Genomic DNA, 56674 nt, shown 5'->3' on the forward strand with positions numbered 1-56674 from the left:
GACGAGCCGACCAACCACCTCGATGCCGAATCGGTCGCCTGGCTGGAGAAGTTCCTCAAGGACTTCCCGGGCACCATCATCGCCGTCACCCACGACCGCTACTTCCTCGACAACGTCGCCGGCTGGATCCTCGAACTCGACCGCGGCCACGGCATTCCGTGGCAGGGCAACTACTCCTCGTGGCTGGAACAGAAGGAAAAGCGCCTCGAAACTGAGCAGAAGCAGGAAGACGCCCACACCAAGGCGATGAAGGAAGAGCTCGAGTGGGTGCGCAAGAACCCCAAGGGCCGCCAGGCCAAGAGCAAGGCGCGCATCAAGGCGTTCGAGGAGCTGGCCTCGCAGGAATACCAGAAACGCAGCGAGACCAAGGAGCTGTACATCCCGCCCGGCCCGCGCCTCGGCGACAAGGTCATCGAGGTCAACAACCTGACCAAGAAGTTCGGCGACCGCACCCTGTACCAGGGCGTCAGCTTCTCGGTGCCGCGCGGCGCGATCGTCGGCATCATCGGCGCCAACGGCATGGGCAAGACCACGCTGTTCAGGATGCTGACCGGCCAGGACAAGGATTACGAGGGCGAGATCACGGTCGGCGAAACCGTGAAGTTCGCTTACGTCGACCAGAGCCGTGACGCGCTCAACGGCGACAACACCGTGTTCCAGGAAGTCGCCGGTGGCAACGACCTGATCCGCGTCGGCAATTTCGAAATGCCGTCGCGCGCCTACATCGGCCGCTTCAACTTCAAGGGCGAAGCACAGCAGAAGCGCCTCAAGGAGCTGTCGGGCGGCGAACGCAACCGCGTGCATCTGGCCAAGATGCTGCTGCAGGGCGGCAACGTCCTGCTGCTCGACGAACCGACCAACGACCTCGACGTCGAAACCCTGCGTGCACTCGAAGAAGCGGTGCTCGATTTTCCGGGCAACGTCATGGTCATCTCGCATGACCGCTGGTTCCTCGACCGCGTCGCCACGCATATCCTCGCCTTCGAGGATTCCGGCGAAGTGATCTGGCACGAAGGCAACTATCGCGAGTACGAGGACGACTTCCGCCGCCGCACCGGCTCCGAGCCGGGCGTCAACCGCGCCGCACGCCACAAGAAGCTGGCCTGAGGCACCGCGTCGCAGCTCGCAGGCGGCGGCACCGCAAGGTCCGCCGCCTTTTCTGTGCGCGCGACGGCCACCGTGTCCGATCCGCAAAGCCCCTTGCCGCCTTCGCGGAGGACGCGCGCGGCCGCAGCGCTTAGGATGTGCGCCAGCCGCCGCGCCAGCCCTGCCGGCGCGCGCCTTTCTTCTTCGCCCGGAACCGATGACCGCGCATGAACCAACACCTGGCCTATCGCTGGCACCAGCGGCGCCTGCAGCCGATCGAATTCGTCCACCGCGTGTCGCTCGACGAGCTGCTCGGCATCGAGCGGCAGAAGGCGGCGCTGGAGCAGAACACACGCCAGTTCGTTGCGCGCAAGCCGGCCAATCACGTGCTGCTGACCGGTTCGCGCGGCACCGGCAAGTCGTCGATCGTCAAGGCCATCCTCAACGCGTTCGCGCCGCAGGGGCTGCGTCTCGTCGAGCTGGCGGTGCATGACCTCATCGACCTGCCGGACGTGGTCGCACCGCTGCGCGGGCGCGAGGAGCGCTTCGTGCTGTACGTCGACGATTTCTCGGTCGCCACCAACGATCCGGCGCTGACCGCGCTGAAGACGGCGCTCGACGGCGGTATCGAGGAGCCGCCGGAGAACGTGCTGATCTACGCGACCTCCAACCGTCGCCACTTGATGCCGGAGATGAAGCGCGACAACGAGGAATACCACTGGATCGACGACGAGCTGCATCCGGGCGAATCGACCGAGGAGAAAATCTCGCTGTCCGAACGCTTCGGCCTGTGGCTGAGCTTTCCGCCGTTCACGCAGGAGCAGTATCTCGACGTCGTGCGCCTGCACCTCGCCAAGCTCGGCCATGGCGCCTGGGACGAGGAAACCGAGAAACTGGCGCTGCGCTGGGCGCTGAACCGCGCTTCGCGCTCCGGCCGCGTCGCGCGCCAGTTCGCGCGCGACTGGGCCGGCCGCCACGCCGGCTGAACGGTTCCCCTGCCGAAGGTCCGCCCGATGCGCCTGCCCCGGGTCACCCGCACGCTCCTCCGCACCGTCATCGGCCCGGGCGCGGCGCTCGCCGTCGGCCTCGCCGGCGCCGCCACGCCGCCGCCCGACGCCGCGAACGCGCCGTCGCGCACGCTGCAGCAGGTGCTCGACGCCGCGCCGCCGTCCGACTGGCGCCCGCTCGACGCCGACCACGCGCTGCTGCTCGAACTGCCGGCCGGACGCGTCGTCATCGAACTGGCGCCGGCCTTCGCGCCGGCGCACGTCGCCAACCTCAAGACCCTGGTGCGGGCGCACTACTTCGACGGCCTGGCGATCCTGCGCGTGCAGGACGGCTACGTGACGCAGTGGGGCGATCCGCGCGGCGAGGACGATGCGCAGGCGCGGCCGCTCGGCAAGGCGGCGGCGCGACTGGCGCCCGAATTCACGCGTGCCGCCGCCGGGCTCGCCTTCAATGCACTGCCGGATGCCGATACCTACGCGCCCGAAACCGGTTTCGTCGACGGCTTCCCGGCCGCGCGCGACCGCGCCGCGAACGAGGCCTGGCTGACGCATTGCTACGGCATGGTCGGCGCCGCCCGCGCCGACGATCCGCAATCCGGCCCGGGCAGCGAGCTGTACGTCGTCATCGGCCAGGCGCCGCGCCAGCTCGATCGCAACATCGCGCTCGTCGGCCGCGTCGTGCAGGGCATGGAGCACCTGGCGGCGCTGCCGCGCGGCAGCGGCCCGCTGGGCTTCTACACCGACGCCGAGCCGCGCCCCGCGCTGACGCGCGTGCGCCTGGTCGCCGACCTGCCGCCGGCCGAGCGCCCGGCGCTCGAACTGCTGCGCACCGACACCGCCACGTTCGCCGCGCTGGTCGAATCGCGCCGCCAGCGCCGCGACGACTGGTACCGGCGTCCGGCCGGGCGCATCGACGTCTGCAACGTGCCGCTGCCGGTGCGCGCCGCCGCCATGGCGCCGCGCTGATCCCGCCCGCCGGCGCGCAAGGGCACGCCCGAGCGGCGAGACGGTCGGTCGCCGCCGCCGACCGCCACTGCGGCGGCCAGCGGCGACGCGGCGCGGCCTACTCGACGCGCGTCACCACGCCGTCCTTGATCGCCACCAGTCCGTTCAGCTTCTTGCCGTTGCCGCTGCACTTGATGCGGATGGTGACCGCGCCGTCGGCGCCGACTTCCTTGCTGCTGGCCGCGCACGATGGCGGCAGATCGGCGAGAAACTTGTCCGCCTGCGCCAGATCCGCCGGGTTCGCTCCGGCCGCCTGTGCGGGCGCGGCCCACGCGGCGGCGATCGCCAGAAGCCCGACGGCCGCCCTGCTGTTGTTGCTGATCATGCGACATCCCTCCGTTCGCTGTGGTCCGGCTGCCGGCGGGTCCGCTCGCGCCTGCCGCAACGGAAACGGGCGCCGGCCGCATCGGTAGTAGCCGATGCTTTCCATACCGGTCCTGAACCGCGGTGCCGCCGGCGCCGCACGACCGGACCGTCGCCCACGAAAAAGGCCCCCTCGCCGGGGGCCTCTTTTGCTGACGACGGATGCCTTACCGGTGCGTCTTGAGCAGCGCCGCGACCTTGTCGATGTACTTCTTCATCGCCTCGTCGGCCTTGGCGCCCTTGAGCTTGGCCCAGGCGTCGTACTTGGCGCGGCCGACCATGTCGAGCATGCCCGGGCGCGAACCGCTGACGTCGCCCTCGGCAGCCTGCTTGTAGTGGGCGTAGAGGAACAGCATGTCGTCGTTGCCCGGACGCTTGGTCAGCGTCTTGACCTCCGCCTGCGCCTTGGTGAAATCCGCTTTCAGATCGGCCATGTCGCTCCCCGCTGTCATTGTGTGGGCCGCGAGCATAGCAAAGCGATCGCCGCCGCCCGTTCGCGGCGGCGACAGTCGCGGCTCGCCATTGCGGCCAGTCGCGCCGCCCGGCTCACACGCGGCTGGCGAACACGCGTCCGCCGCCGCCGCTGAGCGGGATCGCGTAACCGGCCTCCAGCTCGAAGTTGACGAAGTTCTTGAAGCGCACGCGCAGACCGACGCCGAGGCTGGTATGCGCGCTGTCGAACCAGAACTGCTCAGCCTGGCGGCTGACGTTGCCCGATTCGAGGATCACGACGCCACGCAGCCACGGCCACGGCGTGTAAAGCGGCCGCGCGAACTCGAGCTGCAGCAGCCAGAACGCGTCGCCCTCGCGGAAGTTGACCTCGTAACCGCGCAGCGCATCGGAGCCGCCGAGGCCGAACGGATGCACCGGCTGCGGACCGCCGAAGTACCAGCCGCCGCTGGCGATGAAATGCAGCGTCTGGTGGTCGGTGCTGCCGATCGGCATGAAGCGCGCGTAGCTGCTGTCGATGCGCCCGTAGTGATAGTCGGAACCGAGATTCTCGCTGGCGAAGCTGTAGCCGAGCTTGAACAGGTCGCCGACGTCGCTGTAGATCCGGTAGTGCCAGTCGCGGTAGCGAAGCGCGACGCTCGGCGACCAGGCCGTGCCGTACGCCGGCGGCGCAGCGGCGCCGGCGGTGTCCTGAACGTTGTAGTCGAGCCCCAGCGTCAGGCGCCAGCCCTGGCTCGGCGGCACGCTGCCGCCGAGCCGGCGCGAAACCGTGAAGCCCAAGTCGTGGAAGGTTTCCGTGTAGGTGCTGCCGTCGTCGTTGTCGACCGGCCGCGTGCTGTAGCCGCCGTAGACCGACAGACCGTACGGCGAGCCGCCGATAAACGGAATCGAGTACGAGGCCGAGTACTGCGATTCGCGGCCGACGTTCTGCTGCTTCTGGTCCTCTTCGAGCCAGATCACGCGCAGATCGTGATTGAGCCCCCAGACGTTGTCCCAGCGCAGCTGCGCGCCGTAGGCATAGCGGCCGTCGCTCTTGGCGTCGACGCGCGGCAGCGGCAGCAGGTAGTAGCGCTCGACGACGCGGAACACCACGCGCACGCCGTCCGCCAGCGGCTCGGTGCGCACGCTGACCTGCTTGAACAGGCCGAGATCCTGGATCGCCTGGCGGCTCGCTTCGAGCTGCCGCGGGCTCGTCGGCGCGCCGACGCGGACGGCGATCTCGCGGCGCAGGGTCTGCGCCCGCGTCGTGTCATTGCCTTCGAACACGATCTCGCGGACGACCGGCGTCGGCTCGGAGCCGGCGTCGGTTTCCGCGGCCAGCGCCGGCTGCAGCAGGACGGCGCCGACGATGGCCGCGCCACAGGCCGCGTCCCGCATCCATCGTCCGCATCGTGCCGCTGCGCGCATCGTCCACCTTATGCGTCCCTGCTCCGTGCCGCGGCGATTCGCCGCGCCACCGGGCGCCGATGCCGACAATCTAGCAAGGCCATGTCAACGCAGCGTTGGCGGGCGCGCCGTGCGTCCGCCACGCCGTACCGCCGGTCCTCAGGCGCCGATGCGCTGCAGCGTCACGAAGCGGAACGGATAGGCATGGCGCTCGTCGGCCGGGTGCGGGACGGCCTCGATCTCGCGGAATTCGGCGCGCTCGAAAGCCGGGAACCAGGCGTCGCCGCCATCGACGCGGGCCTGCACCTCGGTCAGGTAGATCCGCCGCGCCAGCGGCAGCGTCTGCCGGTACAGCTCGGCGCCGCCGATCACCATCAGCTCGCCGTTCTCGTGCGCCGCGAGCGCGGCGTCGAGCGACGCGAAGGCGCGCACGCCCTCGCCCTGCGGCCGGAACGCCGGATCGCGCGACACGATCCAGTTGGCACGATCGACCAGTGGCTTGCCGAGCGAGTCCCAGGTCTTGCGGCCCATCAGCACGGTCTTGCCGAGCGTCAGGCGTTTGAAATGTTTCATGTCGTCCGGCAGCCGCCACGGCAGGCCGTTGTCGCGGCCGATCAGCCGGTTCTCGTCCATCGCCACGACCAGACTCACGCTGCGCATGCTTCGCTCTTCCCTCTTGCGCGCACCGCGCGTGCGGCGGCCGTTGCCCAAACCGCCCTCAAACCGCGACTTCGCCCTTGATGTGCGGGTGCGCCTGGTAGCCGACCAGTTCGAAGTCCTCGAGCTCGTAGGCGTCGATCGACGGCGGGCGCCGCTTGAGGATCATCTTCGGCAGCGGATACGGCTCGCGCGTCAGCTGCAGCTGCACCTGCTCGAGATGGTTCTTGTAGATGTGCACGTCGCCGCCGGTCCAGACGAACACGCCGGGTTCCAGATCGCACTGCTGCGCGAGCATCATCAGCAACAGCGCGTAGCTGGCGATGTTGAACGGCACGCCGAGGAACATGTCGCAGGAGCGCTGGTAGAGCTGCAGGTTGAGGCGGCCGTTCAGCACCGAGGTCTGGAACAGGCAATGGCACGGCGCCAGCGCCATCTTCGGCAGATCGCCCGGGTTCCAAGCGCTGACCAGCTGGCGGCGCGAAGCCGGATCCTTTCTGATCAGCTCGATCAGCTGCTTGATCTGGTCGATGTGACGGCCGTCGGCCGTCACCCAGTCACGCCACTGCTTGCCGTAGACCGGACCGAGGTCACCGTGCTCGTCGGCCCACTCGTCCCAGATCGATACCTTGCGCTCCTGCAGCCAGCGCACGTTGGTGTCGCCGCGCAGGAACCAGAGCAGTTCGACGATGATCGAGCGCAGATGCAGCTTCTTGGTCGTCACCACCGGAAAGCCGTCGGCGAGATCGAAGCGCATCTGCCCGCCGAACGTCGCCAGCGTGCCGACGCCGGTGCGGTCCTGCTGCTCGACGCCTTCGTCGAGCACGCGGCGCAGCAGATCGAGATAGGGCTTCATGCGCGGCTCCCGGCGGCCTTCGGCGCCGCGCCACGGCGCAGCGCCCAGACCAGGATGACGAGGCCGGCAGCCAGCATCGGCAGACACAGCTCCTGGCCGCGCGTCAGCCAGCCGAAATGCAGATAGCCGAGCTGCGCGTCGGGCACGCGCACGAACTCGACGAGAAAGCGGAACGAGCCGTAAAGCAGCAGGAACAGCGCGCTGATGACGCCGCGCGGCGTCGGCCGCTTGCCGACCCACCAGAGGATCGCGAACATCACCAGGCCTTCGAGACCGGCCTCGTAGAGCATGCTCGGATGGCGCGGCAGCGAATCCGGCGCCGTGTGCGGGAACACCATGCCCCACGGCAGATCGGTCGGCTTGCCCCACAGCTCGCCATTGATGAAGTTGCCGATGCGGCCGGTGAACAGACCGATCGGCGTCAGCACCGCGGCGAAATCGGCGACTTCGAAGTACGGCAGCTTCTGCACGCGCGCGAACACGCCCATCGCGATCAGTACGCCGATCAGACCACCGTGGAACGACATGCCGCCCTGCCAGACGCGCAGGATCATCAGCGGGTCGGACGCCGGCAACCAGTGCCCGTTGGCGTCGTACGAGTAGAACAGGATGTAGCCGATGCGCCCGCCGAGGATCACGCCCAGCACGACGTAGAACAGCAGGTCGGAAATGCGCTCGCGCGGCCAGGCCACGTGCGGCAGGCGCGCGCGGCGCAGCGCCAGCAGCCAGGCACCCCAGAAGCCGAGCAGATACATCAGCCCGTACCAGTGGATGGCGAGCGGGCCGAGCTTGACGGCGACGGGATCGATGTTCGGATGGGTCAGCATGCGGCGATTGTAATGGGAGCGATGCGACGGATTGGCGAAGACGACGCTACTCGGCCGTCGCCGAGCAGAAGAAGCCCTTCAGATAGCGCGTCTCCGGGATCGCCGGATGCACCGGATGGTCGGGCCCCTGCGCGCCCTGTTCGAGCAGCCGCAGGCGCCGGCCGCCGTGGCGCGCCTCGCGCAGCAGGATGCGCTGCAGATCGTCGGCACCCAGATGATGCGAGCACGAACAGGAGACGAGGATGCCGTCGGCGGCGAGCAGCTGCAGCGCCGCGCGATTGAGCGCCGCGTAGTGCTCGATGCCGGCTTCGAAGTCCTTGCGCCGCTTGATCAGCGCCGGCGGATCGACGATCACCACGTCGAAGTGGCGGCCGGCCGCGCGCAGCGCCTTCATGCCGGCGAGCGCGTCGTCGCGGATCGTCTCGATCGTCAGGCCGTTCAGTGCGGCGCTGGCCTGCGCAGCGTCGAGCGCCGTCGACGAGGAATCGAGGCAGGTCGCGCTCGCGGCGCCGTCGTGCAGCGCGCGCAGCGCCCAGGCGCCGACGTAGCTGAACACGTCGAGTACGCTGCGGCCGCGCACGTAGCGGGCCAGGCGCGAGCGGTTGTCGCGCTGATCGAAGAAGAATCCGGTCTTCTGGCCGCCGGCGAGCGACAGCGTGTAGCGCAGGCCTTCCTCGCGGATCTCGATCGGATCGGGCACCTCGCCGATGATCTCGTTTTCCTGCGCCGGGCCTTCGAGCTCGCGCGCCGCGTTCTCGTTGCGCAGCAGGATGCCGCGCGGCTGCAGCACTTCCTGCAGCGCCTCGACGAGCGACGCCTTGAGCCGCTCCATGCCGGCGGTCGTGATCTGCACGACGAGGACGTCGCCGTAGCGGTCGACGACCAGGCCCGGCAGGCCGTCGGCCTCGCCGTAGATCAGGCGGTAGTACGGCTCGCCGTAGATGCGCTCACGCAGCGCCAGCGCGCCGGCGATACGCCGCGCGAACCACTCGCGGTCGATCGTGACGTCGACGTTGCCGCTGAGCAGGCGTACCGCCAGCAGCGTGCGCGGATTGACGTAGCCGAGACCGAGCGGCTTGTCGCGGCTGTCGAGCACGCGGCACAGCGCGCCGGGCTCGATGTTGCGAAAATCGGCGCCGGCGTCGATCTCGTTCGAATACACCCAGAGGTGGCCGGCGCGCAGGCGTCGTTCCTCGCGCGGCTTCAGCTTCAGTGTGAGCACGCTCATCAGACCAGGTCGGTACGGAACGCCTTCTTGTAGCGGGCGCGGAATGCGTCAGGCGTGAAGCGGTGGTTCTGGGTGCCCGGGCGCTCGATGCAGTACGCGCCCATCAGCGAGGCGATGCGGCCGGTCGTTTCCCAGTCGTAGCCTTGCAGCAGGCCGTGCAGCAGGCCGCCGCGATAGGCGTCGCCGCAGCCGGTCGGATCGGTCAGCGAGCCCGCCTGCGCGGTCGGAATTTCGATCGTGCGGCCGCCGGTGTAGATATGCGAGCCCTGGCCGCCGCGCGTGACGATCAGCGCTTCGACCCGCTCGGCGATCTGCGCCAGCGTCCAGCCGGTACGGTTCATCAGGATCTCGGCTTCGTAGTCGTTGACGGCGACGTAGGTGGCCTTGTCGATGAAGGCGCGGAACTCTTCGCCATCGAACAGCGGAATGCCCTGGCCCGGATCGAAGATGAACGGCACGCCGGCATCGACGAACTGCTGCGCGTGCAGCAGCATCGCCTCGCGCGACTCGGCCGAGATCGAGCCGATCTTCACGCCCTTGCGCGCGATCTCGGCCGCCGTCACCTGCAGCGTGTGGGCCTGCGCCATCGCGCCCGGATGGAAGGCCGTGATCTGGTTGTCGTCGAGATCGGTCGTGATGTAGGCCTGCGCCGTATAGGTGTCGGGCACGACCTTGAGATAGGTACGGTCGATCTCGTTCTCGTCGAGCCACTTCTCGTAGGCGCCGAAATCATGGCCGACGGTGCCCATCGGCAGCGGCTCGCCGCCGAGCAGGCGCAGGTTGTAGGCGATATTGCCGGCCGTGCCGCCGTAGTCGCGACGCAGCTGCGGCACCAGGAACGACACGTTCAGGATGTGGACCTTGTCCGGCAGGATCGCGTTCTTGAACTGGCCGGAATAGACCATGATGGTGTCGTAGGCCACCGAACCACAGATCAAAGCAGACATCGAAACTCCTCGCGGCGCGACGGGCGCGCCCATGGGTCAGCGAAAGCGGCGCAGCGCCGCAGAAATCCGAGCAGAAAATCTCAACTGAGCAGCACGCAGGCCCAGACCGCCGGAACCTGCAGCAGCGACAGATGCACCGCCGCCGAACCGAGATCCTTGGCCCGGCCCGACAGCTCGTTCCACTCCGGGCCGATACGGTCGACCACGACCTCCACCGCCGTGTTCAGCAGCTCGGTGATCAGCACGAAGAACAGGCTCAGCAGCAACACGGCGCGTTCGACGCCGCCATGGCCGAGCCAGAGTGCGGCCGGCACCAGCAGCACGCACAGTGCCGCTTCGATGCGGAACGCCTCCTCGGCGCGCAGCGCCCAGCCGAGCCCCCAGTAGGAAACCTTGGTCGCGCGGATCAGCCGCGCCCAGCCCTTGATGCCGTCTGCCATGAAGTCACGCCGTACGCGGTCGTAAGTGGTTGTCGAAACTTGCGAATTGTCGCCGAAACCGGAGGACGGCGCCGACCCACGATAGTTTAGTTTTTTTTAATAACCCAATCAGAAAATATCAATTGTTGCATTGCAACAAAGTACCTATAAATAGGCTCAGCGCAGTCCGTCGATTCCCCCGAAGCGGACTGCCTCGAATCTCAAGGAGTGCTTGCCATGGAAATCCTGCCCTTCGTCAGCTTCATCCTCTGGGCGACCGGCCTGCTCACCACCGCGCTGGTCGCGTTCGCGGTGCGCGACTGGTTTGCCGAGCGCAACGGCGTCGCCCAGTCGGTGCTGCCGCCGCAGCCGAAAGCCGCCGACTGCAGCCTGGCCGCGGTGCCGGCCATGCGCGTCGAGCGCGCCCTGCCGAAGGCCGCCTGAGGCGGCCACCGCGAGCGCCGGCTTCGCCGGCGCGACCGCGCCGCTGCGATCAGCCGCAGCGCTTCATCAAAAAAGCCCGCCTTCCGGCGGGCTTTTTTGCATCCGAAGGCCAGCGCTCAGGCCGGCACGTAGCGCAGGTCGAGCTGGCGCGCCGCGCGCACATCGTCGAGCCGGCGCACCGGCATCGTGTACGGCGCCCCCTTGAGCTTGGCGATGTCCTGCTTGCCCTCCTCCCAGATCGCGACCAGCGCGTCGACGAAGGTATCGAGCGTTTCCTTGTCTTCCGTCTCGGTCGGTTCGATCAGCAGGCACTCCGGCACCAGCAGCGGAAAGTAAACCGTCGGTGCGTGAAAGCCGTAATCGAGCAGGCGTTTGGCGACGTCGGTCGCCGTCATCTCGATCTCCTGCTTCTGCTTCTTCAGCGTGACGATGAACTCGTGCGAGGCGCGCCGCGCCGGGAAGGCCAGTTCGAAGCCCTTTTCCTTGAGACGCGCCGCCAGGTAGTTGGCATTGAGCGTCGCGAACTCGGCGACGCGCTGCATGCCGTCGCGGCCGAGCATGCGGGCGTAGACATAGGCGCGCATCAGCACGCCGGCGTTGCCCATCCACGCCGACAGGCGCCCGATCGTCTGCGGCAGATCCTGCTCGGTCAGCCAGCGGTAGGTCTCGCCGTCCTTGCCGACCAGCGGCGTCGGCATGAACGGCTTGAGGCGCTCGGAGACGCCGACCGCGCCGGCGCCCGGCCCGCCGCCGCCGTGCGGCGTCGAGAAGGTCTTGTGCAGGTTCATGTGGATGACGTCGAAGCCCATGTCGCCCGGCCGCACCTTGCCGAGGATCGCGTTGAGATTGGCGCCGTCGTAGTACAGCAGGCCGCCGGCCTCGTGGACGATCTCGGCGATCTCCTTGATGCGGCGCTCGAACACGCCGAAGGTCGACGGATTGGTCAGCATGATGCCGGCCGTCTGCGGACCGACGGCGGCCTTCAGCGCCTCGACATCGACGTCGCCGTCGTCGTTGGTGGGGATCTCGCGCACCGTGCAGCCGAGCATCGCCGCGGTCGCCGGGTTGGTGCCGTGAGCGGCGTCCGGCACGAGGATCTCGGTGCGCGCGAGGTCGCCGCGCGCCTTGTGATAGGCCTTGATCATCGATACGCCGGCGAACTCGCCCTGCGCACCGGCCATCGGCGTCAGTGACACGCCGGCCATGCCGGTCACTTCCTTCAGGATTTCCTGCAGGTCATACATGCAGGCGAGGAAACCCTGGCTGTGCGATTCCGGCGCCAGCGGATGGCGCGCCAGGAACTGCGGCAGCATCGCCAGCGTATTGCAGGCGCGCGGGTTGTACTTCATCGTGCACGAACCCAGCGGGTAGAAGTGCGTGTCGATCGAGAAGTTCTTCTGCGACAGCCGCGTGAAGTGACGGACCGCCTGCATCTCCGAAACCTCGGGCAGGCTCGGCGGGTCCTGGCGGCGCAGCGCCTCCGGGATGGCGCTCAGATCGACGCCGCGGTTCGGGTTCTGCGCGGTGGCCGTGCGGCCGGGGCGCGACACTTCGAAAATCAGTTTCTCAGTCATGTCTTGACGCAGGAAAGCAGGCGGTTCAGGCCAGCGCCTTGAGCGCGGCCTCGTAGTTCGGTTCGTTGGCGATCTCGGCAACCAGCTCGGCGTGCAGCACGCGATCGTCGGCGTCGAGCACGACGACGGCGCGTGCCGTCAGGCCGGCGAGCGGGCCGTCTTCGAGCAGCACCCCGTAGTCCTTGGCGAAATGGCGATCGCGCATCATCGACAGCGTCACCACATTGGCGATGCCCTCGGCGCCGCAGAAGCGCTTCTGCGCGAACGGCAGGTCGGCCGAGATGCACAGCACGACGGTGTCGACGAGGCCGGCGGCGCGCTGGTTGAACTGGCGCACCGACATCGCGCAGGTCGGCGTATCGATCGACGGGAAGATGTTGAGGATCTTGCGCTTGCCGGCATAGCTCGCCGGCGTCACGTCCTTGAGGTCGACGCCGACCAGCTTGAAGCCGGGCGCCGTGCTGCCGACTGCCGGCAGTTCGCCGTTGGTGTGGACGGGGTTGCCGCGCATCGTCACCGTAGCCATGTCACGCTCCTTTCAAGGATCTGTTCAGGCGAGTACGCGGGCCAGCGCGGCGCGGTACTGCGCGAGCTGCTCCGCGGTCTTGGTTTCGGTCGCGCAGACCAGCAGCGCATGACCGAGTTCCGGATAGCGGTCTGAGAGATCGTAGCCGCCGAAAATGCCCTGCTGCGCCAGTGCCGCGAGCACCGGCTTGACCGGCTTGGGCAGGCGGATCGCGGACTCGTGGAAATGCGCGCCCGCGAACACCGCCCCGACGCCGGCGATGCCGCTCAGCTGCGCGACCAGCTCGCGCGTGTTGGCGAGCGAGGCCGAAGCGACCTCGGCCAGGCCGCGCGGACCGAGCAGCGACATGTAGATCGTCGCCGCGGTGACCAGCAGGCCCTGGTTGGTGCAGATGTTGGACTTGGCCTTGGCGCGGCGAATGTGCTGCTCGCGCGCCTGCAGGGTCAGCGTGTAGCCCGGCTTGCCATCGAGGTCGACGGTGCGGCCGACGATGCGGCCCGGCATTTCGCGCACGTACGCCATCTTGGTGGTGAGGAAGCCGAAGTACGGGCCGCCGGACGCCAGCGGCGCGCCGAGCGGCTGGCCTTCGCCGCAAACGATGTCGGCGCCCTTCGTGCCCCAGTTGCCGGGCGCCTTGAGCACCGCCAGCGCGGTCGGGTTGACGACAGCAACGACCAGCGCACCCTGCGCGTGCGCCCAGTCGGTGATCGCGTCGACGTCCTCGAGCACGCCGAAGAAGTTCGGCTGCTGGATCACCACCGCGGTCGGCTTCTCGCCGGCGTGCGCCTGCAGCGCCGCCAGCGCGGTCTGGCCGCTGCGTGCGTCGTAGTCGACGAACACCTGGTGCACGCCCTGCGCGCCGGTCGTGCTGGCGACGACGTCGCGATACAGCGGATTCACCGCGCGCGGCACCAGCATCGTGCCGGACGGGTTCTGCTTGTTCGCGCGCATCGCCATCAGCAGCGCTTCGCCGAGCGCCGAGCCGCCGTCGTACATCGAGGCGTTGGACACCTCCATGCCGGTCAGCCCGCAGATCATCGTCTGGTATTCGTACAGCAGCTGCAGCGTGCCCTGGCTCGCCTCGGCCTGGTACGGCGTGTACGCCGAGTAGAACTCACCGCGCGTGGTGATCTCCCAGACCGCCGCCGGAATGTGATGCTCATAGGCACCGGCGCCGATGAAGTTGAGCGCGAACGCGTCCTGCTGCGCGCGCGCCATCATCAGCTGGGTCACCGCCATTTCGCTCAGGCCTTCCGGGATGCCGGTCAGCGCGCCGCAGCGCAGTGCGGGCGGGATCTCATCGAACAGCGCATCGATGCTCGGCGCCTGGATCGCGGCGAGCATCTCCTTCACATCGGTTTCGGTATGCGGAATGAACGGCATGGCAGTGCGGCAGTAGGAAAGCGGGACGCGCGAATCAGAGCGTCTTGAGGAAATCCGCGTAGGCGGCGGCGTCGAGCAGGCTGCCGAGCTCGGCGGCGTTCGCCGGCTTCATCTTCCACAGCCAGCCTTCCTGGTACGGATCGCTGTTGAGGATTTCCGGGCTGCCGCCGAGCTTGTCGTTGGCGGCGACGACTTCGCCGGCGATCGGCGCGTAGACGTCGCTGGCGGCCTTCACCGACTCGACGACCGCGCACGACTCTTCCTTGGCCAGCGTGCGGCCGACGGCCGGCACCTCGACGAACACGAGGTCGCCGAGCGAACCCTGCGCGAAATCGGTGATGCCGACGGTGACGGTGCCGTCCGCCTCGACGCGGACCCACTCATGCGACTTGACGTACTTGAGATCGGCGGGAATGTTGCTCATCGAAGGTTCTCCTGAAAATCCTGATCCGGAAAAAGTCGGGCCGCGGGTCGGCCGTGGGCTGGGCGCCGGCGCCGCGCGCAGGCCTAGACCAGCACCTTGCCGTGGCGCACGAACGGCGGCTTGACGAGGCGCGCCGCGACCCACTGGCCGCGGATCTCAACCTCGCAGGCACCCTCGGCGCCGGCGTCGATGCGCGCCAGCGCAACCGACTGCTTCATCGTCGGCGCGAAGCCGCCGCTGGTGGTCTCGCCGCTGGCGCCGTTGGCGAAGCGCAACTTCATGTGCGCGCGCACGATGCCGCGGCCCTCCAGCACCAGGCCGACGAACTTCTTCGGGCTGGCGCCGCGCAGCGGCTCGATCGCGGTGCGACCGATGAAGTCTCGGTCCTGCGGCTCCCACGCGATCGTCCAGCCAAGGCCGGACTCAAGCGGCTGCGTCGCTTCATCCATGTCCTGGCCGTAGAGGTTCATGCCGGCCTCGAGGCGCAGCGTGTCGCGGGCACCGAGACCGCAGGGCTTGACGCCGTCGGCAAGCAGACCCTGCCAGAGCGCGACCAGATCGGCGTGCGGCAGAATCAGCTCGAAGCCGTCCTCGCCGGTATAGCCGGTGCGGGCGACGAACCATTCGCCGTCATGCGCCGCCTGAAAGTTGACGAGCGCTTCGGCCGGCACGCGCAGCGCCTGCGGCAGCCGCGGCACGACCTGCGCGCGGGCCTGCGGCCCCTGCACGGCGAGGATGCCGAGGTCGTCGCGATGACGGACCTCGACGCCGAACGCCGGCGCCTGCTGGCGGATCCAGGCCAGATCCTTGTCGGTGGTGCCGGCGTTGACGACCAGACGGAACCAGCTCTCGTCGAGGAAATAGCAGATGAGATCGTCGAGGATGCCGCCGTCCTCGCGCAGCATGCAGGAATACAGGGCCTTGCCTGGCTGCGTCAGCTTGGCGACGTCGTTGGCGAGCAGCTTGCGCAGGAACTCGCGCGTGCGCGCGCCGTGCAAATCGACGGCCGTCATGTGGGCGACGTCGAACATGCCGGCGGCCTGGCGCACCGCGTGGTGCTCGTCGAGCTGGGACTGGTACTGGATCGGCATGTCCCAGCCGGCGAAATCGACCAGCTTGGCGCCAAGACGGACGTGTTCAGCGTGCAGCGCTGTCTGCTTGAGCATACGGTTCCCGCGTCATGAAATGTCGTTGCGAAAACCGCCCCTCTGTCCGGTGTACCTGAAAGTTCGAAAGCGGATGGACCGCTTCTGCCTCGTCGGTGGCCTGCCTTGCGGCGGGCGCTCTCCAGAGTGTTATGCAGCACCGCGCTCCGTTTGCCTGAGCGATTCCGGGCGGATTTGCGCCTTCGGCGCCACCGTTGCCGGTGGTCTCTCGCGCGGTGCTGCTTGCTACTTTAAAACAAACTCGGCCACGGCCATCCGTGGCGAAACCGCATGTCCCGATCCGGCCCCTGCCCGGCCATCCATGGCCGGGCGTTCCCGGCCGCGCGAAGCTGCGCTTCGCAAGCGCGGCCGGGAACCCTGAGCGATTCCGGGCGGATTTGCGCCTTCGGCGCCACCGTTACCGGTGGTCTCTCGCGCGGTGCTGTTTGCTACTAGATCCTTTTTGCTACTAGATCCTTGATGCCACGCCGGCCAAGGCCACCAGTACAGGTGGTCTTCCGGGACGCGGAGTGCGCGCATGATAAGCGAGCCGGCCGGCCGCTGGCGAGTCGGACAGGGCGCGGGGGCGCCCGATGCGGCGGCGTGAACTGGCACACGCGCGGCGCGCCGTCGTCAAGACAAATGCCGGTCTGCGCCAGCGGGCGTCGGCTATATTCGCCCTTTGCTTCTGGCGGCCGGCGGCGCGTCAAACAAGAACATTACGGGGGAAGCATGCTTTTGCGGATGGATCGAAAGGCCGCGAGCCTGGCGCTCGCGCTCGGTGGCGCGTTCGGACCGGCATTGGCCCAGGTCACGCCCGGCCAGGTCGGCGACACATTGAAGCGGCCCGAGCCGCTGAGAGCGACGCCGGCGGCGCCGCAGATCGAGACCCCGGCGAGCAGCGCGCGCACGGTCGCGCCCGGCGGCCCGACCGTCACCGTCAGCCGCTTCGAGTTCAGCGGCAATACCGTCTTCCCGACTGCGGAACTGCAGGGCGTGATCGCCGCGTACACGCAGCGGCCGCTGACCCTGCTGGAACTGTACGAAGCCGCCGACCGCGTCACCGACTACTACGTGGCGCACGGCTACACGCTGGCTGCGGTGACGCTGCCGCCGCAGAAGATCGGCGCCGGCACCGTGCAGCTGCAGGTCAGCGAAGGCCGCATCGCCCACATCGACGCCGACCACAACACGCTCTATAGCGACGAGCAGATCCGCCGCTACTTCGGCGCAACGCCGCCGGGCAGCATCTACCGCGGCCACGACGTCGAGGACAGCGTGCGCACGCTCAACACGCTGCCCGGTCTGCAGGCGCGTGCGGTGCTGCGGCCCGGCACGCAATACGGCACCACGGACCTCGTCGTCCGCGTCGAGGAAAAACCGGTCGAGGGTTCGATCAACGCCGACAACTTCGGCCGCAAGGACGTCGGCCGCTTCCGCGTCTCGGCGCTCGGCCAGTTCAACAATCCATTCGGCACCGAAGACCAGCTGACGCTGATCGCGATGCGCTCCGAGGACAGCCTGCTGACCTACGGTTTTCTGGAGTACGGCCTGCCGCTGAACTTCGGCGGCACCCGCTTCAAGGTCTCGTACGGCGAAGCGGCGTTCGACGTCGTCGATGCGCCGATCGACGGCCGCAACCGCGCCGGCCGCCTGCTCGTCGAGCATCCGCTGCTGCGCGGCGGCCCGACCCAGCTCACGCTCAGCGCCGGCGTGTCGCGCACGCTCGCCAACGCCGATTTCACCGGCGCGACCTTCAACAGCACGGCGATCAACCTCGTCGAGCTCGGCGCGCAGCTGACGCACAGCTACCGCAACCTCGCGGTCACCCAGCTCAACACGACGATCCACAGCAATTTCGAGAGCCAGGACCGCGACGATCTGCTCGCCAACGGCAGCCGCGTCACGCACGGCAAAGAACTGCTGCGCTGGGAGCTCGACGTGCAGCACCTGCAGCCGCTGCTCTGGCAGACGCAACTGCTGGCGCGCGTCAACGGCGTCTACTCGCCGGATCCGCTGGTCGACACCGAAGCCTACTCGCTCGGCGGTCCGACCAGCGTGCGCGGCTATCCGGCCGGCGAGATCCGCGGCGACCGCGGCTACTTCGGCTCGCTGACGCTGCGCCGCCCGATCGGCTGGGCGGGGCTGCTCTGGGTGCCGCGCGTGTTCATCGAGGCCGGCAGCACTTATCTGATCGACGCGCCGGCCGGCATCGACGCCAAGGAATCGCTGAGCGCCACCGGCGTCGGCACCGACCTCGCGTGGGATCGCGTCACCATCCGCGCCGACTGGGCCTTCCCGCTCGACAACCGCACGGTCAGCGACCAGCTCGACAGCAGCCGCGTGTTCGCGTCGCTGTCGGTCGCGTTCTGAGCTTCCGGAGTGATCTCATGACTCACCTCGCCAAGACCCACATCGCCGCCGCCGTCGCCCTGCTGGCACCGGCGCTCGCCGCCGCCAATCCGAGTGGCGGTCAGGTCGTGTCCGGCACCGTCACGATCGGCGGCCAGGGCGGCCGGATGGTCGTCACACAGACTTCTAACAGCGCCATCGTCAACTGGCAGGACTTTTCGGTCGGCGCCGACGAATCGGTGCGCTTCGATCTGCCGAGCGCTTCGGCGGCGATCCTCAATCGCGTCACCGGCACCGCGGCCTCGAACATCGCCGGCAGCATCAGCTCGAACGGCCGCGTCTTCCTCGTCAATCCGAACGGCATCGTCTTCGGGCAGGGCGCGCAGATCAACGTCGGCTCGCTGATCGCGACCACGCTCGACATCAGCGACGCCGACTTCAACGCCGGCCGCTACAAGTTCCAGCAGGGCAGCGGCATGCCCGGCAGCATCGTCAACAACGGCAGCATCGTCGCCGACGGCGGCAACGTCATGCTGCTCGCCGACCAGGTGCACAACGGCGGCCTGATCCAGGCCAACTACGGCCGCGTCGCGCTGCACGCCGGCGCCTCGATGACGCTGTCGTTCGACGAACAGGGCCTCATCAATTACGAAGTCGCCGACAACGACGCACTGCTCGCCGCGCGCTCGCAGAACGCCGGCGTCAGCAACAGCGGCGAGCTGCGCGCCGACGGCGGCACCGTCTACATGACAGCAGTTGTCGCGCGCGCGCTGATCAAGACCGTCGTCAACAACAGCGGCACCATCTCGGCAACGCGCATGGAGTCCGGCGAGGACGGCGCGATCGTGCTTTACGGCGCCGGCGGCGACGTCGAAATCAGCGGTGACATCAACGGCGGCTACGTCTACGTCGGCAGCAGCCACGATGTCGCCAAGACCGCCGGCGCGTCGCTGCAGCTCTACGCCGACGCGCTCAGCGTCACCGCCGGCGACTCGATCGCGCTGGCTTCGGACGGCACCGAGGGCAGCAACTCCTATCTCGGCATCGGCGACGGCATCGCCATCGGTTACGACGCCGATCTGCTCGCGCAGATCGAGCGCTTCGCCGCCGCCCATCCGGATCTGCCGAACCTGATGCCGCGCAGCTACGGCCCGAATGCCGGCTTCGAGGCCGGTGGCAGCGTCGCCCTCGGCGACGTCTACCTCGGCGGCGGCTATCTGTACGTGCGCGCCGCCTCGGTCAGCGCGCAGCACATCGCGACCGAAGGCAGCTTCTTCTACAACTACCGCCCGACCGGCGATACCAGCAACATCGACCTGGTGCAGAGCCTCAATCTGCCGATCTCGGCTTCGTCGGTGACGCTCGCCTACGGCGGCGGCGGGTACTCCGGCGACATCAACATCAGCGGCCCGCAGGCCCCGGCACTGACGGCCAGCGGCGACGCGGCGAACTACCTGTTCATGACCAACGGCAAGATCAACGGCGCCGGGCAGCTGAGCACCAGCGGCGTGGTCGCCGTGCTCGCCGGCACCGCCGGCCCCGGTCCCGGCACGCCGGGCGAACCGACGGCCGAGGACGAGGCGACCGCCGAGACCGTCGCCACCATCACCACCGGGCTCGCCCAGACCGTGACCGTGCACGATCTGCAGCCGGCCCTGCCGCCGGGCAGCGAGCCGGCGCTGGTCAGCGAAGAATCGCAGGCGACGCAATGCCAGTGATGAAACCGACGAGAACCGCCATGCGCCACCTCCCTGCCCTGTTCGCCGCCTGCGCACTCGCCTGGCTCGCCCCGGCGATCGCCGCCGTGCCGGCGACACCGTCGGCGAACGCCGCGCCGGCCGCCGGTGAAATCGTCCTGCTGACCGGCCACGGCACCGCGCTCAGCCCCGACGGCGGCAACGTCCGCGACCTCGCCAAGGGCGACAAGGTCTACGCCGGCGACGTCGTCAACGCCGGCCCCAACAGCTACATCAACGTGCGCTTCAGCGACGGCGCCTTCGTGCTTCTGCGGCCGAACTCGCGCTTGGCGATCGAGGCCTATGCCTACGCCGGCCCGGCACCGGACGCTGCGGCCAAAGCGGACACCCCGCCCGCGGCCACGCCGCCGGTGCCAGCGGCCGCGCCGGCGGCGACCGCGCCGTCGTCCGGCGGCGTGCAGCGCGCGTTCCTGCGCCTGCTCAAGGGCGGCTTGCGCACAGTGTCGGGCCTGATCGGCAAGGCCGATCCGGAGGAATACCGGGTGACGACGCCGGTCGCCACGATCGGCATTCGCGGCACCGACTACTACGCGTATCTCTGCGATCTCGCCTGCGCCAGCGATCCGATCATCGTGCAAAGCCTCGAACTGCTGCATCTCGAACAGGGCGTGGCGCTCGGCGCGACGCTGAACGGCGTGCTCGCCGGCAGCATCGCCGTCACCAACGCCGCCGGGCACACCGAGATCCTCGGCAACGGCCAGTACCTGCTGACGCTGAGCGACGGCCGTCAGATCCGCCTGCCGGAAGAACCGCGCTTCCTGCGCGTCACGCCGTTCCCGAATCCGCAGACGATGTGCCCGTAAGCCTGTCGACGGCACGAGCCGGCCGCGACCGTCGTGGACACACGAGGGTCGCGGCCTTTTTTGTCTCGGGAGCCGCTTTCGCGTCCGCCAGCCGGCGCCGGCCAGCGACGCTTCAGGCGCCGATCGCGCGGCGCACCAGTTCGCGGCGCAGCGGGGCGACGGCGTTGACGGCGGCAAGACCGGCATCGCGCAGGCGGCCGGCGCCCGGCACGCGGAAGGCGCGATACAGGCCGTCGGTCACCGCCAGCATGTCGAGCACGTCGGCGCGACGCGCGCGCTCGTAGCGCTTCAGCACGCGCGGCGCCGCCCAATCGCGCCCCTCGGCGCGTGCCGCGGCGATCGTGTCGAGCAGGACGGCGACGTCGCCGAAGCCGAGATTGACGCCCTGCCCGGCGAGCGGATGGACGACGTGCGCGGCATCGCCGACCAGCACTGCGCGCCCGGCGACGTAGCGCTCGGCGTGCTGCAGCGCCAGCGGAAATTGCACACGCCGCGTGCAAGCGGTGATGGCGCCGAGCACGTGCTGGCTGGCCTCGCCGAGCGCGCGGCAGAACGACTCGTCGTCGAGCGCGAGCAGCGCCTCGGCCGCGGTCGACGACCAGACGATCGACGAGCGCCCGTCGGCGAGCGGCAGCAGCGCCAGCGGGCCGGTCGGCAGGAAGCGCTGCCAGGCAGTCTGTCGATGCGGCCGCTCGGTGCGCACATGGCAGACCACCGCGGTCTGCTCGTAGCGGGCGCTGACGGCTTCGATGCCGAGCGCCGCACGCAGGCGCGATTCGCGTCCTTCGGCGATGACCAGCAGACGCGTGCGCAGCGTGCCGCCGTCGTCGAGCCGCAGTTCGGCGCCGGCATCGTCGCTCGCCACCGCCGCGACCTGCACGCCGGCGCGCGCCACGCCCGCCGGCAGATGCCGCCACAGCACGTCGGCGAGCAGACCGCTCTCGACGATATGGCCCAGCGCCGGCACGCGGGCGTCGCCGGCGTCGAAACGCAGGGCGCGTTCCGCCTCGCTCTCCCAGACCTGCATGCGCTGGTACGGCGAGCTGCGCGTGGCCTGCACCTGCGGCCACACGCCGAGACGTTCGAGCAAAGCCACGCAGGACGGCGCCAGTGCGTAGACGCGCAGATCGTAGTCGTCGCCGGCATCGAGCACGCGCGGTGTCGGGCCGCCGCGCTCGAGCAGCTGCACGCTCAGACCCTGCTGCGCGAAACCGAGCGCGGCCGCGGCGCCGACCAAGCCGCCGCCGACGACGGCGACGTCGCACTGCGCGATCGCGCGCATCAGCCGCCCCGCGCCAGGCGCGGCGTGTCGCCGCCGAAGCCGAGGTTCTGCCACATCACCGCCTGCTTCAGCGGCGGCGCCAGATCGAGCGCGAGCAGGCCGAGATGGCGCAGGCCGCGCAGGCCCGGCACGCGGTTCGAGAACAGACGCACCAGATGGTCGGTGAAGCCGGCGACGCGCTCGCGATCGCGCGCGCGGCGCGCGGCGTAATCGTCGAGCACGGCGGCCACGCCCGGATCGGCGCCGGCCGCGTCGAGCACTTCGATGACGGTGGCGACGTCGCGCAGACCGAGATTGAAACCCTGCGCCGCGACCGGATGCAGCGACTGCGCGGCGTTGCCGACGAACAGCACGCGCGACGCCTGCAGCGCGTCGCTGAGCACGCGCGCCAGCGGATGCGCCTGGCGGCGGCCGAGCTCGACGAAGCGGCCGAGGCGCTCGCCGAAACAGGCTTCGGCGGCGGCGATGAATTCGGCATCGCTGGCGGCGAGCCGCGCGGCGACCGCCGCCGCCGGCGTGGTCCACACCAGCGAGCAGGTGTGCGCGTCGCGCGTCTTCGGCAGCAGCGCGATCGGCCCTTCCGGCGTGAAGCGCTCGTAGGCGCAGCCGCCGTGCGGCCGCGTCGTGCGCACGGCGCTGACGATCGCCGACTGCTCGTAGTCGCGGCGCGCGCTGCCGATGCCGAGCAGCTCGCGCACGCGCGAGCCGGCGCCGTCGGCGGCGATGACCAGCCGCGCACGCAGGCGCTGACCGTCGGCGAGCTGCAGCGTCGCGCCCTCGTCGTCGCGCTGCAGGCCCTGCAGCTGCGCCGGGCAGTAGAGCGCCGTCGTGCCGAGCGCCTGCAGGCGCTGCCACAGCGCCTGGCCGATCGCACGCAGCGGCACGTTGTAGCCGAGCGCGTCGAGGCCGGCCTCGGCGGCGCTGAAGCGGGCTACGCCGAAACGGCCCTGCTCGGAAATGTGCGTCGAGGTGATCGGCGCCGCCTCGGGCGCCAGCGCGTCCCAGACGCCGAGCGCGGCGAAGATCTGCTGGCTGGCGTGATTGAGGGCGATGCAGCGCTCGTCCCAGCTCGGCGCCGTCGCCGGCGGCGGCGCCGCCTCGATCAGCGCCACGCGGCGCCCGCCCGGCGCGAGGCCGACGGCGAGGCTGGCGCCGACCAGACCGCCGCCGACGATCGCGACGTCGAATGCCGGCGGCGGCGCTGCGTCCGTCACCGCGCTCACGCCGCCATCAGCTTTTCGATTTCAGCGACGGCCTTCGGCACGCCGCCGGTCAGCACGCGCGGACCGTCGTCGGTCACCACCACATCGTCCTCGATGCGGATGCCGATGCCCCAGTAGCGCTCGTCGACGCCCTCGCTGCCGGGGGCGATGTAGAGACCGGGTTCGACCGTCATCACCATGCCGGCCTCGAAGCGGCGGTACTCGCCGTCGATCCGGTAGCGGCCGACGTCGTGCACGTCCATGCCGAGCCAGTGGCCGGTGCCATGCATATAGAAGCGACGCTGTTTGCCGGCCCTGATCAGATCCTTGACGCTGCCCTTGAGCAGGCCGAGATCGACCAGACCTTCAGTGAGGATGCGCGTCGCCACCTCGTGCGGCTTGCCGACCGACTCGCCGACCTTCAGCGTCTTGATCGCCGCCTCGTTGGCGGCGAGCACGATCTCGTAGACCTCCCGCTGCGCCTTGCTGAAGCGGCCGCCGACCGGGAAGCTGCGCGTGATGTCGGCGGTGTAGCCGTCGAGCTCGCCGCCGGCGTCGATCAGCAGCAGCTCGCCGTCGCGCAGCACGTCGTCGTTCTCGACGTAGTGCAGGATGCAGGCGTTGGCGCCGCCGCCGACGATCGAGCCGTAGCCCGGCTGCATGCCATGGCGCAGGAAGTGCGCCTCGATCTCGGCGCCGACCTGCCATTCGCGCAGGCCCGGCCGCGCCGCGCGCATGGCCAGGACGTGCGCCTCGGCGCTGATCCGGCAGGCCTCGGCCAGCGTCTTCAGCTCGCTCGCCGACTTGTGCAGGCGCATCTCGTGCAGACTGGTCTCGAGTGCGACGAAGTCGGTCGGCGCCATCGCGCCGCGGCGCGACACCTCGCGGATCTCGCGCACGCAGGCGGCGATCTTCGCGTCCCATTCGGGGTGCTCGCCCATCGTGTAGTGCACGCGCGAACGGCCGCCGAGCAGCTGCGGCAGCTGCTCCTCGAACTCCTCGATGGTGAACGCCTCGTCGACCTCGTAGTCGTGCACCGCGCCCTCGGGCCCGGCGCGACGGCCGTCCCAGATCTCGCGGGCCGGATCGCGGGAACGCACGAACAGCACGTACTCGGCCTTGTGGCCGTCGACCTTGCGGCCCGGCACCAGCACCAGCATGGCGTCCGGTTCGGGGAAGCCGCTCAGGTACATGAAGTCGCTGTCCTGGCGGAAACGGTAGTGCGTGTCGCGGGCGCGGATCACCTCGCGCGCCGACGGGATGATGGCGACGCCGTCGCGACCGATGCGCTTCATCAGCGCGGCACGGCGGCGGGCGTATTCCTTCAGGGCTGCGGCATTCGGCTTCATGGCATTTCAGTGCAGGTGCTGCGACTGCGCGGGATCGAGCGTCGGCCGCGGGTGCAGCTCCATGTACAGCAGCTGCGCACCGACGCGCACGTACTCGACGAGCTCGGCGTAGGCGGTTTCCTCGATGTCGGGATCGTCTTCCTCGCCGACCGCCGCCTGCGTGAACTCGGTCAGATCGCGGACGATCTCGCGCGCGTCCTCGCTGAGCCGCGCGAGGTCGAGGCCCGGGCGGCTGGCGAAGCCGAACAGAAAGCCCTCGCACCAGCTGACCAGCGCGCGCACGCGCGGCACCAGCGCGACCTCGTCGTCGTCGGGCAGCAGCAGGTCGAACGCCATGTCGCTGTCCTGCAGCGCCTCGACCGTCTCGCGGCGCAGCTCGACCAGCGCGCGGCGCGTGTCGGGATCGTTCGGCACCGCCTGTTCGTCGTGCTCGATCAGGCGCAGCAGATCGATCTCGTCGGGCTTGGCGACGCACAGCGCGCCGCACAGCGCGCCGTGGTACTCGGAAGCGTCTTCGCCGTGGCCGATGCGCGCGAGCGTAGCGGATAGGCGTTCGTAGGCGGAGGAATCGGACATGGTGCGCATTATAGGCGCCGCGCCCCGCGGCGGCCGATGGCGGTGCATCGGCAACGCCCTCCGCCAGCGGCGTTCAGGCGCCGGCGGCTGCGTCGTCGCCGGCAGCGACGCGATGCAGGGTTGCGGCGAAGTTGTCCGCCAGCGGGCCGCTGTCGCCGCGCGGACGCAGGATGCCCAGCTCGATCTGCGCCGGCCGGCCGCGCAGCGGCCGGTACTGCACGCCGGCGCGCTGCAGCTGCTGGACCGAGGCCGGCACCAGCGCGACGCCCATGCCGCTCGACACCAGACCGATGATGGTCTGCATCTGCCGCGCGCTCTGCGTGATGCGCGGCACGAAGCCGGCGGCGCGGCAGCGGCTGATGATGAGATCGTAGAGCCCCGGCCCGATGTCGCGCGGCGGCACGATGAAGCTGTCCCTGGCGAGCACACGCAGGTCGACCGCGCCCTCGCCCTGCACCGCCGGATGATCGGCCGGCGCTGCCAGCACCAGCGCCTCGCGCAGCACGCGCTCGAAGCGCAGATCCGGCTCGTCGACCGGCGCGAGGCCGATCGCCAGATCGAGCCGCCCGGCGCGCAGCTCGCGGATCTGCGCGTCGGTCGTCAGCTCGTGCAGCTGCACCTCGACCCGCGGATAGCGGCTTCGGAAACGCTTCAGCGCCGGCGGCAGGATGCCGTAGTCGGCGATCGACACGAAGCCGACCGCCAGCGCGCCGACATCGCCTTCGTGGACCTGCCGCGCGCGCTGGCGGGCCTGTTCGAGACGCAGCAGCGCGGCCCGCACTTCCTCGTAGAACACCACGCCGGCGGCGGTCGGCGTGACGCCGCGGTTGCTGCGTTCGAGCAGCCTGACGCCGATCTCGTCCTCGAGCGCCTTGAGCTGGGTCGACAGCGGCGGCTGCGAGACGTGCAGGCGCGCCGCCGCACGCGACAGGCTGCCCTCCTCGACAATCGCCGTGAAATACCGCAGCTGGCGCAGGTCCACTATTCGCAATCCCTATATCGGCCTTCTCGATATTGTATTAGCCGATATACACGAAGCGCAGCACAATAGCGCCCTTTCCCAGCCTTGCCCGCCAGGACCTCACGCCATGCCCCATTACCGCTCCCGTACCAGCACCCACGGCCGCAACATGGCCGGCGCCCGCGCGCTGTGGCGCGCCACCGGCATGAAGGACGGCGATTTCGGCAAACCGATCATCGCCGTCGCCAACTCGTTCACGCAGTTCGTGCCCGGCCACGTGCACCTCAAGGAGCTCGGCCAGCTGGTGATCGAGGAGATCGAGAAGGCCGGCGGCATCGGCAAGGAGTTCAATACGATCGCCGTCGACGACGGCATCGCCATGGGCCACGACGGCATGCTCTATTCGCTGCCGTCGCGCGACATCATCGCCGACAGCGTCGAGTACATGGTCAACGCGCACACCGCCGACGCGCTGGTCTGCATCTCCAACTGCGACAAGATCACGCCCGGCATGCTGATGGCGGCGATGCGCCTCAACATTCCGGTCGTGTTCGTCTCCGGCGGCCCGATGGAGGCCGGCAAGACCAAGCTCGCCGACAAGGTCATCCCGCTCGACCTGATCGACGCGATGGTCGCCGCCGCCGACGACAAGGTGTCGGACGCCGACGTGCAGCAGATCGAGCGTTCCGCGTGCCCGACCTGCGGCTCGTGCTCGGGCATGTTCACCGCCAATTCGATGAACTGCCTGACCGAGGCGCTGGGCCTGTCGCTGCCCGGCAACGGTTCGCTGGTCGCCACCCACGCCGACCGCGAACAGCTGTTCCGCCGCGCCGGCCGCCTGGTCGTCGAACTGGCGCGCCGCTACTACGTCGACAACGACGAGCGCGTGCTGCCGCGCAACATCGCGAGCAAGGCGGCGTTCGAGAATGCGATGTCGCTGGACATCGCGATGGGCGGCTCGACCAACACCGTGCTGCATCTGCTGGCGGCCGCGCAGGAAGGCGAAGTCGGCTTCGCGATGCAGGACATCGACCGCCTGTCGCGCCAGGTGCCGAACCTGTGCAAGGTCGCGCCGTCGAGCCACCACCATCTCGAGGACGTGCATCGCGCCGGCGGCGTGATGGCGATCCTCGGCGAGCTCGACCGCGCCGGTCTGCTCGACACCTCGGTGCCGACCGTGCACAGCCGCTCGCTGGCCGAGGCGCTCGACAACTGGGACATCGCGCGCACGCAGGACAGCGCCGTCCACGAATTCTTCCGCGCCGGTCCGGCCGGCATCCGCACCACGCAGGCCTTCTCGCAGAGCTGCCGCTACGACGCGCTCGACCTCGACCGCGAGAAGGGCTGCATCCGCGACAAGGCCCACGCCTACAGCCAGGACGGCGGCCTCGCGGTGCTGTACGGCAACCTCGCCGAGCGCGGCTGCATCGTCAAGACCGCCGGCGTCGACGCCAGCATCCTCACGTTCGGCGGCCCGGCGGTCGTCTTCGAGAGCCAGGACGCGGCGGTCGATGCCATCCTCGGCGGCCAGGTCAAGGCCGGCGACGTCGTCGTCATCCGCTACGAAGGTCCGCGCGGCGGCCCGGGTATGCAGGAGATGCTGTACCCGACCAGCTACCTGAAATCGAAGGGGCTCGGCAAGCAGTGCGCGCTGATCACCGACGGCCGCTTCTCCGGCGGCACCGCGGGCCTGTCGATCGGCCATGTCTCGCCGGAAGCGGCCGAGGGCGGCAACATCGGCCTGATCGAGAGCGGCGACCGCATCGAGATCGACATCCCGAAGCGCACGATCCGCATCGCCGTCAGCGACGAGGAACTGAGCAAGCGCCGCGCCGCGCAGGACGCCCTCGGCTGGAAGCCGGCGGCGCCGCGCCAGCGCCGCGTCAGCACCGCACTGAAGGCCTACGCCAAGCTCGCGACCAGCGCCGACCGCGGCGCGGTGCGGGACCTGAGCCTGCTCGACTAGCGCCTGCTGACAGGCGCCGAGAACGGTCGCCCGGCAACCCCGACGGCCCCGGCCGCGGCCCTCCACAGGGTGCCGTGGCCGGGGCTTCTCCCGTCCCGGCACCTCGCGCACCGTGAAGCCGCGGGCCGTGCCCTTGCCGCAACGCCCGACGGCGCACCTGCCTGCCGCTGCCGGCCGCCGCGCGCGCCAGCGCTTATCATCCGGCGCACTTTCCGTAACACCGTCGCCGCCATGAAGCCAGGCTCCCATTCCCTGCAGCACGCCCGCCTGGTCGCGGACGTCGTCAGCGGCGGCCGCGCGGCGGCGCGCTACGACGCTCAGATCCGCGCGTCCTGGCAGCGCTGCCTCGCCGACTACGCGCTGCAACCGGGCCGGCCGCGGCGCCCGGCGATCGTGCGCGGCGCCGAGCTGCGCCAGCGCCGCGAGCGTGCCGGCGCGATCTATCCGATCGCCCAGATCGAGATGCGCAGCCTCTGCCAGCTGTTCAACGCGCCGGTCGGCGTGATGCTGACCGACCGCGACGGCGTGATCCTCAGCTACTGCGGCGATCCCTCGTTCGCCGAGATGGCCTACGCCGCCGGCTTTCGCGAAGGCGCGGTGTGGAGCGAGGCCGAACAGGGCACCAACGGCATGGGCACCTGCCTGGCGATCGGCGCGCCGGTGCTGATCGAGGGGCCGGCCCACTTCCTCTCGCAGAACGCCGGCCTGACCTGCTGCGCGGCGCCGATCGCCGACGGCCGCGGCCGTCTGGCCGGCACGCTCAACATGTCCGGACGCCTGCCGCTGTCGGCCGGCCCGACGCAGGCGCTGGTGCGCCTGGCGGTGCAGAACATCGAACACCGCGCGCTGCTCGACCACCACCGCCACGACCATCTGCTGCGCTTCCATCCGCGCCGCGAGTTCGTCTCGACCGCCGGCGAAGGCCTGCTCGCGTTCGACGCCGACGGCATCGTGCTCGCCGCCAACCGCAGCGCGCTCGACTGGCTCGGGCGCACGCAGCACGCCGAGGTCTGCGGCGCGCCGGTCGAAACCTTGTTCGGCTGCCGGCTCGAACGTCTGCTGGCGCTGTCGCGCACGCCGACGCACGCGCAGCCGCTGCCGCGGCCCGGCGCCGGGCTGCTCTGCTACGGCATCGTGCAGGCGCCGCCGTCGGCCGCGTCCGCGGCCGGCCGGCCGCTGGCCGACGCCGAGCGCGAAACGCTGCGCGACATGCTCGAACGCTGCGGCTGGAACGTCAGCCTCGCCGCCGGCCGTCTGGCGATCAGCCGCCGCACGCTGTACCGCAAGCTCGAACGCCACGCGCTGCAGCGCTACCGCAGCGACTGAGTCCGCCGCGCCTGTGCCACATCTGGCACAGGTTTGCGCCACCCGGCGCGCGCCGGCACGATGCCGCTTTCCTCGCCTCGCGAGGCCGGATCGCGCGCGCGGTCCGGCCCGTCCGGCCTCCCCCTCCCGCCCACGCCCGCCAGGAGTTCCCCATGGACGTCCGCGCCGCCGTCGCCTTCGCAGCCGGCCAGCCCCTCGTCATCGAAACCGTGCAGCTCGACGGCCCCAAGGCCGGCGAGGTGCTCGTCGAGCTGAAAGCCACCGGCATCTGCCATACCGACAAGTACACGCTGTCCGGCGCCGACCCGGAGGGTTTGTTCCCGAGCATCCTCGGCCACGAAGGCGCCGGCGTCGTCGTCGATGTCGGGCCGGGCGTGAAGCACCTCAAGAAGGGCGATCACGTCATTCCGCTCTACACGCCGGAATGCCGCGAGTGCAAGAGCTGCACCTCGCGCAAGACCAATCTGTGCACGGCGATCCGCGCCACGCAGGGCCAGGGCCTGATGCCCGACGGCACCTCGCGCTTCAGCTTCCAGGGCAAGCCGATCCATCACTACATGGGCTGCTCGACCTTCGCCAACTACACGGTGATGCCGGAGATCGCGCTCGCCAAGATCCGCGAGGACGCGCCGTTCGACAAGGTCTGCTACATCGGCTGCGGCGTGACCACCGGCCTCGGCGCGGTGTTGTTCACGGCGAAAGTCGAGGCCGGCGCCAACGTCGTCGTCTTCGGCCTCGGCGGCATCGGCCTCAACGTCATTCAGGGCGCGAAGATGGTCGGCGCCGACAAGATCATCGGCGTCGACGTGAACCCCGCACGCGAGACGATGGCGCGGCAGTTCGGCATGACGCATTTCGTCAATCCGAAAGAGATCGAAGGCGATCTGGTCGCCCATCTCGTCGAACTGACCGGCGGCGGCGCCGACTACAGCTTCGAGTGCGTCGGCAACACGACGCTGATGCGCCAGGCGCTCGAATGCTGCCATCGCGGCTGGGGCGTCAGCACCATCATCGGCGTCGCCGCCGCCGGCCAGGAGATCAGCACGCGCCCGTTCCAGCTCGTCACCGGCCGCCGCTGGCAGGGCTCGGCCTTCGGCGGCGCGCGCGGCCGCACCGATGTGCCGAAGATCGTCGACTGGTACATGGAGAAGAAGATCGCGATCGACCCGATGATCACGCACGTGCTGCCGCTCGAACGCATCAATGAGGGCTTTGATCTGATGACGCGCGGCGAGTCGATCCGCAGCGTCGTCGTCTACTGATGACGGCCACGCCGGCGACGCCGGGCGCAGACGATCACCGCACCAGACCGCACATGGAAACGATCTCCGAACAGCGCTGCTTCGACGGCGTGCAGAGCCGCTACACGCACGCCTCCGGGCAGACCGGCACGACGATGCACGTCTCGGTCTATCTGCCGCCGCAGGCAGGCAGCGGCAAGGTGCCGGCGCTGTACTACCTCGCCGGCCTGACCTGCAGCGACGAGACCTTCATGATCAAGGCCGGCGCGCAGCGCCTCGCCGCCGAGCTGGGCCTGGCGCTGGTCGCCTGCGACACCAGCCCGCGCGGCATCGAGCTGCCGGGCGATCGCGAGCACTGGGACTTCGGCGTCGGCGCCGGTTTCTATCTCGACGCCACGCAGGCGCCGTGGTCCGCGCATTACCGCATGGGCTCGTACGTCAATCTCGAACTGCCGGCCCTGATCGAGGCGCACTTCCCGGTCGCGAGCGACCGCCGCGGCATCTTCGGCCACTCGATGGGCGGTCACGGCGCTCTGGTGACGGCGCTGCGCCATCCGGCGCGCTGGCAATCGGTCTCGGCGTTCGCGCCGATCAGCAATCCCTGCCGCGTGCCGTGGGGCGAGAAGGCCTTCACGCACTACCTCGGCGAGGAGCGCGCGCGCTGGCGCGACTGGGACGCCAGCGAGCTGATGGCGGCGCGCGCGCACCCGTCGACGATCCTCGTCGACCAGGGCGAAGCCGATGCCTTCCTCGACCGTGAACTGCAGCCGCAGGCGCTGGAGACGGCGGCGCGAATCTCGGGCCAGTCGCTGAGGCTGCGCCGCCACGCCGGCTACGACCACAGCTACTGGTTCATCCAGACTTTCGTCGCCGACCATCTGCGCCACCACGCCGCCATCCTGAATCGCTGACCGGTCGCCCGGCATTCACCGGCTGGCGCGGCGCTCGTGCGCGCATGCCTGCTGCTATCCTGATCGCAGAACATCAGCGGGCAAACCATGGAAAGAGGACCGCCTATGCTGGAGAACTCGCCGATCACGGCATCAGTGGAGACACTGCAGGCGATACTCAACGCCATTCCGAATCCGGTGTTCCTCAAGGACCGCCAGCACCGTCTCGTCGTCGTCAACGACGCGATGTGCGCGTTGATGGGCCAAACTCGCGAGCAGATGCTCGCGCAAGGCGACGAGCCCCTGCCCGGCGAGCAGCGCGACGTGTTCTGGAGGATCGACGACCTCGTCTTCGAAAGCGGCCAGCAGCACGATAACGAGGAAGTCCTGACCGATGGCAGCGGCTCGCTGCGCGTGATACTGACGCGCAAGCGGCTGATCCACCTGCCGACGCGCGACGGCGAGCAGCCGTTCATCGTCGCCGTGATCTCGGACATCACGCGCATCCGCGAATCGGAAGCGCGCACGCTCTATCTGGCCGAGCACGACACGCTGACCGGGCTCGCCAATCGCTCGCAGCTCGACGAAAGGCTGCGCGCCACGATCGCCGCGGCAGCCAGTTCCGGACATCAGGCGGCGCTGCTGATGCTCGACATCGACCGCTTCAAGGACGTCAACGACCAGTACGGCCACCCGGTCGGGGACCAGCTGCTGAGCATCGTCGCCAAGCGTCTGGTCGGGCTCGTCCGCCCGACCGATACCGTCGCCCGTCTCGGCGGCGACGAGTTCTGCATCGTGCAGGGCGGCCTCCACCAGCCGTCCGGCGCGTACAGCCTGGCGCAGCGCATCCTCACCGCGATCGCGCGGCCGATCTCGATCGGCTCGCTGTCGGTCAGCGTCACCACCTCGATCGGCATCGCCATCTTCCCGGACGATGGCACGACGCCGGAGGCGCTGCTGAAGAACGCCGACGATGCCCTGTACGCCGTCAAGCGCGGCGGACGGCACGGCTGCCGGCGCGCCGAGGGCGTCGCCGAGCCGCACGGCGCACCGGCCTGGAACATCGAATCCGATCTGCGCGAAGCCTTGAAGAACGGGCAGCTGAGCCTGGCCTTCCAGCCGCTCGCCGCTGCCGCCGACGGCAAGACCCGCGGCTTCGAGGCGCTGGTGCGCTGGCAGCATCCGACGCGCGGCGCGATCCAGCCGCAGGAATTCATTCCTGTCGCCGAGTCCTGCGGACTCATCCACGAGCTCGGCGCCTGGATGCTGCGCGAAGCCTGCGCGGCGGCGCAGAAATGGCCGTGGCCCCTGCAGGTCGCCATCAACGTTTCGCCGGTCCAGCTCGAGAGCCGCGAACTGCTGATGCACGTGCGCGACGCGCTGGCGAGCTCGGGCCTGCCAGCATCGCGTCTGGAACTCGAAGTGACCGAGTCGGCGCTGCTCGACCATTCCGGGCACGTGATGGAAATGTTCAGCCAGCTCAAGGCGCTCGGCGTCAGTCTTGCGCTCGACGACTTCGGCGCCGGCTGGTCGTCGCTGGCGACGCTGCACAGCTTCCAGTTCGATCGCATCAAGATCGACCAGCGCTTCATTTCGCACATCGAATCGGACGCCCGCGCGGTCGCGATCGTGCGCGCGGTGCTGAGCCTCGCGCAGACGCTCAACGTGCCGGTGACCGCCGAGGGCATCGAGGACAAGGCGCAGTTCCTCGCGCTGCGGAAGATGGGCTGCACCGAACTGCAGGGCTTCTACCTGGGCGCGCCGCAGGCGCAGGCGAAACTGCCGGACGCGCTGCCGTGGCTGCCGCCCGCCGCGGCGCCGGAGAAGCGGTAAGGCAAGACGCCCCGGCGCTGCGCGCCGGGGCCTGGCATCTCAGGCGACGGCGCTCGCGCGCGGCAGCAAGCGCATCGTGCCGGTATCGCGATAGCGCGTGTGCCAGGCGATCGCTTCTTCGAGAATGTGCGGCGTGTTGCCGCCGCGCTGGCAGGCGGCGCGGAAGTAGTCGCGCAGCACATCGCGGTAGATCGGGTGCACGCAGTTCTCGATGATCGTGCGGGCGCGCTCGCGCGGCGCCAGGCCGCGCAGATCGGCGAGGCCCTGCTCGGTGACGATGATGTCGACGTCGTGCTCGGTGTGATCGACGTGCGCAACGAACGGCACCACGCTGGAGATATCCCCGTCCTTGGCGATCGACTTGGTGACGAACACCGACAGGTGCGCATTGCGCGCGAAATCGCCGGAGCCGCCGATGCCGTTCATCATGTGCGTGCCGCCGACGTGCGTCGAATTGACGTTGCCGTAGATGTCGCACTCCAGCGCGGTGTTGATCGTGATCAGGCCGAGGCGGCGGATGACCTCGGGATGGTTGCTGATCTCCTGCGGGCGCAGCACCAGGTAGCGCTTGTAGTGATCGATGCCGGCGAGCACGCGCTCGTAGAGCGGTTTCGACAGCGTGATCGACGAGGCCGAGGCGAACGCCAGCTTGCCGGCGTCGATCAGCTCGATCGAGCTGTCCTGCAGCACTTCCGAATACATCTTCAGGCTGTGGAACTGCGACTCGATCAGGCCGTGCAGCACGGCGTTGGCGATCGTGCCGATGCCCGCCTGCAGCGGCTGCAGTGTCAGCGGCAGGCGCCCGACGCGGACCTCGTTGCGCAGGAACTCGTCGAGATGGCCGGCGATCGCGCGCGTCTCGGCGTCCGGCGGCAGCACGTTGGACGGGCTGTCGGCCTTGTTGGTGATGACGATCGCGACGATCTTTTCCGGATCGACCGGAATGTACGGCAGGCCGATGCGCTGTTCCGGCGTGATCAGCGGGATCGGCAGGCGATGCGGCCGGTAAGTGGGAATGAAGATGTCGTGCAGGCCTTCGAGCGCCGCCGGCATCGTCAGATTGATCTCGACGATGATCTTGTCGGCGAGAATCGCGAAGCTCGCGGAATTGCCGACCGACGTGGTCGGCACGATGCCGCCATGCTCGGTGATCGCGGTCGCCTCGATCACGGCGACGTCGACCGGCGCCAGCTGGCGGCCGCGCAGCTGCTCGACCGTTTCCGACAGGTGCTGGTCGATGAACATCACTTCGCCGGCGTTGATCTTGCGGCGCAGCGTCGGATCGGACTGGAACGGCATGCGGCGACCGATGACGCCGGCCTCCGACAGCACTTTGTCGATGTCATTGCCGAGCGAGGCGCCCGTCATCAGCGTGATTTTCAGCGGCGCGTTCGCGGCCCGCTCGGCGAGCGCCAGCGGCACGGCCTTGCAGTCGCCGGCGCGCGTGAAGCCGCTCATGCCGACCGTCATGCCGTCCTCGATCAGGGCAGCCGCCTGATCGGCGCTCATGATGCGGCTGGCAAGGCTGGGGCGACGGATGCGATCGGAGTACATGGCCTTTCCTCGGGCTGAACGTTTATCGTGCGGCGCGTCTCGCGCGGCCGCGATGGTAACGACCGGCGCTCGGCCAGTTTGTCGTCTCGGCGACATTCGCAGGGATTCCCCGCCAGACGGCAGGCCGCCGGCGGTCGGGGAGGTCCGCCGGCGGCCCCGGCTGGCGCATTTGCGGGGTCCCGACACCACTCGGGGGTTCGCGCCAACGACTTCATCTTAGATCGGCCACCCGGCGCGGCCTTGACCGGCGTCAATCCGGCGCGTGGGGCATGCCGCGAAACGGACCGCCTTCGGTGCGGCCGCTAACGCAAGGCATCGCGGCTCGGCGCCATCCCGCCCGCACGCACGCGTCCGGCCGGCGGCGCCTGCCTCGCCACCGGCGGTTCGGGCCGGCGCCCTATAATTCGCGCATGAACCCGTCCGACTTCGTTTCCGTGCTGCGCGGTTGCGCGCCGTATGTGCATGCGCACAACGGCCGCGTGTTTGTCATCGCCTTCGGCGGCGAAGCGGCCGAGCGACCGGACTTCGACTCGCTGATCTACGACATCGCCCTGCTGCACAGCCTCGGCGTCAAGCTGATCCTCGTGCACGGCATCCGCCCGCAGATCGACGCCCGGCTCAAGGCCCAGAGCATCGAACCGCGCTTCGTCGACAACGTGCGCGTCACCGACCGCGCCGCGCTCGAATGCGCCAAGGCCGCCGCCGGCAGCGTGCGCATGGACATCGAGGCGCGCCTGTCGACCTCGCTGGCGTCGACGCCGATGGGCGGCGCGCGCCTGCGCGTCGCCGGCGGCAACTGGATCACCGCGCGCCCGGTCGGCGTGCGCAGCGGCATCGACCACCAGTTCACCGGCGAAGTCCGCCGCGTCGACACCGAGACGATCGCCCAGGTGCTCGCGCAGGATCGCGTCGCGCTGCTGTCGCCGATCGGCTACTCGCCGACCGGCGAAGCGTTCAACCTGCGCGCCGAGGACCTGGCGACCGCTGTCGCCGTGGCGATGGGCGCCGACAAGCTGGTCTTCGTCACGCCAACCAATCCCGACCAGTGGGGCCTCGCCGAGGGCACCGGCGACGCCGGCCAGCTGTCCTGGGCCGAGGGCGAGCAGCTGCTCGAATCCGGCACGCTGACGCCCATCGACCACGGCTACCTGCAGGCCGCGCTCGCCGCCACCAAGGGCGGCGTCAAACGCATCCACCTCGTCGGCCACGACGATGGCGCGCTGCTGCGCGAGCTGTACACGCGCGACGGCGTCGGCCTGATGCTGTATTCGGATGCCGACTACGAAGCCACGCGCGACGCCACCATCGAGGACGTCGGCGGCGTGATGGCGCTGATCCAGCCGCTCGAACAGCAGGGCATCCTCGTGCCGCGCTCACGCGAGCAGCTGGAGCTCGACATCCAGCACTTCAACGTCATCGTCCGCGACGGTCTGGTCATCGCCTGCTGCGCGCTGTTCCCGTTTCCGCAGAACGCGATGGGTGAGCTGGCCTGCGTCGCCGTGCACCCGGAATACCGCCGCGCCGGCCGCGCCAGCGCGCTGCTCAAGCGCGTCGAGAGCGAAGCCCGCGCGATGGGCCTGAAGAAACTGTTCAGCCTCACCACGCACACCCCGCACTGGTTCATCGAGCACGGCTTCCACAAGGCGCCGATCGACGAGCTGCCAGTGCAGAAGCAGCGCCTCTACAACTACCAGCGCAATTCGCTGGTGGTGATCAAGGACCTGTAGCAGGTCGCCATACCGCCGGGGCCGACAGCGACGAGCCGAGTCCGCGCGCCGATGAGCTTCCTCGGTGAGGCGACTGGCACGCCGGCACCCGCGCTGCAACTGCACAAGAGGCAGCCTGCACGTTAGCCTTTGCGGGCCAAGCTTGGGGAAGCGCCGTGCCTGTACCGACTTTCGACCAGTTCATCGAACCGATCCTGCGCCATCTCGCCGCACATCCGGAAGGCGTGCCGGCGCACGCCGCGCACGAAGCGGCGGCAGGAGCGCTGGGCCTGAGCGCCGAGCAGCGGCAGGAACAGATCGGCAGCGGCCAGGCGACGTACAAGAACCGCTCCGGCTGGGCGCACGACCGCCTGAAGCGCGCGGGCCTGTCGACAAGCCCTCGCCGGGGTTATTGGAAGCTGACCGACGCCGGCATCGCTTACGCTCGCGAGCACGCGTCGCCGCTGCCCGCCAAGGAGGTCGAACGGCTGGCGACCGCCAACGTGGCGCTGCGACTCGGCAACAACGACCCGCAGAGCAAACCGGCCATGCCGGACATCGCCCCGCCGTCGATCCCTCCCGGCGCGCCGGTCAGCCCTGAAGAACGCCTCGAACAGGCATTGCAGGAACTGCGTGACAGCGCCGCGGCCGATCTGCTCGAAAGCCTCAAGCGCGCCTCTCCCCTGCATTTCGAGAACATCGTGCTCGATGTCCTGCACGCGCTCGGTTACGGCGCGAGCCGCGACGACCTGCAGCGCGTCGGCGGCAGCGGCGACGGCGGCATCGACGGCGTGATCTCGCTCGACAAGCTCGGCCTGGAAAAGGTTTACGTACAGGCCAAGCGCTGGAAGGAAAACACGGTCGGCCGTCCGGACCTGCAGGCCTTCTACGGCGCGCTGGCCGGCCAGAGGGCGAAGCGCGGCGTCTTCATCACGACGTCCAGCTTCACGCCGCAGGCTCAGGACTTCGCGAAGTCCGTCGAGGGCATCGTCCTCGTCGACGGCGCCAGGCTCGTGCATCTGATGATCGAGCACGAGGTCGGCGTCTCGTCGCGCATCATCAAAGTGCCGAAGCTCGACAGCGACTATTTCGACGAAGACAGCTGAACGCATCCGCGCAGCTCTCCCCACCGAACGAGGGGCGGACGCCCGACTCGGGCAGCAAGCCGGCGCAACGGCGGCGCCGTTACAATTTCGAATCACTGTCGACAAGCCGCAGCCGGCGTTGCCGGACCGTAACGCCGCGGCCACCGTACCCTGCCCCATGACCAACGAAGACTGGAAGCAACGCTCGCTCGCGCATGTCTGGCATCCCTGCACGCAGATGCGCGACCACGCCGGCGCCGCGCCGGAAATCCCGCTGATTCCCATCGCGCGCGCCGAGGGCGTCTGGCTCGAGGACTTCGAGGGCAAGCGTTATCTGGACGCGGTCAGCTCGTGGTGGACGAACATCTTCGGCCACCGCCACCCGGCGATCGTCGCGGCGCTCAAGGATCAGCTCGACACGCTCGACCACGTCATCTTCGCCGGCTTCACGCACGCGCCGGCCGTCGAACTCGCGGAGCGCCTCGTGCGCCTCGCGCCGCCGGGCCTGAATCGCTGCTTCTTCGCCGACAACGGCTCGTCGGCGGTCGAGGTCGCGCTGAAGATGAGCTTTCACTACTGGCGCAACGTCGGCAAGACGAAGAAGACACGCTTCATCGCGCTCGACAACAGCTACCACGGCGAGACGCTCGGCGCGCTCGCGGTCGGCGGCCCGAGCATGTACCGCGACACCTACGCGCCGCTCCTGCTGCAGCCGATCCACGTGCCCTCGCCCGACTGCTACCCGCGCGGCGCCGGCGAGAGCTGGGAGGACTACACGCGCCGCCAGTTCTGGCACATGGAGCAGGTGCTGGAGCGCCATGCCGACGAAGTCTGCGCGGTGATCGTCGAGCCGCTGATCCAGTGCGCCGGCGGCATGCGCATGTACCACCCGCTGTACCTGACCCTGCTGCGCGAGGCCTGCGACCGCCACGGCGTGCACCTGATCGCCGACGAGATCGCCGTCGGCTTCGGCCGCACCGGCCGCATGTGGGCCTGCGACTGGGCGCCGCCGCCGCGCCACGACGAGGACGCGCAGCCCGGCATCACGCCGGACTTCATGTGCCTGTCGAAAGGCATCACCGGCGGCACCCTGCCGCTGGCGGTGACGCTGACGCGCGAGTCGATCTACGAGGCGTTCTGGGCCGAGTACCGCGAGGGCAAGGCCTTTTTGCATTCGCACTCGTACACCGGCAATCCGCTCGCCTGCCGCGCCGCGCTGGCGACGCTGGATCTGTTCGAGGAAACGCGCGCGCTGGCGACCAACCGCGCCGTCGCGCAGCTGATGTGGGCGCAGACCGCCGAGCTGCGCCAGCTGCCGCATGTCGCCGAGGTGCGCCAGCAGGGCATGGTGCTGGCGATCGAGATGGCGAAAAACATTCGCACCAAGGAACCGTTCCCGGCCGCCGAGCGCCGCGGCCTGCGCGTCTACAACTACGCGCTCGAACAGGGCGTGCTGCTGCGCCCGCTCGGCAACGTCATCTACTTCATGCCGCCGTACGTCATCACGCCGAAGGAGATCGAACGGCTCGTGCAGGTCGCGACCGAGGGCATCCGCCGCGCCGTGCGCGACTGACATTGACCTGACACCGGCACGTCGGCCGCGACCGGCGTGCGCGCGCCACAGCGCTCTGTCATCGCCGTTTCACTTCGCTCCCGCATCGTCGGCGTTTTCTTCGGGGGAAGACGGCGATGCGGATGCGGGCCTGGCGGGCGGGCGTGGCGGCGGCGATGGCACTCGCGTTCGCGGCCTGCGGCGGTGGCGGTGGCGGTGGCAGCGACGGCGGCAACGGCGGCACGCACTACCGGCTCGCGGTCAGCGTCAGCGGCGCCGGCCGCGTAGTCTCGGCGCCAAGTGGCATCGATTGCGGCACGCAGTGCGAGGCGAATCTGCCCGCCGGCAGCACGGTGGTGCTGACGGCGACACCGGCCGACGGCCAGCAGTTCGACGGCTTCACGGGCGCCTGCAGCGGCACGAGCTGCACGCTGCGGCTCGACGCCGACGCCCGCGTCAGCGCGCGCTTCTCGGCCGCGCCGGTGGTCAAGGCCTGCGACGAGGATCCGGACGCGCCGACCACGCCGCTGCAGCACTACCGCGGCCTGATCCACGCTCACACCGCGTACTCGGACGGCGACATCCGCTCCAAGCCGCACGACGTGTTCCAGGCCGCGTACGACCAGCAGCTGTCATTCGCCGCCGTCACCGACCATTCCGACACGCTCAACGGTCTGCTCTATCTCTCCGTCGGCTCGGACTGCTTCAGCTCGCTGCAGGGCCTGCTGACCTGCCTGGTCCCGCAGGCCGGCGACTTCCGCAAGTGGGAGATGACGCAGCAGCAGGTCGACGCCGACCGCAGCGAGCGCTTCCTGCCGATTCGCGGCTTCGAGTGGACCTCGGACCGCTTCGGCCACATCAACGTGCTGTTCGGCCGCAACTTCTCGAACGCCAAGCTCGACGGCGGCTACCTGCTGACGATGGACGCGTTCTGGAGCTGGCTGGCGCGCGCGCCGGGCCCGGACGCGACGCCGGGCGTAACCGCGCTCGGCGGCGGCGCCGACAGCCTGGCGATCTTCAACCACCCCGGCGACAAGTGCCTCAGCGACAGCGACGCCGGCTGCAACTGGAACGACTTCGCCTACATCGACAGCGTCGACGCGCAGATGGTCGGCATCGAACTCGCGAACGACCATCGCCACGACCGCTACGCCGACGCCTACATGCGGGCGCTGGACCGCGGCTGGCACGTCGGCGCGGTCGGCGCCGAGGACATGCACGACACCACCTGGGCACAGCCGCAGCATCCGAAGACCGTGGTGCTCGCCGAATCGCTCGACGAGGCCGCCTTCAAGAAGGCGATGCAGGCGCGCCGCATGTACGCGCTGGTCAGCAACCAGCCGAACGAAGACCTGCGCATCAGCCTCGACGCCGAGGGCCACGCGATGGGCTCGCGCCTGAGCTGCAGCGCCGGCAAGACGGTGCCGCTGCGCGTGCACGTCACGCTCGCCTCCGGCGCGCCGTTCAGCGGCATCCTGCGCCTCTACGACCGCGCCGATCCGCGGGCGCCGCTCGCCGACGGCCCGGGCAGCCCGCTCGCGACCATCAGCGGCGACACGCTGCAGTACGCGCTGCCGGTCGCGGCCGAGGGCGAGCACTGGTTTTTCGTGCGCGTCGACAATGCCTCGGGCGAATCGCTCGCCTACACCAGCCCGATCTGGATCCGCGCGCGGCCGTAGCGGCGCGCGGCGCTGTCGTCGTCATCACTACGGCTTGCGCCGCGGCGCACGGCCGCGCCGCAGCGCAAGCGCCTCAGCATTCGACGACGTTCACCGCCAGGCCGCCGAGGCTCGTCTCCTTGTACTTCGGCCGCATGTCTTCGCCGGTCTGGCGCATGGTCTCGATCACGCTGTCGAGCGAAACCACATGGCGGCCGTCGCTGCGCAGCGCCAGATACGCGGCGTTGATCGCCTTGACCGCGCCCATGGTGTTGCGCTCGATGCACGGGATCTGCACGAGGCCGCCGACCGGATCGCAAGTCAGGCCGAGGTTGTGCTCCATGCCGATCTCGGCGGCGTTCTCGATCTGCGCATTGCTGCCGCCGAGCGCCGCGACCAGTCCGGCCGCCGCCATCGAGCAGGCGACGCCGACCTCGCCCTGACAGCCCATCTCGGCGGCCGACAGCGACGCGCGCTTCTTGTAGAGCAGGCCAATCGCCGCCGCCGTCAGCAGGAAGTCGCGGCTGCCCGGCAGCGTCGGCGCCTCGGTGAAGGTCTCGTAGTACTTCAGCACCGCCGGCAGCACGCCGGACGCGCCGTTGGTCGGCGCCGTGACGACGCGGCCGCCGGCCGCGTTCTCCTCGTTGACGGCGAGCGCGTAGAGACTCACCCACTCGAAGATGTGCGAGGGATCGGAGCGCCGGCCGCGCGACACCAGATCGTCGTGCAGGGCCCGCGCGCGGCGGCGCACGCGCAGGCCGCCGGGCAGCACGCCGTCGACGCGGCAGCCGCGTTCGATGCAGGCGAACATCGCCGCGCGCACGGCGTCGAGAAAGGCGTCGGTATCGGCGTCGGGGCGCCAGGCACGTTCGTTGGCGCGCATGAGCGCGGCGACCGACAGACCGCTGTCGCGGCCGAGCGCCAGCAGCTCGGCGCCGGACGAGAACGGGTACGGCAGCCGCGGCAGCTCGGCGGCGGCATCCGCGCCGGCTGCGCCGGCGTCGTCGCCGACGATCGCGCCGCCGCCGACCGAGTAGTAGTGATGCACCAGCGGCGGCGCATCGTCGAACTGCGCGGTGAAGCGCAGCGCGTTCGGATGGCCCGGCAGGAACTCGCCGCGGTGCAGCAGCAGATGCTCGGACTCGCGGAACGCAATCGTCTGCCCGCCGCGCAGCGGCAGTTCGCCGCGCGTGCGAATCGCCTCGACGAGACGCGGCACCGCGTCCGGATCGACGCGCTCCGGTTCCCAGCCGCTGAGGCCGAGCAGCACGGCGACATCGGTCGCGTGACCCTTGCCGGTCAGCGCCAGCGAGCCGAACAGCTCGCAGACCAGGGTGTGCGGCGCCCGTGCGCGCAGCGCCGGCAGACCGGCGTAGCGGAACGCGGCGCGCATCGGCCCGACCGTGTGCGAACTCGACGGGCCGATGCCGATCGTGAACAGCTCGCGGACGCTGACTGGCGTCAGGCGCGGGTCGGGCCGCGCACCCGGCGCGGCGGCCAGGGTGGCCAGTGGAACAGCGGCATCGTGAAGCTGCATGAAGGCGCCTCCGGTATCCGATCACGAACCGAAACTGCGCCCCTTCTGTCGCTGCTGCCTGAGATCGTTATCCCGTCGGCGGATGCGCACGGCATCGCTTTCCAGAAGTCACAACGTCGTGCTGCGGTCCTTTTGCCTGAGAGATTCCGGGGCGGTTGCTCCTTCGGCGCCGGCGCATGCCGGTCTCTCCCGCGACGACGGCACCATCATGAAAAGCGCCGCGCGCGCCGTCAACGGGGCACGCGGCGCGAGCGCGGAAGGCCGCTGCCGGCCGGGCGCCGGCAACGCTCAGGCATTGATCGCGGCGAGCATCGCATCCGGATAGCGCGCGCCGGCGGCGGCGTCCGGCGGGAACACCGCGTCGAGCGCGGCGAGCTCATCGGCGCCGAGCGACAGCGCCAGCGCGCCGAGGTTTTCGTCGAGGTAGCGGCGATGCTTGGTACCGGGGATCGGAATCACGTCCTGGTCCTGCGCGAGCACCCAGGCCAGCGCCAGCTGCGCCGGCGTGCAGCCGCGCGCCGCGGCCATCGCCTCGACCTTGGCGACCAGCGCGAGATTGCGCGCGAAGTTCTCGCCCTGGAAGCGCGGACTGTGGCGGCGGTAGTCATCCGCGGCGAAGTCAGCCGGACTGCGCAACGCGCCGGTCAGGAAGCCGCGGCCGAGCGGGCTGTAGGCGACCAGCGCGACGCCCAGACGCCGGCACGCGTCGAGCATGCCGTTGCCTTCGGGATCGCGCGTCCACAGCGAGTACTCGCTCTGCAGCGCCGCGATCGGATGCACCTTGCAGGCACGCTCCAGCGTCGCTGCCGAAGCCTCCGACAGGCCGAGCCAGCGCACCTTGCCGGCCCGGACCAGATCGGCCATCGCCCCGACCGTTTCCTCGATCGGCACGTTGCGGTCGACGCGATGCTGGTAGTAGAGGTCGATATGGTCGACGCCAAGCCGCTTCAGGCTGCCCTCGCAGGCAGCGCGCACGTACTCGGGACGGCCGTTGAAGCCGCGCACGTTCGGATCCTGCGCGTCGCGCACGATGCCGAACTTGGTCGCCAGCACGACCTGCCCGCGGCGCCCGGCGATGGCACGGCCGACGAGTTCCTCGTTGGTGTGCGGCCCGTAGGCATCGGCGGTGTCGAGCAGGGTAATGCCGCAGTCGAGCGCATGCTGCAGCGTGGCCAGCGCCTCGGCCTCGTCACGGCCGCCGTAGAAGTCGGACATGCCCATGCAGCCGAGGCCGATCGCCGAAACTTCGGGGCCGTGGGCGCCGAGGCGGCGGCGGGGAATGAATGCGGTCATTGCAGGAACTCCAGGAAGTCGAGGGAAGCGTGCTCGCGAAAGCGGGGGCATTTCGCGGCGAAGGCGCTCAGGCTAGCCCCGCCGGCTTAGTCGATTGCTGGCCGATGCTTGCCCGATTCTGCAAATCCGTGCGGCCGGACATGGCGCACGATCCGGGCGCGCGCATAATCGCTGGCGTCCCCCGACGGCCCGAAACGATGAGCGCAGCAGCCTTTGCCGACGCCGCCCCACTCAGTACGCTCGATGCCCGGCGCCTCGAGCTTGCCGAACGCATTGCCCGATTCGCGCCGGGCGACGGCACCCATGTCACCGTGATCGAGCAGCTGCAGCTGCTGCGCGCCAGCGCGGCGACGCAGTGCCTGCCGACCGTCTACGAGCCGGCGATCTGCGTCGTCGCGCAGGGCCGCAAGCAGGCGATGCTCGACGGCGAGCGCTACACCTACGATCCGCTGAACTATCTCGTCGTCTCGGTGACGCTGCCGGTCGTCGGTCAGATCATCGAAGCGACGCCGGAGCGGCCGTACCTGTGCCTGCGCCTCGGCGTCGATCCGCGCGACATCGGCGCGCTGATGCTGGAAACCGATCCGCGCGCCGCGGCCGGCGCCGGCATCGATCGCGGCCTGTACGCGGCGCGCACCACCGAACCGCTGCTCGACGCCGTGCTGCGCCTCGTGCGCCTGCTCGACGCCCCGCAGGACGCCGGCGTGCTGGCGCCCCTGGCGCTGCGCGAGATCTACTACCGCGTGCTGGTCGGCGAACTCGGCCACCGCCTGCGCGAACTGGCGACCGCCGACAGCCGCACCGGCCGCGTCGCCCGCGCCATCCGCGTGCTGCGCCAGCGCTACTGCGAGGCGCTGCGCATCGAGGAGCTCGCCGAGGCCGCGCACATGAGCAGCTCGGCGCTGCACCATCACTTCAAGGCGGTGACGGCGATGTCGCCGCTGCAGTACCAGAAGCATCTGCGCCTGCACGAGGCGCGGCGCCTGATGCTGTCGCTGGGCCTCGAAGCCAACGCTGCCGCGCATCGCGTCGGCTACGAAAGCGCCTCGCAGTTCAGCCGCGAGTACAAGCGCCTGTTCGGCGCGCCGCCGAAGGAAGAGGTCGAGCGCCTGCGGCGCAGCGAAGCGGCGGCCTAGCCGGGCCGGCGCGCCAGACAGCCCCTCTCGCGTCGCGCCGAACGCAGCGCAGAGGCGGTGCGGGATCGCCCGGCGCCGTCGTATCCTTCGCGCATGGCCGACCCTCGCATATACCTCGACAACGAAACCCTCGCCGCCGGCGCCCGCCTGCGCCTGCCCGACGCCGCGTACCGCCACCTCGTGCAGGTGCTGCGGCTGCGTCCCGGCGAGCGCTTCATCGCCTTCGACGGCCGCGGCGGCGAATACCTCGCGGAAATCGTCGAAGTCGGCAAGCGCGAGGCGAGCGCCTACCTGGTGTCGTTCCACGACGTCGACCGCGAGTCGCCGCTCGACCTGACGCTCGCGCAGTGCGTGTCGAAGGGCGAGCGCATGGACTACACGCTGCAGAAGGCGGTCGAACTCGGCGTCACGCGCATCGTGCCGCTGATCTCGTCGCGCAGCGTCGTGCGCCTCGACTCGGACCGCTGGGACAAGAAACTCGAACACTGGCGCGGCGTGGTGATCGCCGCCTGCGAGCAGTCCGGCCGCACGCGCGTGCCGGCGGTGGAAACGCCGATCGCGCTGCCGAGCTGGCTCGACGACGAAGCCGCGCACGGCACGCGCCTGACGCTGGATCCGCTCGGCCATCACGGCCTGCGCGAGCTGCCGCCGCCGACCGGCCCGGTGACGCTGCTGGTCGGCCCCGAAGGCGGCCTCACCGAGCACGAACTCGACCGCGCCCGCCAAGCCGGCTTCACCGGCATGCGCATGGGCCCGCGCGTGCTGCGCACCGAAACCGCCGGCGTCGCCGCGCTCGCCGCGCTGCAGGCGATGTGGGGCGACTGGCGCTGAGCGCGCGGCGGCGCGGCGAGCAAGATCGGAACCGTCGCCGCGCGGCGGCGTCGCGATACTGGCCGCCGGTCACCCGCCGCAGGACGCCGCCATGAACGCCGCCGCGAATTCCGCCGCCCGCGCCCGCTATCTCGAACGCCTGCAGCGCCCGCTGGCGCTGATCGAGCAGGCGATCGCCGCCGGCCGCGAACCGCCGCCGCTCGCCGAACTGGCGCGCGCCGCGCACTTCTCGCCGTTCCACTTTCATCGCCTGTATCGCGCGCTGTGCGGCGAAGCCCTCGGCGCGACCGTCGCACGGCTGCGCATGCTGGCGGCACTGCAGGCACTGCGCGACCCACGCGTGCGCGTCACCGACGTCGCGCTCGGCGCCGGCTACGACACGGCGCAGGCCTTCGCGCGCGCGTTCCGGCAGCAGCTCGGCCGCACACCGAGCGAGCTGCGCGCCGACACCGCCGCGCTCGACGCGGCGATCGCCCGCCTCGGCGCGATGCCGGTGGCGACGCCGCAGCCGGCGCTGCGCGTCGAAGTCATCTCGGTCGCGCCCTTGCGCCTGCTGGCGCGCCACAACGTCGGCGACGCGCGCGACCTCGATCGCATCTACACCGCGCTGTTCGCGAGCGCCGGCGAACTCGGTCTGCTCGACACCCTGCTCGACATCTACGGCCGCCCGGCGCAGGACGCGCGCGACGTCGCGCCGGCCGACTACGCCTTCGATTGCGCGCTGGCGTTCTCGAAGCCGCTGCCGGCGTCGCTGCCGGCCGGACTGTCGGTGCTGGAGCTCGGCGGCGGCACCTACGCGCGCCTGCGCCACGTCGGCGACTACGACGGCCTCGACGCCGCAGTCGAGGCACTGCTGCGCGACTGGCTGCCGGACAGCGGCTACGTGCTGCGCGACACGCCGCTGTTCCATCACTACCTGGATGACCCGGAACAGGTCGCGATCGAGGCGCTGCGCGCCGACGTCTATGTACCGGTCGAGCGCGACGGCGCCGACGAAAGCGCCGCGCGCCCGCCAGGGCCTAGTGCGTGACGCTATCGTCCGGCGTCGTCAGCCAGCGCGCCGAGATGAACAGCAGCGCCATCAGGCCGTAGCCGAGCGCGTACGGCCAGGCCGGACGCAGCGCCAGCACGGTGTCGGCGAAGGCGTACTGGTAGCCGTGCATCAGGCCGGTCGCCGACAGCAGCGCGGCGATCGCGCACCAGACGGCCGCGCCAGTGAAGCGGCGCTCGATGACCGCCACCGTCATCGCCGACAGGATCATCGCCGTGAACACCACACCCTGCTCCAGCGCGAAGGCGCCGGCGATGTAGACGTCGCTCTGCAGGAACTTCGGCAGCAGCTCCGCCGAGAACGCCGCACCGCCGGCGACGCCGAGCCCGGCCGCATGCAGGCCGGCCTTGGCCATCAGCGAGCCCCAGGTTGCCAGACCCGGCAGGATGCCGATGACCACCGCCGGCGCGTGATGCGCCGGCGTCGCCTGAAAGGCCTGCGCGCTCATGACGATGCCGATCCACAGCAGGATCGCCATGCCGGCTTCGACCGGAATCAGGTAAGCGACGTGCGCGAGCGTGCCGGTGAAGCAGAGCAGCGCGAGGAAGACGCCGGACAGGCTCGAATACGCGGCGCGCGCGCCCATCGCCTTCCAGCCCGGATGGCCGATGTAGAGCGTGGTCGGAAAGCAGGAGCCGAACAGCGCGGCGGCCATCGAGCCGAAGCCGTTGACGGCCAGCGAGGGCCGCGCCGGGTAGCGGTCGCCGGCCGCCTCGGCCGATTCGAGGTTCTGCATCGAGCCGGCGACGATGAACAGGCCCATCGGCACGACGATGGCGAAGTAGCTGACGATGAAGTCGAGGCGGAACGAGGCGACAAGATCGCCGAGCACCGGTACCGGCAGATGCAGCGCCGGCGCGCCCGGGGCCGAGCCCGTCGGCGCGACGCCGGTGCCCCACGCCAGCGCCGTGCCGAGCGCGACCGCGACCAGACCGACCGGCAGGCCGCCGCGAAAGCGCACGCGGCCGAAATAGCCAAGCAGGATCACCGCCAGCGTCGTCAGGCCGACCACCGGGCTCGCGTAGGTCCGGAACAGAAAGCCCAGCGAGATGAACGCGAGCGCGAGGCCGGCGAGCGTCGACAGCAGCGCGGCGCGCGGCGTCGCCCGGCGGATGCGCTCGACGACAAAGGAGCCGGCCAGCTCGATCAGGCCGCAGCTGAAACACGCCAGCAGGCCCGCCTGCCAGGCGATGCGCGCCGGATCGGCGGCGCCGGCCGCCTGCGCGGCGAGCTTGGCCGGCAGCATGACGAGGAACACGAACGCGAACACAGTGACGGCGTTGAGCCCGTACGGCAAAGCGCAGACATCGTCGCGTCCGGTCTGGCGCGCGAGCTTGCGGGCCTGGTGCGCGTAGTAAAGGTTGCCGACCAGCAGCGACACCGCCGCGCCCGGCAGAATGCGTCCGACGAGCAGCGCGTCGTCGAAGCCGAGCACGTAGCGGCACAGGCCGGACAGCACCAGCAGCAGGATCAGGTTGTCGAGCGCGAGGCCGAAAAAGCCGTCGAGGTCACCACGCACGAAGCGCTTCATCGTCGCGCGCTCAGAACGAGACGTCGGCCGGCTGCATCACGCGCAGCACCGACTGATCGCCGGTCTTCTGCTTCCAGGCGCTGCGGATCGCGTCGATCGCCGCGCGCGCCGCCGGCGTGTCCTCATGCAGCAGCACGATCAGTTTCGAGCGCAGGCGTTCCGGGCTCGGCTGGCCCTTGCCCTGCCACTGCCCGTACAGATCGAGGACGCTGAGCCCGCTCGGGAAGCGCGGCGTCACCTCGGTGTCGAGGAAGGCGCGCCATTGCGCCTCGCTGACGTCGGGCTGCGGACGGTCGGCGTAGCCGATGCCGAAGTACAGCTCGGTACGCACCCAGCCCTGCGCGGCGGCCGGATGCGCGGTGTCGCCGGACAGCGTGGCGCTGGCCGTCGCCGGCGCTGGCTGCGCGGCCGGTACCGGGCCGCCGGGCCCATAGAGACAGCCGCCGAGCAGCAGCGCGACAACGAGCACGAGGCCGGAACGGATCATCCGAAGCTCCAGAAGATGATGAGAGGAGGAAGCGCGGCAGCGAGACTGACAGCCCCGCGGCGGGCTGCTTATATACACGAAGCGTGGCGGGCGGTCGCGATGGCTCGGCCGCGACGCGCTATGACTTTTCGATCCATTGACACACCCCGCCACGCGACTTGCTAATGCGCGCACAAAAATTCCTACGTCTCTTGGGAGTCGCATCGTGAAGTCATCCTCCGTGGCACTGCTCGGCGCCGCCGCGTTCGCCGCCGTCCCCGCTCTGGTCCAGGCCGCCGACGCGCCAGCCGCCGAGTCCGCCGACGGCGATATCCAGCAGATCATCGTCACCGGCACGCGCGCAAAGGACCGCACCGTGCTCGACTCGGCGGTGCCGGTCGACGTCATCACCGCGCAGGATCTGCAGGCGGCCGGTTCGGTGAACGGCGAACTCGGCCAGGCTCTGCAGGTGCTGCTGCCGTCGTTCAGCTTCCCGCGCCAGTCGAACTCCGGCGGAGCCGACCACGTGCGTGCCGCACAGCTGCGCGGCCTGTCGCCGGACCAGGTGCTGGTGCTGATCAACGGCAAGCGCTGGCACACCTCGGCGCTGGTCAACGACTCCTCGAAGATCGGCCGCGGCACCGCGCCGGTCGACTTCAACTCGATCCCGATCAACGCCGTGAAGCGCATTGAAGTGCTGCGCGACGGCGCCGGCGCGCAGTACGGTTCCGACGCAATCGCCGGCGTCATCAACGTCGTGCTCGACGACGGCGCCGACGGCGGCGAACTCGCCGCCAGCTACGGCCTCTACCACACACGCGAAGACGCGATCGACAAGACCATCACCGACGGCCAGAACGTCTACAGCGGCGCGAAGATCGGCACCCGGCTCGGCGACGACGGCGGCTTCCTGCGCGCCGGCGCCGAGTACAAGCACCGCAACCCGACCAACCGCGCCGGCTACGACCACGCCGACTTCCTGATCGACGAAAGCAACCCGGCCTGGGGCCAGCGCAACTACGCGATGGGCGATGGCGCGGCGCGCGACGTCAACCTGTGGTTCAACGGCTCGCTGCCGGTCGCGATCGGCGAGGTCTACTCGTTCGCCACCTACAATCATCGCAACACCACCGGCTACAACTTCTTTCGCTACAACGACGAGGCGCCCGACGTGTATCCGGACGGCTTCCTGCCGCAATCGCTCGGCGAGAACCAGGATCTCGGCGCGACCGCCGGCTTGCGCGGCCGCATCGGCACGCCGTGGAGCTACGACTTCAGCGTCACGCACGGCCGCAACCAGTTCGACGCCGGCGTACGCCACACCTTGAACGAATCGCTCGGTACCGATTCGCCGAAGCAGTTCGACACCGGCACATTCGAACTGCGCCAGACCACGGCAAATCTCGATTTCACGCGCGATCTGCCGATCGGTGCGCGCCGCTTCCTGCTCGCCTTCGGCGGCGAGTACCGCTACGAGAATTACCGCACCAGCCCGGGCGACGCAGCCTCCTACGCCGGCACCGGCGCGGTCGGCGGCGGCGGCCTGCGGCCGAGCGACACCGCCAATCTCGATCGCAACGAAGGAGCCTTCTATCTAGATCTGTCCGGCGACATCGCCGACCGTCTCTTCGTCGAAGGCGCGGCGCGCTACGAGCACTACGACGATGCCGGCGGCAAGCTGACCGGCAAGCTCAGCGGCCGCTACGAGTTCGCGCGCCAGATCGCCCTGCGCGGCGCGGTGTCGAACAGCTTCCGCGCGCCGTCGCTGGCGCAGGTCGGCTTCCAGAGCACGACCAGCAACTTCGGTGAAGGCGGCACGCTCAACGACATCCGCGTGCTCTCGGTCAACGATCCGATCGCGCGCGCGCTCGGCGCGCGCCGGCTCGATCCGGAAACCGCGCGCAACTTCAGCCTCGGTATCAGCGGCCAGCTCACCGAGCAGTTCGACTATTCGCTCGACGTCTTCCACATCGACGTCGACCAGCGCATCACGCTGTCGACGCGCATCGGCGACGAGGATGGCCATCTCGAGCAGTACATCGAGGACAACTTCGGCGTGGCTGGCGTGCAGTACGTCAACTTCTTCACCAATGCGGCCGACACGCGCACCGACGGCGCCGAGCTGGTGCTGAACTACCACCAGCAGCTGTACGGCGGGCGCTTCGGCTTCAGCACGGCCTACACCTACAACAGGAACAAGGTACGCAGCACCGAGCCGACGCCGGCAGAGCTGCAGGCGATCATTCCCGGCATCGGCGACGACGCGCTGGTCGGCGTCGAGGAGCGCAACACGCTGACCGACGCCTCGCCGCGCGACCGCCTGGTCGTCAGCAGCGACTGGCGCAACGCCAAGTGGAGCCTGCTCGGCCGCCTGACGCGCCAGGGCGAGACCACGCGCGTATTCGACTTTGGCGGCGGCTTCCATCCGACGCAGACTTACGGCGCGCGCTGGCAGCTCGACGCCGAAGTCGAGTACCGGATCACGCCGCAGCTCGCGCTCGCGCTCGGCGGCGACAATCTGACCGACAATTATCCGGAACGCTCGAACGCCGATATCAACTACGGTGGCAACCTGCCCTACGACGTGCTGTCGCCGCTCGGCTCGAACGGCGCGTACTACTACGAACGCCTCACGTACTCGTTCTAGGGAAATCTTGAATCGTCACGGCGAGCGCCGCAGCGCTCGCCGTGACGATCCATTCATGAGTCTTCCCGAGGCGCCACGATGAGCAGCACGCACCGCGACGCCGCCGCCGGGCCGCGCCGTCATCTGGCCGTCAGCCATGCCCTCCTGATGACGCTGGGCATGGTCATCACCACCGACATCCTCAAGACCGCGCCGACCGTCGCGCAGAACGTCGACGCGGCGCTCTTCTACCCGCTGTGGATGCTCGGCGGCCTGCTATCGATGGTCGGCGCGCTGTGCTTCGCCGAAATGGCGACGGCCTTCCCGCATCCCGGCGGCGACTACCACTTCCTGCGCAGCGCCTACGGCGCGCGGCTCGGCTTTCTGTTCGCATGGTCGCGCTTCACCGTCATGCATACCGGCTGGATCGCGCTGACCGCGTTTCTGTTCGCCGATCATCTGACGACGCTGCTGCCGCTCGGCGCCCACGGTTCGGGCATCGTCGCCGCCTCACTGATCGTCGTGCTCGCCGGCGTAAATCTCGTCGGCGTGCGCTTCAGCTTCCTCACGCAGGCGGCGCTCGTCACGCTGCTGACCGCCGGCTTCGTCGGCATCGTCGGCGTCGGCGTGTGGCTGCAGGCGCAAGCTTATGTCGCGCCCGTCGTCGCCGCGCCGCCACCGGCCGGCGGCATCGCCGGCGCGTCCGCGGCGATGATCTACGTGTTTCTCGCTTTCGGCGGCTGGAGCGACGCGGCGACCCTGTCGAGCGAAATCCGCGACGGCCGGCGCGGCATGTTCATCGCGCTGACCGGCAGCCTCGCTGCGCTGCTGCTGATCTACGTCGCCGTCAACTGGGCCTTCGTACGCGGCCTCGGCTTCGCCGGGCTCGCCGCCAGCGAAGCGCCGGCCGTCGAACTGCTGCGCCGCGCCTTCGGCGCCGGCGGCGCCTGGCTGATCGTGTTCGTCGTCGGCGTCGCTGCGGTGTCGAGCATTCACTCAACGCTGATCGTCGGCGCGCGCACGACGTATGCCGCGGCGCGCGATGTGCTGGCGCTGCAGAAACTCGGCCGCTGGGACGACAGCCGCGGCGTGCCGGCCCACGCCGTGCTGGCCGAGGCCGGCGTCGCCCTGTTGCTGGTGCTGTTCGGCAGCTTCGCGCAAAGCGGCTTCAATGCCATGGTCGAATACATGACGCCTGTCTACTGGTTCTTCCTGTGCCTCAGCAGTCTCGCGCTCATCGTCCTGCGTGTGCGCCGGCCCGAGGTCGCGCGGCCAGTGAAGGTGCCGCTCTATCCCGTGCTGCCGCTGCTGTTCGCGGCGGTCTGCCTCTACATGCTGTACTCGAGCCTCGCCTACGTCGGCTACGGCGCGCTGCTCGGCGTCGGCGTGCTACTCGCCGGCGTCGCACTGCTGGCCCGGCTGATGCCGCGCCGGCCCCGCGCCGCGGCCGCGGCGCACGAACCGCTCTGACGCCAGAGGAACACTTTCATGCGCATCGCCTGCTTCGCCCTCGCACTCGCCGCCGCGCTGCCGTCGGCCCATGTTCAAGCGGCGTCGGCCGCAGACGCCGCGCCGGTCTCGCACGCCATGATCCGCAGCGAGCTCTACTTCGCCGCGGTCGACGCCGCGCAATGGGATGACTTTCTGGCGACCGTCGTCACGCCACGGTTCCCGGACGGCCTGAGCTGGTACGACGTGCACGGCCAATGGCGCGGGCCGAGCGGCGGGCCGGAGAAGCTGCCCTCGCGCATTGTCGTTATCCTGCACGCCGACAATCCCGCCAACGAGCGCGCACTCGACGAGATCAGCCAGCGTTTCCGGCAGCGCTTCGGCTATTCGGTGCTGCGCACCGCCGCAGCGGTACGCGCCTCCGACCCGGACTGGACGGAAGCGCGGGTGCGCGAACATCCGCAGCTGTCGCCGACACGCTGATACGGCTCGCGCCGCATCCGCCCGCCCTAGCGGCGCGGCGCCGTGCCCGGCTGCAGCGACTCTTCGATCGGCTCCGTCCACACGCGCATCACGCGGCCACGCATGAATTCGACCCAAAGGATGCGCGAATCGCCGTCGCGGCCGACGAACATCCAGCGCTGACCGATCACGTGGTTGTCGTCCGGTGACAGCGACTGCACGCTGTCCGGATAGCGGCCGGCGGTCTTGCGCACCTTGGCCTCGGCATCGCCGGGCGCGACGGTGCCGCTGCCCCAGGGCACCGGCCGGTCGGTGACCAGCGGGCCCATGCCGCCGGCAAATGAAGAGGTCGCCGGCAGTACCGCCAGCAACAGGGCGGCGAGACGCAGCGCACGCGCGGGTCGCCCGTGCAGGCTCGTCATGGCTCGATGCTCAGCGGCCGCCGAGCAGGCCGCCGAGGAGTCCGCCGAGGCCGGCGGAGCCGCCGCCACCGAGCTGCTTCAGCGCCGGCACCGCTTCGAGGACCTGTGCGAGCAGGGCCGGATCGACGTGCGCGCTCAGCTGTTTCAGCAGCGCCGGCACGAACTGCGATGCACTCTCGACGCCGAGCCCGGATTTCTGCAGCGTCGCCAGCACGGCGCCGATGCCGCCTGCCTCGCCGCCCAGTCCTCCGACCAGGCCGCCGATCGAGCCGAGCAGGCCGCCACCGCTCGCGCCGCCCGCCTGACCGGCCTTGGCGATCCAGCCTTGCAGCTGCGGCGCCGCGGCGAGCAGCTTCTGGAAATCGCCGCTGGCGGCTTCCTGCTGAACGAGCTTGAGGACCGCGCCGGCCGCGCTTTCCGCCTGCGCCGGGGCGATGCCGAACTGGCTCGCGAGTTTGTCGATGATCTCGTTCATGCCCTTGCTCCTTCTTCGTTGACCGCAGTCCTGATGTTGACCATGCGCGACGGCTCCGCGGCGACGACGCGCACGCTCAAGCCGTTGAGCGCGGCGTTGCCGGACAGCGCGTCGAGGCAGCGCTCGTCGGTGAGATCGTTGGCGCTGGCGCCGGGATGGCGGCTGGCGATGCGCTGCTGCACGCCGGGCCGCGCATGGCCCCAGCCGTGCGGCAGCGAGACCACGCCGCGCATGATCGCGTCGCTCGCCTGCACCTCGACGTCGACCGCGCCGACGCGCGAGCTGACGCGCACGCGCTGCCCGTCGTGCAGGCCGCGCTCGGCGAGATCGTCCGGGTGCATGAACAGCTGGTGACGCGGCTTGCCTTTGACGAGGCGCTGCGCGTTGTGCATCCACGAGTTGTTGCTGCGCACGTGACGACGGCCGATCAGCCACAGCTCGCCGGCGCGCGGCGCCCTCACCTGCTGTTCGGCGAGCACGGTGTCGTAGCGCGCCAGTTCCTCGCGCAGCGCGTCGTTGAGCGCGGCGATGCGGCGGTCCGCGGTGCACAGGCGCCGCGGCAGCGCCGCGCGCAGCGGACCGAGATCGCGGCCGTGCGGCGCCGCGCGCAGCGCGCGCAGCGACAGGCGTTCGGCGGCGCGCCGGCCGTACGGTCCGCGCTTGAGCCCGTGGTCGAGCAGACGCTGCGGCGACAGGCGCAGCATCAGCTCGTCCTTCAGCCGCGCGCTCAGCCGCCGCAGCAGCGGCTGGCCGGCGTCCGGGCGCAGTCGCGCGCGCAGGCGGCGACCGAGCGCGACGAAGATCTGCCAGTCGTGCAGCGCACCCTCTGGCGGCGCGAACAGCGGCGCGTTGTAGCGCGCGCTGTTGCGCGTCGCGAAGTGATGAAAGATCAGATCGTAATGATCGTGTTCGAGCGCGCCGGTCGGCGGCAGGATGAAGTCGGCGAAGCGCATGGTCTCGTTGCGATAGCAGTCGACCGCGACCATGAAGTCGAGCGCGCCGAGCGCCCGTTCGAGCTGGCGGCCGTTCGGCGTCGACAGCACCGGGTTGCCGGCGATCGTCACCAGCGCGCGGATCTGGCCCGGCCCCGGCGTCAGAATCTCCTCGGCGAGCGCGGCGACCGGCAGCTCGCCGCCGAACTCCGGCAGGCCGCGCACGCGCGAGCGCCAGGCCGCGTAGTGGCCGGGCTTCGAACCCGGGCCCTTGATCAGGTCCATCGCCGGCTGCGGGAACATCATGCCGCCCTCGCGATCGAGATTGCCGGTGACGAGATTGAGCATCGCGATCGCCCACTGGCAAAGCGTGCCGTGCGCCTGCGTCGACACGCCCATGCGGCCGTAGACGGCGGCGCCGTCCGCCGCCGCCAGCTCGCGCGCCAGGCGGCGGATTTCGGCGACGGCGATGCCGGTGACGGCGCTCGCGCGCTCCGGCGTGAACGGCGCGACCAGCCGGCCGACTTCGTCGAGGCCGTCGCTGAAATCCGCGAGCCGGCCGGGCCTGACGAGGTTTTCCGCGAACAGCACCTGCAGCAGCGCCAGCAGCAGCGCAGCGTCGGCGCCGGGGCGGATGTAGTGATGCTCGTCGGCGACCTCGGCGGTCTCGGTGCGGCGCGGATCGATCAGCACCAGCTTGCCGCCGCGCGCCTGCATCTCGCGCAGGCGATTGCGGAAGTCCGGCACCGTCCACAGGCTGCCGTTCGAGGCCATCGGGTTGGCGCCGAGCATGAGGATGTGGCGGCTGCGGTCGATGTCCGGCACCGGCAGCAGCAGCTGATGCCCGTACAGCCAGTAGCTGACGAGCTGGTGCGGCAGCTGGTCGACCGAGGTCGCCGAAAAACGGCTGCGCGTTTTCAGCGGCCCGAGGAAGGCGCCGCTGTGCGTCATGATTCCCCAGTTGTGCACGCTGGGGTTGCCCATGTAGACGCCGATCGCGTTGCCGCCGTGCGCAAGCCGGATCGCCGCCAGCCGCTCGGCGACCTCGTCGAGCGCCTCGTCCCAGCCGAGCTCGACCCAGCGCTCGCCGATGCGCTTCTGCGGCCGGCGCAGGCGGTCCGGATCCTCGTGCAGATCCTGCAGCGCGACCGCCTTCGGGCAGATGTGGCCGCGCGACAGCGGATCGTGCGCATCGCCGCGGATCGACACGATGCGGCCGTCGCGGACGCGGATCTCCAGCCCGCATATCGCCTCGCACAGATTGCAGGCGCGGTAGTGGATCTGCTCGCCCATGCGCGTTCTCCTCGTCTGCCGGCATCGCGGCGCGGCCGGCTTTTCGTCTGCCGCCGATCATAGCCACTCGCGGCCGGCCCGGCCCGGACCCGCTACCATTGCGCAAAACCCGCCCCCGGAACGGTCATGCTCATCACCAACGCCCACATCATCAACGAAGGCCACGAAACCGCCGCCGACCTGCTGATCCGTAACGGCCGCATCGAAAAGATCGCGGCAAAGATCGACGCGCCGGCCGGCACCGTGGTGTTCGACGCCGAAGGACAGTGGCTGCTGCCGGGCGTCATCGACGACCAGGTCCATTTCCGCGAACCCGGCCTGACGCACAAGGGCGATCTTTACAGCGAATC

At 69.8% G+C, this 56674-nt stretch carries 50 protein-coding genes and 3 riboswitches (2 of these 53 cut by a window edge); of the genes, 23 read left to right on the forward strand and 27 right to left on the reverse strand.

Features of this window, described 5'->3' with window-relative positions; genetic code table 11:
• The 3 genes from ettA to H149_RS0104140 form a co-directional block, all read left to right on the forward strand.
• Positions 1–1107, forward strand: the 3' portion of a protein-coding gene (gene ettA / locus H149_RS0104130; RefSeq protein WP_020648473.1) for an energy-dependent translational throttle protein EttA. It extends 558 nt beyond the left edge of the window; the window shows 1107 of its 1665 coding nt (coding positions 559–1665); its start codon lies beyond the left edge, outside the window; it ends in the stop codon at positions 1105–1107.
• 206 nt (positions 1108–1313) lie between these two features.
• On the forward strand, positions 1314–2072 hold the full coding sequence (locus H149_RS0104135; RefSeq protein ID WP_020648474.1) for an ATP-binding protein: 759 nt from the start codon (positions 1314–1316) through the stop codon (positions 2070–2072).
• A gap of 27 nt (positions 2073–2099) precedes the next feature.
• The gene (locus H149_RS0104140) at positions 2100–3059 is read left to right on the forward strand and encodes a peptidylprolyl isomerase (protein ID WP_020648475.1); all 960 of its coding nucleotides are present in this window, start codon (positions 2100–2102) and stop codon (positions 3057–3059) included.
• 97 nt (positions 3060–3156) lie between these two features.
• On the opposite strand, the gene H149_RS0104145 is transcribed toward H149_RS0104140, so the two are convergent.
• The 9 genes from H149_RS0104145 to H149_RS0104185 form a co-directional block, all read right to left on the reverse strand.
• Positions 3157–3423: a hypothetical protein gene (locus tag H149_RS0104145; protein WP_020648476.1), complete on the reverse strand. Its 267-nt coding sequence runs from the start codon at positions 3421–3423 to the stop codon at positions 3157–3159.
• 205 nt (positions 3424–3628) lie between these two features.
• On the reverse strand, positions 3629–3895 hold the full coding sequence (locus H149_RS0104150) for an acyl-CoA-binding protein (protein WP_020648477.1): 267 nt from the start codon (positions 3893–3895) through the stop codon (positions 3629–3631).
• Between the two features lie 112 nt (positions 3896–4007).
• On the reverse strand, positions 4008–5288 hold the full coding sequence (locus tag H149_RS0104155; RefSeq protein WP_020648478.1) for a POTRA domain-containing protein: 1281 nt from the start codon (positions 5286–5288) through the stop codon (positions 4008–4010).
• A gap of 168 nt (positions 5289–5456) precedes the next feature.
• Positions 5457–5957, reverse strand: coding sequence for a dihydrofolate reductase (locus H149_RS0104160; RefSeq protein WP_039747876.1), 501 nt, complete (start codon positions 5955–5957; stop codon positions 5457–5459).
• A gap of 58 nt (positions 5958–6015) precedes the next feature.
• On the reverse strand, positions 6016–6810 hold the full coding sequence (locus H149_RS0104165) for a thymidylate synthase (RefSeq protein WP_020648480.1): 795 nt from the start codon (positions 6808–6810) through the stop codon (positions 6016–6018).
• Positions 6807–7637 (reverse strand): prolipoprotein diacylglyceryl transferase, encoded by an 831-nt coding sequence (lgt, locus tag H149_RS0104170; RefSeq protein WP_020648481.1) that lies wholly within the window; start codon positions 7635–7637, stop codon positions 6807–6809. Before lgt ends, H149_RS0104165 begins: the two co-directional genes overlap by 4 nt.
• Positions 7638–7683: 46 nt before the next feature.
• Positions 7684–8865 (reverse strand): class I SAM-dependent rRNA methyltransferase, encoded by a 1182-nt coding sequence (locus tag H149_RS0104175; protein WP_020648482.1) that lies wholly within the window; start codon positions 8863–8865, stop codon positions 7684–7686.
• The gene (locus H149_RS0104180) at positions 8865–9812 is read right to left on the reverse strand and encodes a carbohydrate kinase family protein (protein ID WP_026352840.1); all 948 of its coding nucleotides are present in this window, start codon (positions 9810–9812) and stop codon (positions 8865–8867) included. The genes H149_RS0104175 and H149_RS0104180 overlap by 1 nt, the downstream gene beginning before the upstream one ends.
• Positions 9813–9892: 80 nt before the next feature.
• Positions 9893–10252: a diacylglycerol kinase gene (locus H149_RS0104185; protein ID WP_020648484.1), complete on the reverse strand. Its 360-nt coding sequence runs from the start codon at positions 10250–10252 to the stop codon at positions 9893–9895.
• A gap of 216 nt (positions 10253–10468) precedes the next feature.
• Here H149_RS0104185 and H149_RS0104190 point away from each other — a divergent pair, with 216 nt between their 5' ends.
• Positions 10469–10675, forward strand: a complete 207-nt coding sequence (locus tag H149_RS0104190; protein ID WP_020648485.1) for a hypothetical protein — start codon at positions 10469–10471, stop codon at positions 10673–10675.
• Positions 10676–10791: 116 nt separating this feature from the next.
• On the opposite strand, the gene gcvPB is transcribed toward H149_RS0104190, so the two are convergent.
• The 5 genes from gcvPB to gcvT form a co-directional block, all read right to left on the reverse strand.
• A complete protein-coding gene (gene gcvPB / locus H149_RS0104195; protein ID WP_020648486.1) occupies positions 10792–12249 on the reverse strand; it encodes an aminomethyl-transferring glycine dehydrogenase subunit GcvPB in 1458 nt (485 codons plus the stop codon).
• A gap of 25 nt (positions 12250–12274) precedes the next feature.
• Positions 12275–12775: a thiol peroxidase gene (gene tpx, locus H149_RS0104200; RefSeq protein WP_026352841.1), complete on the reverse strand. Its 501-nt coding sequence runs from the start codon at positions 12773–12775 to the stop codon at positions 12275–12277.
• Positions 12776–12799: 24 nt separating this feature from the next.
• On the reverse strand, positions 12800–14158 hold the full coding sequence (gene gcvPA, locus H149_RS0104205) for an aminomethyl-transferring glycine dehydrogenase subunit GcvPA (RefSeq protein WP_020648488.1): 1359 nt from the start codon (positions 14156–14158) through the stop codon (positions 12800–12802).
• Between the two features lie 34 nt (positions 14159–14192).
• Positions 14193–14582, reverse strand: coding sequence for a glycine cleavage system protein GcvH (gcvH, locus tag H149_RS0104210; RefSeq protein ID WP_020648489.1), 390 nt, complete (start codon positions 14580–14582; stop codon positions 14193–14195).
• 83 nt (positions 14583–14665) lie between these two features.
• Positions 14666–15748 (reverse strand): glycine cleavage system aminomethyltransferase GcvT, encoded by a 1083-nt coding sequence (gcvT, locus tag H149_RS0104215; RefSeq protein WP_020648490.1) that lies wholly within the window; start codon positions 15746–15748, stop codon positions 14666–14668.
• A gap of 132 nt (positions 15749–15880) precedes the next feature.
• Positions 15881–15971: riboswitch (glycine riboswitch) on the reverse strand.
• A gap of 112 nt (positions 15972–16083) precedes the next feature.
• Positions 16084–16174, reverse strand: a riboswitch (glycine riboswitch).
• Between the two features lie 297 nt (positions 16175–16471).
• Here gcvT and H149_RS0104220 point away from each other — a divergent pair.
• Genes H149_RS0104220 through H149_RS0104230 form a run of 3 tightly spaced genes read left to right on the forward strand, consistent with a single transcriptional unit; the run spans position 16472 to position 20639 of the window.
• Complete coding sequence (locus H149_RS0104220) at positions 16472–18100, forward strand: ShlB/FhaC/HecB family hemolysin secretion/activation protein (RefSeq protein ID WP_020648491.1); 1629 nt, start codon at positions 16472–16474, stop codon at positions 18098–18100.
• Positions 18101–18117: 17 nt separating this feature from the next.
• Positions 18118–19797, forward strand: a complete 1680-nt coding sequence (locus tag H149_RS21945) for a two-partner secretion domain-containing protein (RefSeq protein ID WP_020648492.1) — start codon at positions 18118–18120, stop codon at positions 19795–19797.
• 20 nt (positions 19798–19817) lie between these two features.
• Positions 19818–20639: a FecR family protein gene (locus H149_RS0104230; RefSeq protein WP_020648493.1), complete on the forward strand. Its 822-nt coding sequence runs from the start codon at positions 19818–19820 to the stop codon at positions 20637–20639.
• Positions 20640–20751: 112 nt separating this feature from the next.
• On the opposite strand, the gene H149_RS0104235 is transcribed toward H149_RS0104230, so the two are convergent.
• The 5 genes from H149_RS0104235 to H149_RS0104255 form a co-directional block, all read right to left on the reverse strand.
• Positions 20752–21921: a UbiH/UbiF/VisC/COQ6 family ubiquinone biosynthesis hydroxylase gene (locus H149_RS0104235; RefSeq protein WP_020648494.1), complete on the reverse strand. Its 1170-nt coding sequence runs from the start codon at positions 21919–21921 to the stop codon at positions 20752–20754.
• Complete coding sequence (gene ubiH / locus H149_RS0104240; protein WP_020648495.1) at positions 21921–23144, reverse strand: 2-octaprenyl-6-methoxyphenyl hydroxylase; 1224 nt, start codon at positions 23142–23144, stop codon at positions 21921–21923. Before ubiH ends, H149_RS0104235 begins: the two co-directional genes overlap by 1 nt.
• Positions 23141–24472: a Xaa-Pro aminopeptidase gene (gene pepP / locus H149_RS0104245; RefSeq protein ID WP_020648496.1), complete on the reverse strand. Its 1332-nt coding sequence runs from the start codon at positions 24470–24472 to the stop codon at positions 23141–23143. Before pepP ends, ubiH begins: the two co-directional genes overlap by 4 nt.
• Positions 24473–24478: 6 nt before the next feature.
• Positions 24479–25048: a UPF0149 family protein gene (locus H149_RS19645; RefSeq protein WP_169518306.1), complete on the reverse strand. Its 570-nt coding sequence runs from the start codon at positions 25046–25048 to the stop codon at positions 24479–24481.
• Positions 25049–25121: 73 nt separating this feature from the next.
• Positions 25122–26030, reverse strand: coding sequence for a LysR family transcriptional regulator (locus H149_RS0104255; protein ID WP_020648498.1), 909 nt, complete (start codon positions 26028–26030; stop codon positions 25122–25124).
• A 106-nt stretch (positions 26031–26136) separates the two neighbouring features.
• Here H149_RS0104255 and ilvD point away from each other — a divergent pair, with 106 nt between their 5' ends.
• The 5 genes from ilvD (at position 26137) to H149_RS0104280 (ending at position 33265) form a co-directional block, all read left to right on the forward strand.
• Positions 26137–27975, forward strand: coding sequence for a dihydroxy-acid dehydratase (gene ilvD, locus H149_RS0104260; RefSeq protein WP_026352843.1), 1839 nt, complete (start codon positions 26137–26139; stop codon positions 27973–27975).
• 231 nt (positions 27976–28206) lie between these two features.
• A complete protein-coding gene (locus H149_RS19650; protein WP_051101786.1) occupies positions 28207–29301 on the forward strand; it encodes a sigma-54-dependent Fis family transcriptional regulator in 1095 nt (364 codons plus the stop codon).
• Positions 29302–29453: 152 nt separating this feature from the next.
• Positions 29454–30563 carry an S-(hydroxymethyl)glutathione dehydrogenase/class III alcohol dehydrogenase gene (locus tag H149_RS0104270; protein WP_020648500.1) on the forward strand — a complete coding sequence of 370 codons (1110 nt, stop codon included), beginning with the start codon at positions 29454–29456 and terminating at the stop codon, positions 30561–30563.
• A 53-nt stretch (positions 30564–30616) separates the two neighbouring features.
• The gene (fghA, locus tag H149_RS0104275; protein WP_020648501.1) at positions 30617–31453 is read left to right on the forward strand and encodes an S-formylglutathione hydrolase; all 837 of its coding nucleotides are present in this window, start codon (positions 30617–30619) and stop codon (positions 31451–31453) included.
• 105 nt (positions 31454–31558) lie between these two features.
• Entirely contained in the window at positions 31559–33265 is a 1707-nt protein-coding gene (locus tag H149_RS0104280) for a putative bifunctional diguanylate cyclase/phosphodiesterase (protein ID WP_020648502.1), read from the forward strand.
• 39 nt (positions 33266–33304) lie between these two features.
• Here the strand turns inward: H149_RS0104280 and scpC are convergent, their stop codons facing one another.
• On the reverse strand, positions 33305–34819 hold the full coding sequence (gene scpC / locus H149_RS0104285) for a succinyl-CoA:acetate CoA-transferase ScpC (RefSeq protein WP_026352844.1): 1515 nt from the start codon (positions 34817–34819) through the stop codon (positions 33305–33307).
• 410 nt (positions 34820–35229) lie between these two features.
• On the opposite strand from scpC, the gene argA reads away from it, so the two are divergent.
• The 4 genes from argA to H149_RS0104305 all read left to right on the forward strand — a co-directional run bounded on the left by argA (position 35230) and on the right by H149_RS0104305 (position 40841).
• The gene (argA, locus tag H149_RS0104290; RefSeq protein WP_020648504.1) at positions 35230–36546 is read left to right on the forward strand and encodes an amino-acid N-acetyltransferase; all 1317 of its coding nucleotides are present in this window, start codon (positions 35230–35232) and stop codon (positions 36544–36546) included.
• A 155-nt stretch (positions 36547–36701) separates the two neighbouring features.
• A complete protein-coding gene (locus tag H149_RS0104295) occupies positions 36702–37631 on the forward strand; it encodes a restriction endonuclease (RefSeq protein ID WP_020648505.1) in 930 nt (309 codons plus the stop codon).
• A 157-nt stretch (positions 37632–37788) separates the two neighbouring features.
• The gene (locus tag H149_RS0104300; RefSeq protein WP_020648506.1) at positions 37789–39183 is read left to right on the forward strand and encodes an adenosylmethionine--8-amino-7-oxononanoate transaminase; all 1395 of its coding nucleotides are present in this window, start codon (positions 37789–37791) and stop codon (positions 39181–39183) included.
• 155 nt (positions 39184–39338) lie between these two features.
• Positions 39339–40841 (forward strand): InlB B-repeat-containing protein, encoded by a 1503-nt coding sequence (locus H149_RS0104305; RefSeq protein ID WP_154654626.1) that lies wholly within the window; start codon positions 39339–39341, stop codon positions 40839–40841.
• A 73-nt stretch (positions 40842–40914) separates the two neighbouring features.
• Here the strand turns inward: H149_RS0104305 and H149_RS0104310 are convergent, their stop codons facing one another.
• Both H149_RS0104310 and H149_RS0104315 read right to left on the reverse strand, forming a co-directional pair.
• A complete protein-coding gene (locus tag H149_RS0104310) occupies positions 40915–42357 on the reverse strand; it encodes an L-serine ammonia-lyase (RefSeq protein ID WP_020648508.1) in 1443 nt (480 codons plus the stop codon).
• Between the two features lie 114 nt (positions 42358–42471).
• A riboswitch (glycine riboswitch) is annotated at positions 42472–42559 on the reverse strand.
• A gap of 86 nt (positions 42560–42645) precedes the next feature.
• Entirely contained in the window at positions 42646–43638 is a 993-nt protein-coding gene (locus H149_RS0104315; protein ID WP_154654642.1) for an aldo/keto reductase, read from the reverse strand.
• 209 nt (positions 43639–43847) lie between these two features.
• Here H149_RS0104315 and H149_RS0104320 point away from each other — a divergent pair, with 209 nt between their 5' ends.
• The 3 genes from H149_RS0104320 to H149_RS19655 all read left to right on the forward strand — a co-directional run bounded on the left by H149_RS0104320 (position 43848) and on the right by H149_RS19655 (position 46647).
• Positions 43848–44786: an AraC family transcriptional regulator gene (locus tag H149_RS0104320; protein WP_020648510.1), complete on the forward strand. Its 939-nt coding sequence runs from the start codon at positions 43848–43850 to the stop codon at positions 44784–44786.
• A gap of 93 nt (positions 44787–44879) precedes the next feature.
• Complete coding sequence (locus tag H149_RS0104325) at positions 44880–45617, forward strand: 16S rRNA (uracil(1498)-N(3))-methyltransferase (RefSeq protein ID WP_020648511.1); 738 nt, start codon at positions 44880–44882, stop codon at positions 45615–45617.
• A 91-nt stretch (positions 45618–45708) separates the two neighbouring features.
• Positions 45709–46647: an AraC family transcriptional regulator gene (locus tag H149_RS19655; RefSeq protein ID WP_020648512.1), complete on the forward strand. Its 939-nt coding sequence runs from the start codon at positions 45709–45711 to the stop codon at positions 46645–46647.
• Here H149_RS19655 and H149_RS0104335 read toward each other — a convergent pair.
• Together H149_RS0104335 and H149_RS0104340 are read right to left on the reverse strand one after the other, a co-directional pair.
• Positions 46637–48199: a SulP family inorganic anion transporter gene (locus H149_RS0104335; RefSeq protein WP_020648513.1), complete on the reverse strand. Its 1563-nt coding sequence runs from the start codon at positions 48197–48199 to the stop codon at positions 46637–46639. The two genes, H149_RS19655 and H149_RS0104335, sit on opposite strands and share 11 nt — an antisense overlap.
• Positions 48200–48209: 10 nt before the next feature.
• Positions 48210–48686, reverse strand: a complete 477-nt coding sequence (locus tag H149_RS0104340) for a DUF3574 domain-containing protein (protein WP_020648514.1) — start codon at positions 48684–48686, stop codon at positions 48210–48212.
• 205 nt (positions 48687–48891) lie between these two features.
• On the opposite strand from H149_RS0104340, the gene H149_RS0104345 reads away from it, so the two are divergent.
• From H149_RS0104345 to H149_RS19660, 3 genes are all read left to right on the forward strand, one after another.
• Positions 48892–51312, forward strand: a complete 2421-nt coding sequence (locus tag H149_RS0104345; RefSeq protein WP_039747883.1) for a TonB-dependent receptor plug domain-containing protein — start codon at positions 48892–48894, stop codon at positions 51310–51312.
• Between the two features lie 78 nt (positions 51313–51390).
• Positions 51391–52761: an APC family permease gene (locus H149_RS0104350; protein WP_020648516.1), complete on the forward strand. Its 1371-nt coding sequence runs from the start codon at positions 51391–51393 to the stop codon at positions 52759–52761.
• Positions 52762–52779: 18 nt separating this feature from the next.
• A complete protein-coding gene (locus H149_RS19660) occupies positions 52780–53223 on the forward strand; it encodes a DUF3574 domain-containing protein (RefSeq protein WP_020648517.1) in 444 nt (147 codons plus the stop codon).
• Positions 53224–53249: 26 nt separating this feature from the next.
• Here H149_RS19660 and H149_RS0104360 read toward each other — a convergent pair whose 3' ends face one another.
• The 3 genes from H149_RS0104360 to H149_RS0104370 are packed head-to-tail and all read right to left on the reverse strand — an operon-like array spanning position 53250 to position 56324.
• The gene (locus H149_RS0104360) at positions 53250–53624 is read right to left on the reverse strand and encodes a hypothetical protein (protein ID WP_026352846.1); all 375 of its coding nucleotides are present in this window, start codon (positions 53622–53624) and stop codon (positions 53250–53252) included.
• 10 nt (positions 53625–53634) lie between these two features.
• On the reverse strand, positions 53635–54099 hold the full coding sequence (locus tag H149_RS23565) for a DUF2780 domain-containing protein (RefSeq protein ID WP_020648519.1): 465 nt from the start codon (positions 54097–54099) through the stop codon (positions 53635–53637).
• Positions 54096–56324: a molybdopterin-dependent oxidoreductase gene (locus H149_RS0104370; protein ID WP_020648520.1), complete on the reverse strand. Its 2229-nt coding sequence runs from the start codon at positions 56322–56324 to the stop codon at positions 54096–54098. The genes H149_RS23565 and H149_RS0104370 overlap by 4 nt, the downstream gene beginning before the upstream one ends.
• A gap of 126 nt (positions 56325–56450) precedes the next feature.
• On the opposite strand from H149_RS0104370, the gene H149_RS0104375 reads away from it, so the two are divergent.
• Positions 56451–56674, forward strand: the beginning of a protein-coding gene (locus tag H149_RS0104375) for a dihydroorotase (protein ID WP_020648521.1). Its footprint extends 1099 nt past the window's final position; 224 of the gene's 1323 nt are visible here — the first part of the coding sequence; its start codon is at positions 56451–56453; its stop codon lies beyond the right edge, outside the window.

The sequence above is a fragment of the Solimonas variicoloris DSM 15731 genome, from assembly GCF_000382285.1.
GTDB lineage: Bacteria > Pseudomonadota > Gammaproteobacteria > Nevskiales > Nevskiaceae > Solimonas > Solimonas variicoloris.

What these genes read in the sequence shown, in the direction of transcription:
- H149_RS0104305 (WP_154654626.1), top strand. Translation starts at nt 39,339, where the DNA reads ATGGCACTCGCGTTCGCGGCCTGCGGCGGTGGCGGTGGCGGTGGCAGC.
- lgt (WP_020648481.1), bottom strand. Translation starts at nt 7,637, where the DNA reads ATGCTGACCCATCCGAACATCGATCCCGTCGCCGTCAAGCTCGGCCCG.
- H149_RS0104325 (WP_020648511.1), top strand. Translation starts at nt 44,880, where the DNA reads ATGGCCGACCCTCGCATATACCTCGACAACGAAACCCTCGCCGCCGGC.
- H149_RS19660 (WP_020648517.1), top strand. Translation starts at nt 52,780, where the DNA reads ATGCGCATCGCCTGCTTCGCCCTCGCACTCGCCGCCGCGCTGCCGTCG.
- H149_RS0104155 (WP_020648478.1), bottom strand. Translation starts at nt 5,288, where the DNA reads ATGCGGGACGCGGCCTGTGGCGCGGCCATCGTCGGCGCCGTCCTGCTG.
- H149_RS23565 (WP_020648519.1), bottom strand. Translation starts at nt 54,099, where the DNA reads ATGAACGAGATCATCGACAAACTCGCGAGCCAGTTCGGCATCGCCCCG.
- argA (WP_020648504.1), top strand. Translation starts at nt 35,230, where the DNA reads ATGAACCCGTCCGACTTCGTTTCCGTGCTGCGCGGTTGCGCGCCGTAT.
- H149_RS0104160 (WP_039747876.1), bottom strand. Translation starts at nt 5,957, where the DNA reads ATGCGCAGCGTGAGTCTGGTCGTGGCGATGGACGAGAACCGGCTGATC.
- H149_RS0104350 (WP_020648516.1), top strand. Translation starts at nt 51,391, where the DNA reads ATGAGCAGCACGCACCGCGACGCCGCCGCCGGGCCGCGCCGTCATCTG.
- H149_RS0104150 (WP_020648477.1), bottom strand. Translation starts at nt 3,895, where the DNA reads ATGGCCGATCTGAAAGCGGATTTCACCAAGGCGCAGGCGGAGGTCAAG.
- H149_RS0104360 (WP_026352846.1), bottom strand. Translation starts at nt 53,624, where the DNA reads ATGACGAGCCTGCACGGGCGACCCGCGCGTGCGCTGCGTCTCGCCGCC.
- H149_RS19650 (WP_051101786.1), top strand. Translation starts at nt 28,207, where the DNA reads ATGAAGCCAGGCTCCCATTCCCTGCAGCACGCCCGCCTGGTCGCGGAC.
- H149_RS0104370 (WP_020648520.1), bottom strand. Translation starts at nt 56,324, where the DNA reads ATGGGCGAGCAGATCCACTACCGCGCCTGCAATCTGTGCGAGGCGATA.
- pepP (WP_020648496.1), bottom strand. Translation starts at nt 24,472, where the DNA reads ATGAAGCCGAATGCCGCAGCCCTGAAGGAATACGCCCGCCGCCGTGCC.
- H149_RS0104270 (WP_020648500.1), top strand. Translation starts at nt 29,454, where the DNA reads ATGGACGTCCGCGCCGCCGTCGCCTTCGCAGCCGGCCAGCCCCTCGTC.
- H149_RS0104145 (WP_020648476.1), bottom strand. Translation starts at nt 3,423, where the DNA reads ATGATCAGCAACAACAGCAGGGCGGCCGTCGGGCTTCTGGCGATCGCC.
- H149_RS0104135 (WP_020648474.1), top strand. Translation starts at nt 1,314, where the DNA reads ATGAACCAACACCTGGCCTATCGCTGGCACCAGCGGCGCCTGCAGCCG.
- H149_RS0104335 (WP_020648513.1), bottom strand. Translation starts at nt 48,199, where the DNA reads ATGAAGCGCTTCGTGCGTGGTGACCTCGACGGCTTTTTCGGCCTCGCG.
- H149_RS0104185 (WP_020648484.1), bottom strand. Translation starts at nt 10,252, where the DNA reads ATGGCAGACGGCATCAAGGGCTGGGCGCGGCTGATCCGCGCGACCAAG.
- gcvPA (WP_020648488.1), bottom strand. Translation starts at nt 14,158, where the DNA reads ATGCCGTTCATTCCGCATACCGAAACCGATGTGAAGGAGATGCTCGCC.
- H149_RS0104230 (WP_020648493.1), top strand. Translation starts at nt 19,818, where the DNA reads ATGCGCCACCTCCCTGCCCTGTTCGCCGCCTGCGCACTCGCCTGGCTC.
- H149_RS0104300 (WP_020648506.1), top strand. Translation starts at nt 37,789, where the DNA reads ATGACCAACGAAGACTGGAAGCAACGCTCGCTCGCGCATGTCTGGCAT.
- H149_RS0104280 (WP_020648502.1), top strand. Translation starts at nt 31,559, where the DNA reads ATGCTGGAGAACTCGCCGATCACGGCATCAGTGGAGACACTGCAGGCG.
- fghA (WP_020648501.1), top strand. Translation starts at nt 30,617, where the DNA reads ATGGAAACGATCTCCGAACAGCGCTGCTTCGACGGCGTGCAGAGCCGC.
- H149_RS0104340 (WP_020648514.1), bottom strand. Translation starts at nt 48,686, where the DNA reads ATGATCCGTTCCGGCCTCGTGCTCGTTGTCGCGCTGCTGCTCGGCGGC.
- H149_RS0104220 (WP_020648491.1), top strand. Translation starts at nt 16,472, where the DNA reads ATGGATCGAAAGGCCGCGAGCCTGGCGCTCGCGCTCGGTGGCGCGTTC.
- gcvH (WP_020648489.1), bottom strand. Translation starts at nt 14,582, where the DNA reads ATGAGCAACATTCCCGCCGATCTCAAGTACGTCAAGTCGCATGAGTGG.
- H149_RS0104320 (WP_020648510.1), top strand. Translation starts at nt 43,848, where the DNA reads ATGAGCGCAGCAGCCTTTGCCGACGCCGCCCCACTCAGTACGCTCGAT.
- H149_RS21945 (WP_020648492.1), top strand. Translation starts at nt 18,118, where the DNA reads ATGACTCACCTCGCCAAGACCCACATCGCCGCCGCCGTCGCCCTGCTG.
- H149_RS0104180 (WP_026352840.1), bottom strand. Translation starts at nt 9,812, where the DNA reads ATGTCTGCTTTGATCTGTGGTTCGGTGGCCTACGACACCATCATGGTC.
- H149_RS0104165 (WP_020648480.1), bottom strand. Translation starts at nt 6,810, where the DNA reads ATGAAGCCCTATCTCGATCTGCTGCGCCGCGTGCTCGACGAAGGCGTC.
- gcvPB (WP_020648486.1), bottom strand. Translation starts at nt 12,249, where the DNA reads ATGACTGAGAAACTGATTTTCGAAGTGTCGCGCCCCGGCCGCACGGCC.
- gcvT (WP_020648490.1), bottom strand. Translation starts at nt 15,748, where the DNA reads ATGCTCAAGCAGACAGCGCTGCACGCTGAACACGTCCGTCTTGGCGCC.
- H149_RS0104310 (WP_020648508.1), bottom strand. Translation starts at nt 42,357, where the DNA reads ATGCAGCTTCACGATGCCGCTGTTCCACTGGCCACCCTGGCCGCCGCG.
- H149_RS19655 (WP_020648512.1), top strand. Translation starts at nt 45,709, where the DNA reads ATGAACGCCGCCGCGAATTCCGCCGCCCGCGCCCGCTATCTCGAACGC.
- H149_RS0104140 (WP_020648475.1), top strand. Translation starts at nt 2,100, where the DNA reads ATGCGCCTGCCCCGGGTCACCCGCACGCTCCTCCGCACCGTCATCGGC.
- H149_RS0104190 (WP_020648485.1), top strand. Translation starts at nt 10,469, where the DNA reads ATGGAAATCCTGCCCTTCGTCAGCTTCATCCTCTGGGCGACCGGCCTG.
- tpx (WP_026352841.1), bottom strand. Translation starts at nt 12,775, where the DNA reads ATGGCTACGGTGACGATGCGCGGCAACCCCGTCCACACCAACGGCGAA.
- ilvD (WP_026352843.1), top strand. Translation starts at nt 26,137, where the DNA reads ATGCCCCATTACCGCTCCCGTACCAGCACCCACGGCCGCAACATGGCC.
- scpC (WP_026352844.1), bottom strand. Translation starts at nt 34,819, where the DNA reads ATGTACTCCGATCGCATCCGTCGCCCCAGCCTTGCCAGCCGCATCATG.
- H149_RS0104175 (WP_020648482.1), bottom strand. Translation starts at nt 8,865, where the DNA reads ATGAGCGTGCTCACACTGAAGCTGAAGCCGCGCGAGGAACGACGCCTG.
- H149_RS0104235 (WP_020648494.1), bottom strand. Translation starts at nt 21,921, where the DNA reads ATGCGCGCGATCGCGCAGTGCGACGTCGCCGTCGTCGGCGGCGGCTTG.
- H149_RS19645 (WP_169518306.1), bottom strand. Translation starts at nt 25,048, where the DNA reads ATGTCCGATTCCTCCGCCTACGAACGCCTATCCGCTACGCTCGCGCGC.